Source organism: Pseudomonas sp. JAI120, assembly GCF_014207255.1.
In the GTDB taxonomy this organism is placed as follows: domain Bacteria; phylum Pseudomonadota; class Gammaproteobacteria; order Pseudomonadales; family Pseudomonadaceae; genus Aquipseudomonas.
The window spans coordinates 461,373-518,320 of record NZ_JACHCZ010000004.1 but is presented as its reverse complement, the minus strand read 5'-3'; the positions used below and the strand labels follow the sequence as shown (position 1 = coordinate 518,320).

Genomic DNA, 56,948 nt, shown 5'->3' with positions numbered 1-56,948 from the left:
CCGTTCCTGCAAAGCGACAAGGTTGACCTGATCCTCGCCAACATGACCGTGACGCCCGAGCGCAAGGAGCTGAGCGATGACACCAAGCCTGAGAGCGTGATCGTTGAAGGCGGGAAGTGGCAGGGCTAGTTCTGCGCTGACTGTTATGCCGCTATCGGGAGCAAGCTCCCTCCCACATTTGAATGTATTCACACGTCAACATGTGCGAGAGGACTTGCCCCCGATGAGGCCGATGAACTCACCTCAATACGCCTTCCCCATGCCGATAAGGAACCCTGATCTAAGCTCACAGTCGCATACACACTGGCACATCGCATCGCGCACAAGGAGTCCGCATGGGCGGTCGTATTTCCACCTGTATCGTCGGTTTGGGTTTAGTGGTGTTGCTGAGCGCTTGCGGCCAGGAAAACGCCGAACCCAAGCAGCATTCCCGAGTATTTGTGCAAACCGTGCAACCCGCGGATTTCGCCGCGGCCGTCACACTGACCGGGGATGTGCAGGCGCGCGTGCAGACCGACTTGTCCTTCCGCGTCGGCGGCAAGATCATCCAGCGCATGGTGGATGTGGGTGACCGCGTGACCGCCAGGCAAGTGCTGGCCAAGCTTGATCCCAAGGATTTGCAGACCAACGTCGATTCCGCCCAGGCCCAGGTCGTGGCCGAACAGGCGCGGGTCAAGCAAACCTCCGCCGCGTTTGTGCGCCAGGAAAAACTCCTGCCCAAGGGCTACACCAGCCGCAGCGAATACGATTCCGCCCAGGCCGCGCTGCGCAGCAGCCAAAGTGCCCTGGCCGCCGCGCAGGCGCAGTTGGCCAACGCCCGTGAACAACTCGGCTATACCGCGCTGATTGCGGATGCGCCGGGAGTGATCACTGCGCGCCAGGCCGAAGTCGGTCAGGTGGTACAGGCCACCGTGCCGATTTTCAGCCTGGCCACCGATGGCGAGCGCGATGCGGTGTTCAACGTTTATGAGTCACTGCTGGTTGAGCCGCCGCCCGATGCGCCGATCACCGTCAGCCTGCTGGATAACCCGAGCATCAAGGCCGTGGGTAAAGTGCGTGAAGTCACACCGGCCGTGGCCGCCAATACCGGCACGGTGCAAGTGAAGATCGCCCTGCAATCGTTGCCCGAAGGCATGCGGCTTGGTTCGGTGGTCAGCGCCACCGCCAATGGCCCGGCCAAATCGAGCATCGAGCTGCCCTGGTCGGCGTTGACCAAAGACCTCAGCGAGCCCGCCGTATGGCTGGTGGACGGCGAGGGCAAGGCGCAACTGCACAAGGTCAGTGTGGCGCGTTACCTCACGGGCAAAGTGATTATTGGCGACGGCCTCAAGGGCGGCGAAAAAGTCGTGGTGGCTGGTGGGCAACTACTGCACCCCGGCATGCTGGTCGAGATCGCCCAGCCAGGAGCCCAGCCATGAAGCGCCTGACGGTTGTACTCGCCGCCAGCCTGTTGCTGATGGCCTGCTCCAAGGAAGAACCGGCGCCCGAGCCCGTGCGCCCGGTGCTGTCCATGGAGGTGAAGTCCGAAGACCAGGAGACCCTCGGCCGCTTCGCCGGCACCATCCAGGCGCGCTACGAAAGCAACTTGGGCTTCCGCGTCCCCGGTCGCATCGCCCGGCGTGCCGTGGATGTGGGCGCCGAAGTGGAGAAGGGCGCCGTGCTCGCCGTGCTCGACCCTACCGACCAACAAAACCAGTTGCGCGCCGCCCAAGGCGATTTGGCGCGCGTGCAGGCGCAGTTCATCAATGCCCAGGCCAATGCCCGTCGCCAGCAGGAGCTGTTCAACCGTGGTGTCGGGGCCCAGGCCCAACTGGATGTGGCCCAGACCGACCTGAAAACCACCCAGGCTTCCCTCGACCAGGCCCGGGCTTCGGTCAATCAAGCCAAAGACCAGCTCAACTACGCCGAACTGCGCACCGACCACGCCGGCATCGTCACCGCCTGGAATGCCGAGGCCGGCCAGGTGGTCAGCGCCGGTCAGCAAGTGGTGACCCTGGCGCGCCCGGACATCAAGGAGGCGGTCATCGACCTGCCCGCCGGCCTCGCCGAGCGCCTGCCGCCGGATGGGGTGTTCCTCGTCGCCGGGCAACTCGACCCCAGCGTCAACACCACCGCCACCGTGCGCGAGATCGAACCCCAGGCCCAAAGCGCCACGCGCACCCGTCGCGCGCGCCTGACCCTGGCCGAAACGCCGCCCGCGTTCCGCCTTGGCACGGCGGTCAGCGTGACCTTGAGTTCGGCCATCGCCCCACGCATCGAGTTGCCCCTGAGCGCCTTGCAGGAAGTCGACGGCAAGACCCGCATCTGGTTGCTCGATACCCAAAGCCAGACCGTACAACCGCGCGACATCACGGTGCTTAGCCGTGACGCTGAAAGCGCCTTGCTCAACGGCGGCGTCAAACCCGGCGAACGTATCGTTACTGCCGGCGTGAACAGCCTGAAGCCTGGGCAAAAAGTCAAAATCGACGAGGACAGCCCGCGATGAAAGGCAGCTTCAACTTATCCGAGTGGGCCCTCAAGCATCAGTCCTTCGTCTGGTACCTGATGTTCGTCGCGCTGCTGATGGGCGTGTTCTCCTACATGAACCTGGGCCGCGAGGAAGACCCCTCGTTCACCATCAAGACCATGGTGATCCAGACCCGCTGGCCGGGCGCGACCCAGGAAGAAACCCTCAGGCAGGTCACCGACCGCATCGAGAAAAAGCTCGAGGAACTCGACTCCCTCGACTACGTGAAAAGCTACACGCGACCGGGTGAATCCACGGTGTTCGTGTTCCTCAAGGACACCACCAGCGCCAAGGCGATTCCGGAGATCTGGTACCAGGTCCGCAAGAAGATCGACGACATTCGCGGCACCTTCCCCCAGGGCTTGCAGGGGCCGTCGTTCAACGACGAATTCGGCGATGTGTTCGGCTCGGTGTACGCCTTTACCGGCGACGGCCTGTCGATGCGCCAGTTGCGCGACTACGTGGAGCAGGTGCGTGCCGAGATCCGCTCAGTGCCGGGGCTGGGCAAGGTCGAGATGATCGGCCAGCAGGACGAAGTGATTTACCTGAATTTCTCCACGCGCAAACTGGCGGCCCTGGGCATTGACCAGCGCCAGGTGGTGCAAAGCCTGCAATCGCAGAACGCGGTGACCCCCGCCGGGGTGATCGAGGCCGGGCCGGAGCGCATCTCGGTGCGTACGTCGGGGCAGTTCGCCTCGGAAAAAGACCTGGCCAACGTCAACCTGCGCCTCAATGACCGCTTCTATCGCCTGGCCGATATCGCCGAGATCAGCCGTGGCTATGTTGACCCTGCGCGACCGATGTTCCGCTTCAACGGCAAGCCGGCGATTGGCTTGGCCATCGCCATGCAGAAGGGCGGCAACATCCAGTCGTTCGGCAAGGCACTGCACACGCGCATGGACGAACTGACCGCCGACCTGCCGGTGGGCGTCGGTGTGCATAAGGTCTCCGACCAGGCCGAAGTGGTGGAAGAGGCGGTCGGCGGCTTTACCAGCGCGCTGTTCGAAGCGGTGATCATCGTGCTGGTGGTGAGCTTTATCAGCCTCGGCATGCGCGCCGGGCTGGTGGTGGCGTGCTCGATTCCACTGGTGCTGGCGCTGGTGTTCGTGTTCATGGAATACAGCGGCATCACCATGCAGCGCGTGTCGCTGGGTGCGTTGATCATCGCCCTCGGCCTGTTGGTGGACGACGCAATGATCACCGTGGAGATGATGATCACACGTCTGGAAAAAGGCGAAACCAAGGAGCAGGCGGCCACCTATGCCTACACCTCCACGGCATTCCCGATGCTCACCGGTACCTTGGTGACCGTCGCCGGTTTCGTGCCGATTGGCCTCAACGCCAGTTCGGCGGGGGAGTACACCTTCACCCTGTTCGCGGTGATTGCCGTGGCGATGCTGGTGTCATGGGTGGTGGCGGTGCTGTTTGCGCCGGTGATTGGCGTGCATATCCTCAGTGCCAAGGTGAAACCCCACAGCGCCGAGCCGGGGCGCATCGGCCGCGCGTTCAATGGCGGCATGCTGTGGGCCATGCGCAACCGTTGGTGGGCCATCGGCATCACCGTGGGCCTGTTCGTGGCGTCGGTGTTCTCCATGCAGTTTGTGCAGAACCAGTTCTTCCCGTCGTCGGACCGCCCGGAAATTCTCGTCGACCTCAACCTGCCGCAAAACGCCTCGATCAACGAGACGCGCAAGACGGTCGACCGTCTGGAAGCGATCATCAAGGACGACCCGGACATTGCACGCTGGAGCACCTATATCGGCCAGGGTGCGATCCGTTTCTACCTGCCCCTCGACCAGCAACTGGAAAACCCCTACTACGCGCAGTTGGTGATCGTCAGCAAAGGCCTGGAAGAGCGCGGTGCCTTGATTGCGCGCCTGCAAAAGCGCCTGCGTGACGACTTCGTGGGCATCGGCAGTTTTGTGCAACCGCTGGAAATGGGCCCGCCGGTGGGGCGTCCGATCCAGTATCGCGTGTCCGGTAAAGACACCGACCAGGTGCGCAAGCACGCCATCGAACTGGCGACCCTGCTGGATAAAAACACCCACCTGGGCGAGATCATCTACGACTGGAACGAGCCGGGCAAAGTGCTGCGCATCGACATTGCCCAGGACAAGGCGCGCCAGCTCGGGCTGTCATCCGAAGACGTGGCGCAGTTGATGAACAGCGTGGTCAGTGGTGCGTCGGTAACCCAGGTGCACGACGACATCTACCTGATCAACGTGGTCGGCCGTGCCGAGGACGCCGAGCGCGGTACGCCGGAAACCTTGCAGAACCTGCAGATCGTCACGCCCAACGGCACCTCGATCCCGCTGCTGGCCTTCGCCACCGTGCGCTATGAACTGGAACAGCCGCTGGTGTGGCGTCGCGACCGCAAGCCGACTATCACCATTAAAGCGTCGGTGCGCGATGAGATGCAGCCGACCGACCTGGTCAAGCAGCTCAAGCCGGAGATCGACGCATTCAGCGCCGGCCTGCCGGTGGGTTACAAGGTCGCCACGGGCGGCACCGTGGAAGAAAGCGGCAAGGCTCAGGGCCCGATTGCCAGCGTGGTGCCGCTGATGCTGTTCCTCATGGCGACCTTCCTGATGATCCAACTGCACAGCGTGCAGAAGATGTTCCTGGTGGCCAGTGTCGCGCCGCTGGGGCTGATTGGCGTGGTGCTGGCGTTGATCCCCACAGGGACGCCCATGGGCTTTGTGGCGATCCTCGGTATCCTGGCGTTGATCGGCATCATCATCCGTAACTCGGTGATCCTGGTGACGCAGATCCACGAATATGAAGTGGCCGGCTACACGCCGTGGGACGCGGTGGTGGAAGCCACCGAGCATCGGCGTCGGCCGATCCTGCTCACGGCGGCTGCGGCGAGCCTGGGCATGATCCCGATTGCTCGGGAAGTGTTCTGGGGGCCGATGGCCTACGCGATGATTGGCGGCATCATCATCGCCACCTTGCTGACGCTGTTGTTCCTGCCGGCGCTGTATGTGGCCTGGTACAAGATCCGCGAACCCCAACAGGAAGAACACGGTTAAAAATGTGGGAGGGGGCTTGCTCCCGATGGCGGTGGGTCAGTCAAAGATGCTCCAACTGATCCACTGCTATCGGGGGCAAGCCCCCTCCCACATTTGGAATGCGTTACCTCTAAGGTTTGCGCCAGACACTGGCCAACCAAGGCTGCTGCTCTCGAGGCAATCCCGCCGGCCGGTAGTAATGCTCCAGTTCCACAAACCCGGCGGCGGTGAGCAGTGTCTGCCACGCCTCCAGGTCGTGATAAGCCCCATAGCGCGGCCCATTCCAGCCTTCCTGGTTCTCACCCCGCGGGTTGGAGCTGAACAGCACGCCCCCAGGTTTCAACGCCCCATGCAGTTGTTTGAGCACACGCGGCAGTTCCTGCTTGGGGATATGAAACAGCACCGCATTGGCAAAGATCCCGTCAAAGCGTTCAGCCGGTAAATCCAGTTTGAGGAAGTCCTGCTGCAACACCTCACAGCCGCTGTCTTCGCGCGCCATCTGCGCAAACCGCTCGGAGCCATCCAGGCCGACGGCGATATGCCCCATGCGCGTAAAGGTCTGCAAATCCCGCCCCGGCCCGCAGCCGAAGTCCAGCACGGTAAAGGGGGGTGTGCCCTGGATATGCCGCAGCAGCGCGTCGATATTCTGGCTCACATCGTGATCGCGGGTGCCTTCACGGAAGTCCTCGGCCACCTTGTTGTAGTGGCCGAGGGTGGTGGACGTGATCTGGTCGAGGTCGTCGGGCTTGAGGGGCATGGTGGGCAATACCGGGTGTTGAGATGACCCGACTATACCTTGTGGCGAGCGGGCTTGCCCCGCGTTGGGCTGCGCAGCAGCCCCAGCTTTCAGCGCTTATTCAGCACCCGCGCCAACCGATCGCCACCCAACTGGATCACCGCCACCAGGATCACCAGCAGCACAATCACCGTGAGCATGATCTGCGTATCAAAGCGCTGGTAGCCGTAGCGATAGGCAATGTCGCCCAGGCCGCCCGCACCAATGGCCCCGGCCATGGCCGACGAGTTGATCATGGTCACCAACGTGATGGTGAACCCGCCGACAATCCCTGGCAGCGCTTCGGGCAGCAGTACATGCCAGATGATGTGCCAGCGCCGGCACCCCATGGCCTGGGCGGCTTCAATCAGACCGTGGTCGACCTCGCGCAGACTCACTTCGGCGATCCGCGCGAAGAACGGTGTGGCGGCGATGGTCAGCGGCACAACCGCCGCCCACACGCCGTAGGTGGTGCCGACGATCAGCCGCGTGAAGGGGATCAGCGCCACCATCAGGATCAAAAACGGAATCGAGCGGAACAGATTGACGAACGCCCCCAGCACCCGGTTCAGCGCCGGTGCCTGGTAGATGCCGCCCTTGTCGCTGGTCACCAGAAACACCGCCAGCGGAATCCCCACCAGCAAGGCGATCAACGATGACACGCCGACCATCAACAAGGTGTCGATGGCACCCTGCACCAAACGATCAAACCACATAGCCCAGCACCTCCACCTGTTGTGCCCAGTTCGCGGCGCGGTTGCGCAGTTCTTCGGTGTTATGGGGTGAGCCGTTCACCGCCAGCAGCAGTTGCCCCAAGGCATGCCCCTGGATCCGTTCGACACCGCCCTGCAGCAGACGCACGCGCCCGCCGAGGGCGCTGAACAGTGCGGCCAGGTCGGGTTCATCGCTGGCACTGCCGGTGAACTGCAAGCGCAGCACCGCGGCGGCGTTTGGCGATTCAGGCTGGGTGTGCAAACGGCTTTGCAGTTCTTCCGGCAGCCCATGTTGCAGCGGCGCCAGCAGGGTCTTGCTGACTTCATGTTGCGGGTTGCCGAACACTTGCCACACCGGGCCTTGTTCGACGATGCGCCCGTGTTCGAGCACCACCACGCGGTCGCAGATGTCGCGGATCACCGCCATCTCATGGGTGATCAAGACGATGGTCAGGCCCAGGCGCCGGTTGATCTCGCGCAGCAGGCCGAGGATCGATTGGGTGGTCTCCGGGTCAAGGGCCGAGGTGGCTTCGTCGCACAGCAGGATCTGCGGGTCGTGCACCAGCGAACGGGCAATGCCCACGCGCTGTTTCTGCCCGCCGGACAGCTGCGCCGGGTAGGCCTTGTGCTTGTCCTGCAAGCCGACCAATTCCAGCAGCTCGCGCACTTTTTGCTCACGCTGGGGCTTGGGCACGCCGGCGACTTTCAGCGGCAATTCGACGTTCTGCCACACGGTTTTGGCTGACATCAGGTTGAAGTGCTGGAAGATCATGCCGATACGCCGACGCAGCGCTACCAGGTGGTCTTCGTCGAACTCGCCGATGTCGACCTGATCGATCAACACGCGCCCGCTGCTGGGTTGTTCCAGGCGGTTGATGGTGCGGATCAGCGACGATTTGCCGGCGCCGCTGCGGCCGATAATGCCGAACACTTCACCGCGCTGGATCGCCAGGTCGATGCCTTGCAAGGCATGCACGCCGCCGTCGTAGGTTTTGCCCAGGTTTATAAAACGCACGTGCGCGCGGTTCAGGTCCGGGTGCAGTTCTGTCTGCTCGGCGTCCCTGGGTGGAGAACCCAGGTCGCGTAGTTGAAAGTGGGCGGCGGTCATTTTTTATCGTCCCAACCGACTTGGTACAACTTGCCGAGGGATTTATCCAACGCCGCGCGCACCACTGGCGAGTGCTGGTAGATGTCGACGAACTTGATCACGCGCGGGTCGGTTTTGCTCTTGGGCTGGATCACGAACTGGATCACGTATTCCGGGTGGTCGAGGCCGTCGAACAGCAGCGCCGACTCGGCATCGAAGGTCTTGGACAGGCGGATGTACGCCGGGTAGCCCTGCACCAGGTCGGCATCGTCATAGGCGCGCACCAACTGCACGGCCTCGACTTGCAGGATCTTGATGTTTTTCGGGTTGGTGACGATGTCTTCTTCGGTGGCCTTGTAGCCCACGCCCGGCTTGAGGGTGATCAAGCCGGCCTTGGCCAGCAGTTGCAAGCCGCGACCGCTGTTGATCGGGTCGTTGGCAATCGCCACGCTGGCGCCTTGGGGCAGGTCGTTGATGCTTTTGTATTTCTTCGAGTACAGGCCGACGTTGTTGATGATGCCCGGCGCGTACGGCACCAGGTCAAAACCGGCGGCGGCCTTGGCGTTTTCCAGGAACGGGATGTGCTGGAAGTAGTTCACGTCAATATCGCCGGCGGCCAGGCTGACGTTGGGCGCGATCCAGTCGGTGAACTCCACCAGCTCGACGTTCAGGCCTTGCTTGCCGGCTTCGGCGACTGCGGCTTCCAGGGGAATCGCGAAGGCGGCAGTGGTGCCGATTTTCAACGGGGCATCGGCGGCGAACACCGCCGAGCTGAACAGCCCGAAGGCCAGGGCCAGTGCTTTGACTGGGTTATTGAGGAATGTCTTTTTCATAGTGGGTTTCCAGTCATAAGGTATTAGGACAAACAATGCAGATCCAATGTGGGAGGGGGCTTGCTCCCGATAGCAGTGGTTCAGTTGGCAAATGTGGTGACTGATACACCGCTATCGGGAGCAAGCCCCCTCCCACATTTTTCAATCAGTGGCGGTAGGTCGAGCCGGTGTGTTGTTCAGGTAGGCGAGCACTGGCGTGGAAGACTTTTTCCCGTAGCGTGCCGCTCTCATATTCGGTCTTGTACGACCCCCGCTTCTGCAACTCCGGCACCACCAGGTCGATAAAGTCCACATAGCTTTCCGGCGTGACAATGCGCGTCAGGTTGAAGCCATCCAGCCCGGTTTCGCTGATCCAGGATTCCAGCTCGTCAGCGACCTGTTCGGGCGAGCCGACCAGGGTGATATAGCGTCCGCCGAGGGCGTGCTGCTCGAGCAATTTGCGCCGGGTCCAGTCGTTGTTTTGCAGGTTCTTGGTGGCCGACTGGATCGCGTTGCTCTTCACGTACTGGATCGGTTCGTCGAGTTCGTATTGGGAAAAATCAATCGCGGTGGACGCCGAAAAGTGCGCCACGCCGGCCTCCGCGCTGGCATAGCTCAGGTACTCGGCATGCTTGGCCCAGGCCAGTTCTTCGGTGGCGCCGACGATCACGTTGAGGCCCATGAACACCTTGATGTCTTGCGGGTTGCGTCCGGCCTCGACCGCGCTGGTGCGTACCTTGCCCACCTGCACCTTGGTCGCGGCCTTGTTCTGCCCGCTGATAAACACGCACTCGGCATGGCGCCCGGCAAACAGCAAGCCACGGTCCGAACTGCCGGCCTGGAACAGCACCGGCGTACGCTGCGGCGACGGTTCGCACAGGTGATAACCCTCCACCTGATAGAACTCGCCATGGTGCTCGACCTTGTGCACCTTGCCCGGCTGCGCGTAGACCCGCGCCTGCGGATCGTTGAGCACCGCGTCGTCTTCCCAGCTGCCTTCCCAGAGTTTGTAGAGCACCTCCAGGTATTCATCGGCCTGGTCGTAGCGCCGGTCATGCTCGACCTGTTCGGTGAGGCCCATGGCCTTGGCGGCGCTGTCGAGGTAGCCGGTGACGATGTTCCAGCCCACCCGGCCACGGCTCAGGTGGTCGAGCGTGGACATGCGCCGGGCGAACAGATACGGCGGCTCATAGGTGAGGTTGGCGGTCAGGCCGAAGCCGAGGTTCCTGGTCACGGCGGCCATCGCCGAGACCAGCAGCAGCGGGTCGTTGACCGGCAGTTGGATCGATTCCTTGAGCGGCACATCGATGGATTTCTGGTACACGTCATACACGCCGACGATGTCGGCGATGAACAAACCGTCGAACAGCCCGCGCTCCAGGGTTTGCGCCAGGTCGGTCCAGTACTCGATGCTTTTGTACTGGGTGGACGTGTCCCGTGGATGGGTCCACATGCCGTGGTTGATATGCCCGATGCAGTTCATGTTGAAGGCATTGAGCAGGATCTTTTTCTTTGCCATCAAATGGTCCCCCGCAGTGGCGGGTTTTCAGCGTTGAGGTAGTAATTGCCTACTGCGTGGTACTTCCAGCGCACCGGGTCGTGCAGGGTGTGCACGCGGGCGTTGCGCCAGTGGCGGTCGAGGCCGTGCTCGGCCAGGGTGGCCTGGCTGCCGGCCAGTTCGAACAGGGTGCTGCCGGCGGCCAGGGAAATCTCGGTGCTCAAGGCGCGGACTTCAGCGACGGCGATGGACGCCGCCGCCACGGTGTCGGCATTGCTGTCGGCCTGGGCGCGGTCGAGGTGTTCGCCTGCGCGTTCCAGCAATGCCTCGGCGGCGTGCAGGCGAATGCTCAGGTGGCCGAAGCTCTTCAGGGTCAGCGGGTCTTCGGTGGCTTTGTCGTTGCCGGAATCGATCCACGGGCGGGTCTTGGTGCGCACAAAGTGCAGCGCATCTTCAAAGGCCGCGCGGGCGATGCCGGTGTCGATGGCGGCGTGGAGAATCTGCGCCAGCGGGCCGACGGTGGTCGGGCGCTCAAACGCACTCTGGAACGGGATTACGTCTTGCGCCGCAACCCACACGTTATCGAACACCACCGAGCCGCTGCCGGTGGTGCGCTGGCCAAAGCCGCTCCAGTCGTCGATAACCGTCAGCCCCTCGCTGTCGCGGGGCACGAAGGCCAGTTGCTGGATGCCGTGTTCATCCACCACCGAGGTGGGGATGCGCTGGGCATAGATCGCGCCGGTGGCGTAGAACTTGCGGCCGGTGATGCGGAAGCCGTCGCCGTCGCGGGTGATGGACGTAACACGGTCGTGGGCGGTCTTGGTGCCCAGTTCCGCCAGGGCGTTGCCGAAACGCTGGCCAGCGAGCACTTCGGCATACAGGCGTTGTTGCTGTTCAGGGCTGCCATTCACGCGCAGCACTTCGAGGGCGTAGAAATGGTTTTGCGGAATCTGGCCCAGGGAGGCATCAGCCTGGGCGATGAGGGCAATGACCTTGGCCAGGGTGACGTTGGACACACCGGCACCGCCGTATGCCTTGGGCACGCTGATGCCCCACAGGCCGGAGCGCGAGAACACGTCCAGCTCGGGCAGCGGCAGGCGGCGTTCGCGGTCGCGCTGGGCGCTGTCGCGACGGAAGTCTTCGGCCAGGTCGCTGGCGACAATAAGGGCTTGTTCGTCGCTGGTGATAACCGCGACACGGTGAGAAAGGGTCATGAGTTTCTCCAGAGGTCTGGTCGGTTAAATCCAGGAATGGCGAGCCGGCAACGTGCCGTTCAAGCGATAGGCGCCGACGGCGTGATACTTCCAGCGCACCGGGTCGTGCAGGGTGTGCACCCGGGCGTTGCGCCAGTGACGGTCGAGGTTGAACTCCGCGAGGGTGGCGCGGCTGCCGGCCAGTTCGAAGAGCTTTTCGCTGACCAGCAACGACACTTCAGTGGTGAGCACCTTCGCCTCGGCCACGGCGATTGACGCACGCGCGGCGGACTGTGCGGTGATCGGCTCGGCGCTGACCTGGTCCAGCACTTGCCCGGCCTTGCGCAACAGCGCTTCGGCGGCGTGCAGTTCGATCTTCAGCTTGCCGATATCGGCGATCACGTAGAGGTCATCGCTGGCCCGCTCGACCTTGGCGTCGATCCACGGGCGCGAACGCTCACGCACAAAGGCGATGGTGTCATCCAGCGCGCCACGGGCGATGCCGGCGTCAATGGCGGCCTGGATCAGTTGCGAAACGGCGCCCTGGATAGTCGGGCTTTCGCCGATACGCCAGTTTTCAACGACCAGATCGGCCTCCACTGGCACGCGGTCCAGCAGCACGGTGCCGCTGGCGGTGGTGCGTTGGCCGAAGCCCGACCAGTCATCCACGATGCGCAGCCCTTCGGTGCCACGGCGCACAAACGCCATGACCTGCTTGCCGTCGTCGTTCAGCGCCTTCACCGCCACCCAGTGGGCAAACAGCGCGCCGGTTGAATAGAACTTCTGGCCGCTGATCACGTAGCCGTCGCCTTGGGCAGTGATGCGCGCCTTGAGCTCCAGGGTGTTTTTGGTGCCGCGCTCCGGGCCGCCATTGCCGATGCGCCAGCCGTCGAGGACGCTCTGGAACAGCTGCTCTTTCTGGCGCCCGGTGGCGGCGCCCTGCAACACCTGCAGGATGCCGAAATGGTTCTGCGGGATCTGCCCGAGGGCCGGGTCTGCCGCGCTGATGATCGCGAAGACTTCGGCCAGGGTCACGAATGAGACTTGTGGGCCGCCGTATTCGCGAGGAATGGAAATACTGCCCAGCCCACTGCGGGTGAATTGTTCGATCTGCGCCCACGGCAGCTTACGTTGCTGGTCACGCTGGGCGGCTTGCAGGCGCGCGGCCTGGGCCAGCTCGTGGGCAGCCTTCAGCGCCTCTGCATCGTTGCGCAGCACGGTGGCCGGCAACAGCAGGGGAGCAACGTCCAGATGATTCTGGGGGGGTGTTAGAGCCAAGTTAGACATCAGTGCCGCTCCTTGGCTGCACGTAATGCCCTGGCGTTATGCACCGGGGTAATTCTGACCATACCGACCTCGCATTCAATGAAATGAAAACAGAAAAATCAAAGATGTCCGGTGGTCCGGTGCATATACCCTAAGCGTGTTAAATATTTAAATAAACTAACTTTTGGGAATATGCATAGAAGGTCTGCTACCCAGGTTCGCAGGGTCAGCCAAGGGGGCGCGGTTGATAGATCCGCGCTCTCCCGACCGGCTGGCTCGGCGCGCAGGCGGCAATGCGTAAGGTGCGGGTCGGAGCCCAGCGCGAATTGTTGCCGACACGATCGAGAATGCAGTACGTCACCTCCAGGCGGCTGTCGTCACCTGCCTCGACAATTACCGTCGAAGGCACCCACACCTGCACGACCACCCCGACGCCTTTGGCCTGGATCTTGGGCAGGTCCATGCGTACATCTCCCCAGCGTAGGGTGATGGCATCGCCCGTGGCCATATTCAGGTAAGGCGCGATGGTCAGCGGAATACCACGTCGTACCTGGCGATCGTTGACGCCGTAGCGGCGGATGGTCTCGGGCAGGCCTACAGGGGCAAGGTTCTGGTTTTCGTCGCTGCAAAGCGGGGAGGGCGGGCCTCCCGGACAGTTGGTTTTTACCCGCACGTGGGCCCTGGCCGAGCAGGCGGGTGTGTGGCCGATTTGCATGACCCGGTAGTGAACTTCAGCGGGGCCATCCTGCACAAAACTTTCCGGCACCCGCAGATGGGTTGGCAGGCCGACCTTGCCTGCGGTCACCCGCCGTGAGGCCGCAAAGCAGTTGTTCCAGAACAGCTCGATCAGATCGCCTTCTTCCATGCCGGGGTAGGGCTCGATATCGATCTGCAGGTGTGCGGCCGCCAGGGCGTTGATGCCATTTCGAAGGGCCTGGGGCAGCGTCGGGGCGGTGAGCAGGGGGCGTGTCATAAGTAATCTCCTTGATGCAGCCAGCAGCAACCGTTCCGGGCCCTTGGCGCGGGTGCGCGCTGGGTCCGAAAAGAACGATTCGGTGAATAGCCGGGATAGGATCCAATCCTCTGGACGCTAGATAAGAGGGTTGGCCAAGGAGCGTCAATGGAGGCAAAAGGCTAAACGGCGGGTTGGCGCAGATTCAGAAGGGTCTGACTGGGCGGGGGATTTTAAGGGGGGAGTGGTGGGGAGATTTACTCGGTGGAACGAGGCGTTCCTGTAGGAGCTGGCTTGCCAGCGAAGAACGTCCAGACGACACGGTTAATTCGGCTAAACACGTTATCGTTGACGATTTTCGTTGGTAAGCCAGCACCTGCAGGTGGATCTCAGTGGGCCAGGAATTTGCTCAGGAACTGCCGGGTGCGTTCCTCCTTGGGGTTGGCGAACAACGCCTTGGCTTCGCCTTGCTCCACGATCACACCCTTGTCGAAGAAGATCACCCGGTTGGCGACATCGCGGGCAAAGCTCATTTCGTGGGTGACGATGACCATGGTGCGGTTTTCTTCGGCGAGGCTGCGGATGGTTGCCAGTACTTCGCCGACCAGCTCCGGGTCCAGCGCCGAGGTGGGTTCGTCGAAGAGGATCACCTCCGGCTCCATGGCCAGCGCGCGGGCAATCGCCACGCGCTGTTGCTGGCCGCCGGAAAGACGCCGTGGGTAGGCGTCTTCCTTGCCCGCCAGGCCGACCCTGGCCAGCAACTTGCGCCCCAAGGCGATAGCCTCTTCACGCGGCATCTTCTTGACCACGGTCGGCCCTTCGATGACGTTTTCCAGCGCCGTGCGGTGGGGGAACAGGTTGAAGTTCTGGAACACAAAACCCACGTGCTGGCGCAGGCGCCGTACCAGGCCTTGTTGCTGGTTGAGCGGTTTGCTGCCGTCGATCTGGATGTCGCCCACCTTGATACGGCCGCTGGTGGGCTCTTCGAGGAAATTCAGGCAGCGCAGGAAGGTGGTCTTGCCGGAACCGCTGGGGCCGATGATGGCGACGACTTCGCCTTCCTTGACCTCCAGGTCGATGCCGTTGAGTACCACCTGACCGTTGAATTGCTTGGTCAGTTTTTCAACCACGATCATGCTTCAAGACTCCAGGTCATGCCGGTTGACCCGGTCTTCCAGGCGGTTTTGGAAATGCGCCAGGATGCTTGCCAGTACCCAGTAGATCAGGGCGGCGGACAGATACATGGTGAAAATTTCGAAGGTGCGCGCAGACACCAGTTGAGCCTGGCGGAACAGCTCTGGCACCTGGATGGTGGCGGCCAGCGCGGTGTCCTTGACCAGCGAAATAAAGCTGTTGCCCAAAGGTGGCAGGGCGGTGCGCATCGCCTGCGGCAGGATGGCCCGGCGTAGAGTCTGCGCACGGGTCATGCCGATACTGGCGGCGGCCTCCCACTGGCCACGCTCGATGGAAGCGATGGCGGCCCGCAGGATTTCACAGGCGTAGGCGGCCATGTTCAGCGAAAAGCCGATCATGGCGGCCGGGATCGGATCCAGCTCGATGCCCACTTGCGGCAAGCCGTAGTAGATCAGGAACAGCTGTACCAGCAAGGGCGTGCCGCGAAAGAACGACACGTAGACGCGGGCTGTCCAGCTCAGCAGCTTGAAGCGCGACAGCCGCATCAAGGCCAGGCCGAAGCCCAGCAGCAAGCCGAAAAACATCCCGCCAAGGCTGAGAATCACCGTGTAATACGCGCCCTTGAGCAAAAAGGGCGCGGAGTCCAGCGCGAGTTGGAAACCTGCTTCCATTATTGAGTGACGTCGGCGTTGAAGTACTTCTCGGACAGCTTCTTCAAGGTGCCGTCGGCGCGCAGCTTGTCGAGGGCCTTGTTCACCGCTTCAAGCAGCTCGGGCTCGCCTTTGCGCAGGGCGATACCGGCTTCCTGGCGGGAGAAGGCGTCGCCGGCAGCGGCGGTGTCCGGGGCTTTCTTGGCGTATTCCAGCGCAGCCAGGCGGTCGATCAGGATGGCGTCGATACGGCCGATGCGCAGGTCCTGGAACTTGGTCGGGTCATCGTTATAGGTCTTGATAATGGCTTTGGGTTGGTTGTCCTTGAGCCATTGTTCGTAGTTGGTGCCCAGGCCTACCCCGACTTTCTTGCCGGCCAGGTCGTCGGCGGTCTTGATGGTGTCGACGTTCTTTTTCAGCACCAGCGCCTGAATACCGGACACGGTGTAGGGCGTGGAGAAGTCGTACTTCTTCTTGCGCTCTTCAGAGATGGTGACTTGGTTGACCACCGCGTCCAGGCGCTTGGATTCCAGGGCCGCGAGGATGCCGTCCCATGGTGTGGCCTGGAGCTTGACCTTCACGCCCAGCTCTTTGGCCAGGGCTTCGGACAGCTCGACTTCGAAACCGCTGAGCTTGCCGCTTTCATCGACGAAGCTGAACGGCGGGTAGGTGCCTTCCAGGCCGATTTTGATCTCGCCGGCCTTTTTGATGTTGCCCAGTTGCTCGCCGGCAACCGCCTGGCCCAGCCAACCGGCGCCGAGAGCCAGACCCAAAGTGCCAACCAGCAACGTGCGACGGAATACAGAAATAGTCATGAAGAGCCCCTGTGTTTTTTATGTTGAGCGAAGCAGGTGACGCAGTAGTCGTATCCTGCCTTAAAGCGCGTAGCGCGTCTTCGTCTACGGCGCGATGATAAAGCCGGGGTTTAAGACTTGAAAACAATATAAATCTTAATTGATATTCTATTTTTGAATATGTGTTGAGTCTAATGTGGGAGGGGGCTTGCCCCCGATAGCGGTGTATCAGTAACAGGTGAGCTGGCTGACACTCTGCTATCGGGGGCAAGCCCCTCCCACATTTAGCCCGCGTTTATTCAGTTGAAAACCGAGTCATAGGCAAACAACGCCGGTGCCCCACCGGTATGCAGGAAAATAATCGGGCCATCTTCAAAGCGCTGGCGGCCGATACCGTCGAGCAAGCCGGCCATGGCCTTGCCAGTGTAGACCGGGTCCAGCAGCAGGCCTTCCTGGCTCGCCAATAGCTTGACCGCTGAAAGGGTGCCGGCGTTCGGTTCGCCATAACGGGGGCCGAAATATTCGTCCCACAGGATCACCTTGAACGCCTCGGGGATGTTCACGCCGAGCAACTCGGCCGTGCGTTCGGCCAGGCCCTGTACTTTCGGAAACTGCGCTTCTTCAGTGCGCGATACGGTGATGCCGATCACGGGCAGTTGCGGCAGTACTTCACTCAAGGCCAGGGCCAGGCCGCTGTGGGTACCGGCGCTGCCGGAGGCCAGCACCACGGCGGCGAATTCGATGCCGCTGTCTTCGATCTGCCCGGCCAGCTCCAGCCCGGCGCGCACATAACCGAGGGCGCCGAGGGCATTGGAGCCGCCGATGGGCACAAGGTACGGCTTCTTGCCGTTGCTGCGCAGGCGATCGGCGAGGGCGTTGAGTTGGTCGTCGACGTTGTCGAGGTTTTCCACCAACTCTACCTTGGCGTCGAACAGCTCCAGCAGCAGGCGGTTGCCGTTGCCCAGGTAGTTGGGGTCTTCGGTGTCGGTGGGGTTTTCCAGCAGGGCGACGCAGCCCAGGCCGAGCCTGGCGGCGAGGGCGGCGGTCTGGCGTACGTGGTTGGATTGGATCGCGCCGGCGGTCACCAGGGTATCGGCGCCCTGAGCGATGGCATCGGCCGCCAGGTATTCGAGTTTGCGCAGCTTGTTGCCGCCCATGGCCAGTGGCGTGGTGTCGTCGCGCTTGACGTAGATGTCGCGTCCCAACCAGGTCGACAGCCGTTCGAGTTTTTCCAGGGCGGTGGCACCGCCAAGCAGTTCCAGGCGGTTAAAACGGTCGAGCTGTTGCTTGATCATGGCTACGCACGGTGGCTAAGGGATGGAGGGACTATAGGCAGGCACTTTTCATCGGGCAACCGTCAATCGCTTATGCCCGATGGTTCTTAGCATCACACCATTGGTTCTTAAGGGCGGTCAGGGTGCATACCGTAAAGTGATGGCCATTACGTCAGGAGTGAATACCGTGAGTGAGCGTTCCAGCCATTGGCAATTACAGACCATCGTCAGCCAACTGCGCGACGCCCGTGACCAGTGGCGAACGCGCAATGGCCGTTTGAGCGGCGAGCATGGCGGCCGTGAATTGCCGTCCCGTGAAGCCGTTGCGCAGATTCTCGAAGCCCTGTGTGGTGCGCTGTTTCCGATGCGCCTGGGGCCGGCGGACTTGCGTGAAGAAAGTGAAGATTTCTATGTCGGCCATACCCTAGACGTCGCGCTGAATGCCTTGCTGGCCCAGGCGCGTCTGGAGTTGCGTTATGCCGCGCGCCAGGGCGGCCAGGATGACAGCCAGATCGACGCCCATGCCATCCGGCTGATCCAGGATTTCGCCCTGGCCTTGCCGTCCTTGCGCAGCCTGCTGGACACCGACGTACTCGCTGCCTACCACGGCGACCCGGCCGCACGCAGTGTGGATGAAGTGCTGCTGTGCTACCCGGGGATTCTCGCGGTGATTCACCATCGCCTGGCCCACCACCTGTACCGCGCCGGCTTGCCGCTGCTGGCGCGGATCAGCGCAGAAATCGCCCACTCGGCCACCGGTATCGATATCCACCCCGGCGCGCAGATCGGGCCGAGCTTCTTTATCGACCACGGGACGGGCGTGGTGATCGGCGAAACCGCGATCATCGGCGAGCGGGTGCGCATCTATCAGGCGGTCACGTTGGGGGCCAAGCGCTTCCCGGCGGATGAGGATGGGCAACTGCAGAAGGGCCACGCGCGCCATCCGATTGTCGAGGATGACGTGGTGATCTATGCCGGGGCGACGATTCTCGGGCGCATCACCATCGGCAAGGGGTCGACCATTGGCGGCAATGTATGGCTGACGCGCAGTGTGCCGGCGGGGGCGAATATTACGCAGGCGAATTTGCAGCATGATGATGGGGCGCAGAAGTAGACAACCTGCACCGGTCACCTGTGGGTGGGGGCTTGCTCCCGATGGCGGTGGTTCAGCCAGTGCATCTGTGACTGACAGACCGCTATCGGGAGCAAGCCCCCTCCCACAGTTTGACGGCATTCTACGCGGAGGCCGTATTTCATTCAGCAGTCGCTGAACGATTTCCTTTGCTCACCCGTCATACCACTCAGCCCTGCGATTAGTCCCAAACCGCCTATTTATGTTTAACTTGAACGCTTGTTCAAGTTAAACCCGGTGGTTCGCTGCCCGCTCACAACAGGAGGCTTACCTTTGCTGAGTCCGTTTTATACAGCCACATCCCTCACCCTCGGGGTGCACCTTTCATGAGTGCATCGTCCACCCCATCCAGCGGCCTGGTGCGCATGAACGCGCCGGTTTTCTACTTTGCCGCTACCTTCATTTTGCTGTTCGGCATCACTGTCATCGTCATCCCGCAACAGGCCGGTGCCTGGCTGCTGGCGGCGCAAAACTGGGCGGCCAACACGGTCGGCTGGTACTACATGCTGGCGATGACCCTGTATCTGGTCTTCGTGGTGGTCACCGCGCTATCGGGCTACGGCAAGATAAAACTCGGTGCCGACCACGACGAGCCCGAATTCAGTTACCTGTCCTGGGCCGGCATGCTGTTCGCCGCCGGGATCAGCATCACGCTGTTCTTCTTCTGCGTGTCCGAGCCGCTGACGCACCTGGTGCAACCGCCCCAGGGCGAGGCCATGAATGCCGACGCTGCACGCCAGGCCATGCAGGTGCTGTTCCTGCACTGGGGCCTGCACGGCTGGGGCGTGTTTGCCTTTGTCGGCATGGCGCTGGCGTATTTCGCCTACCGGCATAACCTGCCGCTGGCGTTGCGCTCGGCGCTGTACCCGCTGATCGGCAAGCGCATCAACGGCCCTATCGGCTATGCGGTGGATGGCTTCGGCATCATTGCCACGGTGTTCGGCCTCGGTGCCGACATGGGCTTCGGCGTGCTGCACCTCAATTCCGGCCTCGACTACCTGTTCGGCATTGCCCACACCCAGTGGATCCAGGTCGGCTTGATCACCTTGATGATGGGCGCGGCGATCCTGGTCGCCGTCGCCGGCGTCGACAAGGGCGTGCGGGTGATGTCCGACATCAACATGCTGCTGGCCTGCGCGCTGCTGCTGTTCGTGTTGTTCGCCGGGCCCACCCAGCACTTGCTCAACACCCTGATCCAGAACATCGGTGACTACCTGGGCGCATTGCCGACCAAGAGTTTCGATGTGTACGCCTACGACAAACCGAGCGACTGGCTGGGCGGCTGGACGGTGTTCTACTGGGCCTGGTGGATCGCATGGTCGCCGTTCGTGGGCCTGTTTATCGCACGCATTTCCCGTGGCCGGACCATCCGCGAATTCGTGTTCGGCGTGCTGCTGATCCCGCTGGGCTTCACCCTGGCGTGGATGTCGATTTTCGGCAACAGCGCCATCGACCAGGTGCTCAACCACGGCATGACCGCACTCGGTCAGTCGGCCATCGATGACCCATCGATGAGCCTTTACCTGCTGCTGGAAACCTACCCGTGGAGCAAAACCGTGATCGCGGTCACGGTGTTTATCAGCTTCGTGTTCTTCGTCACGTCGGCCGACTCCGGCACCGTGGTGCTCTCTACCCTGTCGTCCAAGGGCGGCAACGCCGACGAAGACGGACCGAAATGGCTGCGGGTGTTCTGGGGCGCGATGACGGCACTGGTCACCAGTGCGCTGCTGTTTGCCGGCAGCATCGATTCGCTGAAATCGGCGGTGGTGCTGACCTCGCTGCCGTTCTCGCTGATCCTGTTGCTGATGATGTGGGGGCTGCACAAGGCCTTCTACCTCGAGTCGCAAAAGCAGATCGCCCAGTTGCATTCGCTGGCGCCGGTGTCGGGCTCACGCAAAGGCACCGGCGGTTGGCGCCAGCGTTTGAGCCAGGCCGTGCATTTCCCGTCGCGGGATGAGGTGTACCGGTTCCTTGAGACCACGGTGCGTCCGGCGATTGAAGAAGTGACGGCGGTGTTTGTTGAAAAAGGCCTCAACGTCGTCACCCAGCCCGACCCGTCCAACGACAGCGTCAGCCTGGAAATCGGTCACGGCGAAGAGCATCCGTTCGTGTACCAGGTGCAGATGCGCGGCTATTTCACGCCCTCATTTGCACGCGGCGGCATGGGTTCCAAACAGCTCAACAATCGTCGCTACTACCGCGCGGAAGTGCACTTGAGCGAGGGCAGTCAGGACTACGACCTGGTGGGCTACACCAAGGAGCAGATCATCAACGACATCCTCGACCAGTACGAGCGCCACCTGCAGTTCCTGCACTTGGTGCGCTGACGCTCAACTCCCCGAAAAGCCCCGTTCTACGGGGCTTTCTTAAACTTAATTTCATCCGTCAAGGCGCTGTTTTGACGCGTAACTGTCATCTGGTCACTGCGTAATTGTGTGAAGCGTTTGACGCTTTCATTTCAGAACAGTGACGGAGACCGGTACCCATGAAGACGTTTTTGAGCCCTGTGGTGGGAGCCGCCATGGCGAGCTTTATGCTGTCCGCCCATGCGGATTTTATCGATGACAGCCACGCCGACGTGACCCTGCTCAACCGCTATCTCAACCAGCAGGGACGTGACGTGGTCGGCAGCAATGCCAAGGCCCATAGCGTTCGGGATTGGGGCCAGGGTTTCGAGTTCAACTTCAAGTCCGGCTACACCGAGGGGCCGGTGGGCTTCGGTCTGGACCTGCAGGCGTTCTACGGCTTGAAACTGGATTCCGGTGGCGACCTCAACGACAAGGATCACCAGGGCCGCTATCCCGGCAGCATGTTCCCGCTTGATAACGGCAAATCCGCCGACCAGTTCGGCGTGCTCAGCCCGACCTTCAAGATGCGCTTTGCCAAGGATGAGCTGCGCGTCGGCACGCTGTACGGCAACAACCCGGTGCTGGCCAACACCGACGGGCGCCTGTACCAGCAGACCAACACCGGTGTGCAACTGGTGTCCAAGGACCTCAGCGACTTCACCTTCACCGGCGGTGATATTTTCAAGACCAAGATCCGCAACGAAACCGGCGACCAGGGCATGATCACCGCCGGTGGAACCAAAGAAAGTGACCGCTTCCTGTTTGGCGGTGCGGACTACACCGGCATACAGAACACCACTGTCAGCCTGTGGTACTCCAACCTTGAGGATTACTACCAGCAGTTCTTCCTCGGCGCCAAGCGCCATGACGCCTTGTCGGTAGGTGCGATCGATACCGACGTACGCGTGTTCCGCAGCCTGGGTGTGGGCGGCAACGCCGACGGCGACAAGGACTTTGCCGCCGCGGGCCTGTACGGCGACGGCGTAAACAAGGGCCGCATCAACCAGTCCACCGTCAGCCTGCTGGAAAGCTACAGCCTGGATGGCCATACCGTCGGCCTGGGCCTCCAGAAAAACAGCGGCGACAGCGACTTCCCGTACCTGGATTCCGGCCTCAACAGCGGTGACGCTCGACAAGGCCCAGGCTCGGGTGCCGACACCCCGGCACTGACCAACATGCAGCTGAACAAATTCCAGCATGCCGGCGAACGTACCTGGCTGGCGCAGTACAAATATGATTTGGGCAAACTCGGCCTCAACGGCCTGACGTTCTCCGCTGCCTACGCCCACGGCGATGACATCCGCACCGCCCAGGGCACCACCAGCGAATGGGAGCGAAACGTGGCCGTGGCGTATCAAGTGCCCACTGGTACCCTCAAGGGCCTTGGCGTGACCTGGAAAAATGCCCACGCCAGCCCGGACATTACCGGGGCCACCGTGCAGGATGAAAACCGCTTCTATGTCAGCTATGTCGTTCCACTCTGGTAGGAAATTGCTGTAAAACGGAAGGGCAGACTTAAGCGATTCAGCTGGTTAAAAGGCCTTGGAATATCGTTATTCCCAGGCCTTATTTGCCTACGTCCAAGAGAGGATTCGATGACTTACATTGCTGCCGAAAACCGCTATGAATCTATCCCGTATCGCCGCGTAGGCCGCAGTGGATTGGTGCTGCCGGCACTGTCCCTGGGGCTGTGGCACAACTTTGGCGACAGCACCCCGATCGACACCCAGCGCGCCCTGCTGCGTACCGCGTTCGACCTGGGGATCAACCACTTCGACCTGGCCAACAACTACGGCCCACCCTACGGCAGCGCCGAGATCAACTTCGGTCGCCTGCTGCGCGAAGACTTCAAGCACTACCGCGACGAACTGATCATCTCCAGCAAGGCCGGCTGGGACATGTGGCCGGGCCCTTACGGCCAGGGCGGCGGCTCGCGCAAATATGTGCTGGCAAGCCTGGACCAGAGCCTGCAACGCCTGGGCGTCGACTACGTGGATATTTTCTACTCCCACCGTTTTGATGCCGACACGCCCCTGGAAGAAACCGCCAGCGCCCTCGCCACCGCCGTGCAACAAGGCAAGGCGTTGTACATCGGTATCTCGTCTTATTCCGGGGTGAAAACCCGCGAAATCGCCGCGCTGCTCAAAGAGTGGAAAGTGCCGCTGCTGATCCACCAACCGGCCTACAACCTGCTTAACCGCTGGGTAGAAAAAGACCTGCTGGACACCACCGAAGAACTCGGCGCCGGCGTGATTGCCTTCACGCCGCTGGCCCAGGGCTTGCTCACCGACAAGTACCTCAACGGCGTGCCGGCCGACGCACGGGTTAACCGTCCGGGGGGTGGTTCGTTGCAGGCCAAGCACCTGTCGGAAGCCAACATCGCCCACGTACGTGCGCTGAACGAAATCGCCCAGCGCCGTGGTCAGAGCCTGGCGCAATTGGCGCTCGCCTGGACCTTGCGCGACCCACGGGTGACCAGCGCGCTGATCGGCGCCAGCCGGCCGGAGCAGATCATCGAGAACGTCGGCGCGTTGAAGAACTTGAGCTTCAATGCGGAAGAACTGGCGGAGATCGATCGGTTTGCGCAGGAAGGTGGAATCAACTTGTGGGAAAAGCCATCCAGCGCTGAATAACCTGACACCACTGGGTCAATGTGAGAGGGGGCAAGCCCCCTCTCACATTTGATTTGCAGTGTGGTTTAGAACGGCACATCCCCAAGAATTGTCGCCCGATGCATCACGCGCCGTTGCGGCCGGTAGTCATCCACCGCGTAATGTTGGGTCACGCGGTTATCCCAGAAGGCCACGTCGTTCTCCTGCCAGCGCCAGCGGAGGGTGAATTCCGGCCGTGTCGCGTGGGCGAACAGCAGCTTCAGGATCGCTTCGCTCTCCGCTGGCTCCAGCTCATTGATCCTGGTGGTGAACCCATCACTGACAAACAGCGACTTACGCCCGCTGACCGGATGCGTGCGCACTACCGGGTGCGACAGCGGTGGGTTTTTCCTGCGGGTTTCTTCCCAGCGCGCCAGGTCTTCGGCGGTGTTGCCAAAGCGTTCCAGCGGAAAGGATTTGGTGAAGTCGTGGGTAGCCGTCAGCCCATCGAGCAACCGCTTCAACGGCGCGGACAACGCCTCATACGCCGCGATGCCACTGGCCCACAGCGTATCGCCACCAAACGCCGGCAACAGCTTGGCGCTGAGTACCGCGCCGAGGGCCGGGGTGGGCAGGAAGGTCACGTCGGTGTGCCATACGGCGTTGTCGCGTACGTCGGTGACGGCGGTGTCGAGGATCAGCACTTCGGGCTGTTCCGGCACGTTGGGGTAGATCGGGTGGATGTGCAGGTCGCCGAAGTTCGCCGCGAACCGCGCCTGCTGCTGCGGTGTGATCGGCTGGCCACGGAAGAACAGCACCGAGTGGGTGAGTAATGCCTGCTCGATGGCATCGCGGTGTTCGGCGCTCAGCGGCTGGGTGATATCGACGCCACTGATCTGGGCGCCCAGGGCGGTACTCAAGGGGGTAACGGTCAGGCTGCTCATGGGGTTCTCACTCAATGTGCCTGGCCATGCCAAGGCACTAACTTACGCTGCAGGGCGCGCAGGCCCATTTCCATGGCGAAGGCGATCAGGGCGATCACCAGGATCCCCAGCACCACCACATCGGTGACCAGGAACTGCGCCGCCGACTGCACCATGAAACCCAGGCCGCTGGTGGCCGCGATCAGTTCGGCGGCGACCAGGGTCGACCAACCTACACCCAGGCCGATGCGCACACCGGTTAGGATGTCGGGCAGGGCGCTCGGCAGGATCACATGGCGAATCAGTTGGGCACGGGTGGCGCCCAGCGACTGCGCCGCACGCAGCTTGGCCGGGTCGACGGTGCGCACGCCGGTCGCGGTCGCGATGGCGATGGGCGCAAAGATCGCGAGGTAAATCAGCAGCACCTTGGACAGCTCGCCGATACCGCACCAGATCACGATCAATGGCAGATAAGCCAGGGGCGGAATTGGCCGGTAAAACTCGATCAGCGGGTCGAGAATGCCGCGGGCGATGCGGTTGGAACCGATGGCAATCCCCACCGGCACGGCGGTCAGCACCGCGAAGCCCAGGCCCAGGCCGATCCGGCTGAGGCTCGCGCCCAGGTGCTGCCACAAGGTGGAATCCATATAGCCCGCAGTCGCCAGCAGCCAGCCTTTTTGCAGCACGGCGGAGGGCGGTGGCAGGAACAACGGTTCGATCAGGCCCGTGGTGGTGACGGCCCACCAGAGGGCCAGCAAGGTGACCAGGGTCAACAGGCTGATCCAGCGCGTGCTCAGGCTGCGACGGACAGGAATAACCGCGTGGGCCACCGGCTTGGCAGCGGTGGCGGGGAGTTCGTAGCTGCTCATGCGGACACCTGCCGTTGCGAGAACACTTTGCCCAGCACGTGCTCACGGGTTTCGATAAAGCGCGGGTCGGACTTGATCGCCCGCGCCGACTCGCCGGCCGCGTAGCGCTGGCCGAAGTCCAGGTGCAGACGCTCGACGATCTGCCCCGGGTTGGGCGCCAACAGGATCAGGTCGGTGGCGAGGAACACCGCTTCTTCGATGTCATGGGTAATCAGGAACACCGGCTTGGCCGTGCGTCGCCAGACTTGCAGCAACAGTTCCTGCATCTGTTCGCGGGTGAAGGCATCGAGGGCGCCGAAGGGTTCGTCCATCAGCAGCACGCGCGGGTCGGCGGCCAAGGCGCGAGCCAGGCCGACGCGTTGCTTCTGGCCGCCGGAGAGTTGCCAGATGCGGCGATTGTCGAAGCCGGCGAGGTCCACCAGCGCGAGCATTTCCCGGGCACGCACTTCACGCTGCGCCTTGGGCACGCCGGCCAGTTCCAGGCCGAAGCCGACATTGGCCAACACGTCCTGCCAGGGCAGCAGCGCGTCGTCCTGGAACACCACGCCGCGTTCGGCGCTGGGACCTTTGACCGGTACGCCATCGAGGGTGATGCGCCCGGCAGAAGGTTCGACAAAGCCGGCAATCAGGTTCAACAGCGAAGTCTTGCCACTGCCGGACGGGCCGAGGGCTACCAGCAATTGCTGGGGCCCCAGGTCGAGTGAAATGTCGGACAGTACCGGTTCTGTGGCGCCTGGGTACTGTGCGCTGATGCGCTCCAGTTGTAGCAAGGCCATCGCGATGAACTCCTGGATCAGTTGGTGATGAACTTGGCGCTGACGTAAGGGGCGTAGTCCGGCAGCACGGCGTCGACCTTGCCTTGTTCCTTGAGGAACGCAGCGGTATCGGTCACGGCCTTGGTGGTCGGTGCGCCCAGCAGGGTCACCTGGTCAGCGGCCAGCGGGTAGACGTTGCCTTGCAGCAGCAGCGGGATGTCACTGGCTTTGGCGCCGGAGAGCTTCACCAGTTTGTCGACGTTGCCTTTTTCGGCGAGCCAGGCTTGTGGGTCTTTGCGGTACGCGGCGTAGGCATCCAGAGTGACTTTGGCGAAGGCTGTGACGATTTCCGGGTGTTTCTCGGCGAATTCCTTGCGCACGATCCAGGCATCGAAGGTCGGCGCGCCGAACTTGGCCAGCTCGCCGGAGGTGATCAGCACCTTGCCGTTTTCCTTGGCCACGCCCAGTGCTGGGTCCCATACGTAAGTGGCGTCGATGTCACCGCGCTTCCAGGCCGCGATGATCGCCGGCGGGGCGAGGTTGAGGATGGTCACTTTCGACGGGTCAATGTTCCAGTGCTTCAGCGCGGCCAACAGGCTGTAGTGGCCGGTGGAAACGAAGGGCACGGCGACCTTCTTGCCGATCAGGTCCTGAGGGCCGTTGATCCCGGAACCGTTGCGCGCCACCAGGGCTTCGGCACCGCCGATCTGAGTGGCAACCAGGAAGGTTTCCACCGGCACTTTACGGGTGATCGCAGCGGTCAGCGGGCTGGAACCGAGGTAGCCGATCTGCACGTCGCCGGAGGCAATGGCGGCGATGATGTCGGCGCCATTGTCGAATTTGCGCCAGTCGATCTTGGCGTTAGTGGCTTTTTCGTACGCACCGTCGGCCTGGGCAACTTTTGCCGGGTCTACGGTGGTCTGGTAAGCGATGGTCACATCCGCCGCCTGGGCAAACAGGCTGGCACCGGCCAGGGACAACGCGGCCATGAGGCGCAGAGGGTTTAACAGTTTCAAGGGGAAGCTCCTCAATCAGGCGGCCGAGGGTCGGCGTGTGAGGAGACTAAATGATCTAAGAATTCGAAAATAAATAACATTTTCGAATTAGCTTATGGGCGGAAGGTTGAAGCGAATCTTGAGCTTGATTGCGGGCAAATGTGGGAGGGGGCTTGCCCCCGATGGCGGTAGATCAGTCAGTGATGGGTTGACTGACCCAGTGCAATCGGGGGCAAGCCCCCTCCCACAATGGACCGAGTTCGGTCTTAGTTACTGATCGCCAGAATGCTCGCCTGGTACGACCCGACAAACACATCAAAGTCGCCCACTTCGTTCTGCTCCAGCTCCGCCTGCTGTGCCAGCGATGTGCGCGCCAGCTCTTCAAAGCGTGCTTGTTCCTCAGCCGGCAACGGCTCGCGGCGGAAATACTCGGCATGCACCTCGCTCTGGTGCAGGGAGAACTGCGCAAAACTTTCTTTGCGCTCGGCCATCGCCGCCAATACCTGCGCCGAAGGGGTCAGGGACGGGTCCTTGACCTTGGCCAACTGGGCGTCCAGTGCCTGGCTGTGTTCGGTGATGCCGTGGCTTTCATCCAGCAGCGCAGCCAGCGGGGCAATCTTCTCCAGCAGCTCCGTAGCCCATTCCTTCATGTCCACGGCCTGGCCCTTGCGCTGCAATTGCAGGCCCGGGCGCCGGCCTTCCTTGACCACGCTGAGGAAGTTGGACGTGGCGTTGCCGCACTCGTTGTCGGCGAACAGCGGGCTGTCGTTCAGCGCGCAGTACAGCAGGAATGCGTCGAGGAAACGCGACTCTGGCAGGTCGATGCCCATCGGCAGGAACGGGTTGATGTCCAGGCAGCGCACTTCGATGTACTGGATGCCACGGGCCATCAGCGCCTGGATCGGCCGCTCGCCGGTATAGGTCACGCGCTTGGGGCGGATGTTGGAGTAGTACTCGTTTTCGATCTGCAGGATGTTGGTGTTGAGCTGTACCCACTCACCGTCCTTGTGGGTACCGATTTCGACATAGGGCGCGTAGGGCGTTGCCACTGCTTCGCGCAGGCTGTCGGTGTAGCTGGCCAGGTCGTTGTAGCACGGCGTCAGGCCGGCCTGGGCGTTGCTCTGGTAACCCAGGTCGCTCATGCGCAGGCTGGTGGCGTACGGAAGGTACAGGGTGTCGGCGTCGAGTACTTCCAGTTGGTGCGAGCGACCACGCAGGAAACCCGCGTCCAGGGCCGGCGAGGCACCGAACAGGTACATCAGCAGCCAGCTGTAGCGGCGGAAGTTGCGGATCAGCGCGATATAGGCGGTGGACTGATAGTCGCGGTCGGTGCCGACGAAGCCTTCAGTCTCCTTGAGCAGCGGCCACAACGGTTCCGGCAGGGAAAAGTTGTAGTGGATGCCGGCGATGCACTGCATGGTCTTGCCGTAACGCAGGGCCAGGCCCTTGCGGTACACGTACTTGAGCTGTCCGATATTGGAGGTGCCGTAGTAGGCAATCGGAATGTCTTCCTCGGCCGGCAACGGGCACGGCATCGAGGGGCTCCACAGGTACTCACTGCCGAGCTTGGTGTAGGCAAAGCGATGGATCTTGTTCAGGCTGCTCAGGGTATCGGCCGGGTTGGGCAGGGCCGGAGTAATGAACTCCAGCAGCGATTCCGAGTAGTCGGTGGTGATCTGTTCATGGGTCAACGCGGCGCCCAGGGCTTCGGGGTGCGGCGTTTGCGCCAGGCGACCGTCACCGGTGACACGTAGGCATTCACGCTCGATGCCGTGCAAGCACTGTTCTAGCAGGGAGAGGTGTTCGCGCTTGCCGAGCAGGGCCAGGCGGCGGTTGAGAAGTTCGCTCAAGTTGGATTCCTTCACGCGTCAGTCGCCCCAATATGGGGGTGGGCAGGACGGTCTACAAGGGTGAAGTTGAAACTGGCGTGATCGCCTGGTTTTGAGTCGATTTGACCCGCGTTAAAAAAGCCTACTTCACTCCATGAATTGGGCTATAGCGCAGCAAGAAAATTCCGACGCTGTTATCGCAGCGCCGAAATTAACTCAAATCGGGGGCTTGGAGCTATAGGACAGCGAACGTGCCCTGTGCTTTTGCGACAAGTCTTTCGTCCTGATACACATCGGCTTCGACCACCAGCGTGCGCCGACCGGCGTGAATCACGCGGCTGGTGCACAGCACGTCACCGTCTTCCACGGCGCGGATGTAGTTGATCTTGCATTCGATAGTAGCGCTCTGCTGGTCAAACCCATGGGCGCTGGAACAGGCCAGCCCCATGGTGATGTCCACCAGGCTGAATATCGCCCCGCCATGAAGCTTGCCCGCGCGGTTGCGCAGGTGCGGCTCCAGGGTCAGGGCCACTTCGGCAACGCCTTCTTCGAGGCGTTGCAGGCGGCAGCCGATCAGTTCGCTGAACGCGCTCTGGGTCAAGCCGGCGGGTATTTCCATCAGCGTTTCTTCAACTGCTTGGCGTTGGCGAACAGCGAGGCCATGGCGTTGTTGCTTGGCGCTGCGGTAGCGGTTTCCTTGCGCGGTTGACTGTTTTCAGAGCGGTTCTGCGACTGGCGCGGTGCCGAGCCAGGACGTGCACCACGGGCGCCGTCGATTTTTTCGCCTGGGGTGTCGCCCATGCGCATCGATAGGCCAACGCGTTTGCGCGGGATGTCGACTTCCATGACCTTGACCTTGACCACATCACCGGCTTTCACCGCTTCGCGCGGATCTTTGATGAACTTCTCCGAAAGCGCAGAAATGTGCACCAAACCGTCCTGATGCACGCCGATGTCCACAAACGCGCCGAAGTTGGTCACGTTGGTGACCACACCTTCGAGGATCATGCCCAGTTGCAGGTCCTTGAGGTCTTCCACGCCGTCCTGGAACTCGGCGGTCTTGAACTCGGGACGCGGATCGCGGCCAGGTTTTTCCAGCTCTTGCAGGATGTCGGTGATGGTCGGTACGCCGAAGGTTTCGTCAGTGTACTTCTTCGGATCCAGGCGCTTGAGGAACGCGGCGTCGCCGATCAGCGAACGAATGTCGCGACCGGTTTCGGCGGCGATGCGTTGCACCAACGGATAGGCTTCCGGGTGAACGGCTGACGAATCCAGCGGGTTGTCGCCGTTCATCACGCGTAGGAAGCCGGCGGCTTGCTCGAAGGTTTTTTCACCCAGGCGTGCGACTTTTTTCAGCGCGGCACGGGTTTTGAAAGCACCGTTTTCGTCGCGATGAGTGACGATATTCTGCGCCAGGGTGGCATTGAGGCCGGAGATGCGCGCCAGCAACGCCACGGAGGCAGTGTTCACGTCCACGCCCACGGCGTTTACGCAGTCTTCCACCACCGCATCCAGGCCGCGCGCCAGTTTCAGCTGCGACACGTCGTGCTGGTACTGGCCGACGCCAATGGATTTAGGATCGATTTTAACCAGTTCGGCCAGCGGGTCCTGCAGGCGACGGGCAATGGACACCGCGCCACGGATCGACACGTCGAGGTCCGGGAATTCCTTGGACGCCAGTTCCGATGCCGAGTACACCGAAGCACCGGCTTCGGAGACCATCACCTTGGTCATCTTCATGGCTGGGTATTTTTTGATCAGTTCGGCGGCCAACTTGTCGGTTTCACGGCTGGCGGTGCCGTTGCCGATGGCGATCAGGTCCACCGCATGCTTGGCGCACAGGGCGGCCAGGATGGCGAGGGTCTGGTCCCACTTGTTGTGCGGCACGTGTGGGTACACGGTGGCGTGGTCCAGCAGCTTGCCGGTGGCATCCACCACGGCGACCTTGCAGCCGGTGCGCAGGCCGGGGTCGAGGCCCAGGGTGGCGCGCGGGCCGGCCGGGGCGGCCAGAAGCAGGTCGTGCAGGTTGTGGGCAAATACGTTGATCGCTTCGGTTTCGGCGCCGTCGCGCAACTCGCCGAGCAGGTCGGTTTCCAGGTGGGTGTAGAGCTTGACCTTCCAGGTCCAGCGCACGACTTCACCGAGCCACTTGTCCGCAGGACGATTCTGATTCTGGATACCGAATTGTTGCCCGATCATGCCTTCGCACGGGTGCATGGTGCCCGGCAGTTCGTCGCCGACTTTGAGTGCGGAGCTGAGGATGCCTTCGTTGCGACCGCGGAAAATCGCCAGCGCACGGTGGGACGGCATGCTTTTCAGCGGTTCGTCGTGTTCGAAGTAGTCGCGGAACTTGGCGCCTTCTTCCTCTTTGCCGACGATGACGCGGGCGCTGAGGGTGGCTTCCTGTTTCAGATAGTTGCGCAGTTTTTCCAGCAGGTTGGCGTCTTCGGCGAAGCGCTCCATCAGGATGTACTTGGCGCCTTCGAGGGCGGCCTTGACGTCGGCAACGCCTTTTTCAGCGTTGACGAAGCGTGCGGCTTCGGTGTCCGGGGTCAGCGACGGGTCGTTGAACAGGCCGTCGGCCAGTTCGCCCAGGCCGGCTTCCAGGGCGATCTGGCCCTTGGTGCGGCGCTTCTGTTTGTACGGCAGGTAAAGGTCTTCGAGGCGGGTCTTGGTGTCGGCGAGCTTGATGTCGCGTTCCAGCTGCGGGGTCAACTTGCCCTGTTCCTCGATGCTGGCGAGGATGCTGATACGCCGTTCGTCGAGTTCTCGCAGGTAGCGCAGGCGTTCTTCCAGGTGCCGCAGTTGGATGTCGTCGAGGCTGCCGGTCACTTCTTTCCGGTAACGGGCGATGAAGGGCACCGTGGAGCCTTCATCCAGTAGAGCGACGGCCGCTTCGACCTGTTGTGGGCGTACACCGAGCTCTTCGGCGATGCGGCTGTTGATGCTGTCCATAAAACCACCTGAAATTCTGAAAAGCAGCCCGCTGGCCCAAAAAACAAGGCCTTGCGCGGCTGGTTGAGCGGCCCGACTGGCGCCGCTACCTGGGTCAAGAGGCAGCCTATTGACCCTCGAAATCGAAAAAATCACGACAAACGGGTGAAAAAAGCCCGGTATTAAACGGCAACGATCTGACGTTGCCCTGCACGAAGGCGCCGCATTATAACCAGCGTTCTGCCCTTGGGGGGTACTGCGCCAATGGTTGGAAGGGGCGGGTTCGCTGGCAGCAGAGGAAAAATCTGCTAACAATGCACACGGTGCGTATAACGGCAGCTACGCCATAATGCGCGCCGAGATAAGAGGAGCATCCAATGAGCAGCACTGCACAAACTGCTGAAGGCGAAAAAATTCTCATCGTTGATGACGATCCGGGGCTGAGCAGCCTGCTGGAGCGTTTCTTCAACTCCAAGGGCTATCGTGCCCGCGCGGTGCCGAACACCGAGCAGATGGACCGTCTCCTGGGGCGCGAAGTATTCAACCTGGTCGTACTCGACCTGATGCTGCCCGGCGAAGACGGCCTAACCGCCTGCAAGCGCCTGCGCGGCGCGAACAACCAGATTCCAATCATCATGCTTACCGCCAAGGGCGATGAGCTGAGCCGCATCAAGGGCCTCGAGCTGGGCGCTGATGACTACCTGGCCAAGCCCTTCAACCCTGACGAGTTGATGGCGCGGGTCAAAGCCGTGTTGCGTCGTCAGGCACCGCCGGTACCGGGCGCGCCAGGCAGCGAAGACGAAAGCGTTACCTTTGGCGACTACGAACTGTCGCTGGCGACCCGCGAACTCAAGCGTGGCGACGAAGTGCACATGCTCACCACCGGTGAATTCGCCGTGCTCAAGGCCCTGGTGATGAACGCGCGTCAGCCGCTGACCCGCGACAAACTGATGAACCTGGCCCGCGGTCGCGAATGGGACGCCCTGGAGCGCTCCATCGACGTGCAGATTTCCCGTCTGCGCCGGATGATCGAGCCGGACCCGTCGAAGCCTCGGTATATCCAGACGGTATGGGGTGTGGGTTATGTGTTTGTGCCGGATGGCACCGCCACGAAGTGACCGATGATTTGCAGGGCGGGCATCCTGGCGTTTGACTCCATGAGGGTCGACGGGATGCCCGGCGTCTGCAATTCTGCGAGCGCCGCTCGTTCCTGCAAGGTGTCCAGCTGTCTTCTATGAAAACCCCTCTGTGGTTCCCGCAAAGTTTCTTCTCCCGCACCCTTTGGCTGGTGCTGATCGTCGTGCTGTTTTCCAAGGCGTTGACACTGGTTTATCTGCTGATGAACGAAGACGTGCTGGTGGACCGGCAGTACAGCCATGGTGTCGCCCTGACGCTGCGTGGTTACTGGGCTGTAGACCCTGAGAACCGGGAAAAAGTAGCCAAGGCGTCGACGTTGACCCGCGTTGACGGGGCGGGTGTGCCCGAGGGTGAGCAGCATTGGCCCTACAGCGAGATCTACCAACGCCAGATGCAGGCCGAGCTGGGCGAGGACACCGAGGTGCGCTTGCGCATGCATGTTTCACCTGCGCTGTGGGTGAGGGCGCCGAGCCTTGGCGATGCTTGGATCAAGGTTCCGCTGTATCCGCATCCTTTGCGGGGGCAGAAGATCTGGAACGTGTTGGGCTGGTTCCTGGCTATCGGCTTGCTTTCCACCGCGTCCGCGTGGATTTTCGTTCGTCAGCTTAACCAACCGCTTAAACGCCTGGTATTTGCCGCCCGCCAACTGGGCCAGGGGCGCAGCGTGCGCCTGCCGGTCAGCGATACGCCCAGTGAAATGACCGAGGTGTATGGCGCCTTCAACCAGATGGCGGAGGATGTCGAACAGGCCGGGCGCGAACGCGAGCTGATGCTGGCGGGGGTGTCCCATGACTTGCGCACGCCATTGACGCGATTGCGCCTGTCCCTGGAGCTGATGGGCAACCATAGCGACCTCACCGACGACATGGTTCGCGACATCGAAGACATGGACGCGATTCTCGACCAGTTCCTGGCGTTTATCCGCGATGGACGTGACGAGGTGGTGGAGGAAGTCGATCTCACGGACCTGGTGCGTGAGGTTGTCGCGCCCTACAACCAGAATGGCGAGCAAGTGCGCATGCGCCTTGAACCGATCCAGCCGTTTGCGTTGCGTCGGGTGTCGATGAAGCGCCTTCTCAACAATCTGATCGGCAACGCTTTGCACCATGCCGGTTCGGATGTGGAAGTGGCTGCGTATGTGTCCGGCGACAGTGCCGCGCCGTACGTGGTGCTGAGTGTAATGGACCGGGGGGCGGGCATCGATCCGGACGAGCTGGAGGGTATCTTCAACCCCTTCACCCGTGGCGACCGTGCCCGGGGTGGCAAGGGGACCGGTCTGGGGCTGGCGATCGTGCGGCGGATTGCTTCGATGCACGGCGGAAATGTCGAGTTGCGTAACCGCGAAGACGGTGGCCTGGAAGCGCGGGTGCGCTTGCCGCTTGGGCTGATGCTGCCAAGAGATGCGGTATAGAAACAGCTGCAAGTTTCAAGCTTAAAGCCGCAAGAGAAAGGCAGACAGCTTTTGCCCTTTCTTGCAGCTTATAGCTTGAAGCTAACGCCGCGTCTCTAACCCTTGCCTTTGGTCCTGGTCATATTCGGTCCACCATTCTTCTCCAGATGCTGAATGATGATCCCCGCCACATCCTTCCCTGTGGTGGTCTCGATCCCTTCCAGCCCCGGCGACGAGTTGACCTCCATCACCAGCGGGCCGTGATTGGAGCGCAGGATATCCACACCCGCCACGGCCAACCCCATGACCTTGGCCGCTCGCAACGCGGTCATGCGTTCTTCAGGTGTGATCTTGATCAGGCTGGCGCTGCCGCCGCGGTGCAGGTTGGAGCGGAACTCTCCGGGCTTGGCCTGGCGCTTCATGGCTGCGATCACCTTGTCGCCCACCACGAAGCAGCGAATATCCGCACCGCCGGCTTCCTTGATGTACTCCTGGACCATGATGTTCTGCTTGAGGCCCATGAACGCCTCGATCACGGATTCCGCTGCGGTCGCGGTTTCACACAGTACTACACCGATGCCCTGGGTGCCTTCCAGCACCTTGATCACCAGCGGCGCGCCGTTGACCATTTCGATCAGGTCGGGAATGTCGTCGGGGGAGTGTGCAAAGCCAGTGACCGGCAGCCCGATGCCCCGCCGCGAGAGCAGTTGCAACGAGCGTAATTTATCCCGCGAACGTGCAATGGCCACGGATTCATTGAGGGGGAAAACCCCCATCATTTCGAACTGGCGCAACACGGCGCAGCCATAGAACGTCACCGAGGCGCCAATACGCGGGATCACCGCATCAAACCCTTCGAGGGGCTTGCCGCGATAGTGGATCTGCGGCTTGTGGCTGGCAATGTTCATATAGGCACGCAACGTGTCGATCACTACCATTTCATGGCCACGTTCGGTGCCGGCCTCGACCAGGCGGCGGGTGGAATACAGACGCGGGTTTCGCGACAGCACAGCAATCTTCATGCAGCACCTGGGGCAGAAATAGTAGAGACCGGGAACACCGGCTTGTCTTGAACGTACTTGACGCCGGGATTGACCACCAGATGGCCGTCAATCAGCGCCTTGGAACCCAGTAACAGGCGGTAACGCATGGCTTTGCGACAGGCCAGGGTGAACTCCACCCGCCATACCCGATCACCCAGCGCCAGGGTGGTGCTGATCACGTAGCGCACCTGCGCATGGCCATTGGAGCTCTTGATGGTTTTCATGGTCACCAGGGGCGCCTCGCAGCGGCGGTGACGCAGTTGCACAACGCTGCCCAGGTGCGCGGTAAAGCGCACCCATTTCTCACCGTTGCGCTCAAAAGGCTCGATATCGGTGGCATGCAGGCTGGAGGTGCTGGCACCGGTGTCGATCTTGGCGCGCAGGCCCGCCACTCCCAAGTCGGGAAGTGCCACCCACTCACGCAGACCTACAACGGTCAAATGGTCAAATGTCTTCAATTATGGGTAACCGATCAATTCGCCCAGGCTTTCGGTGAAACCTCGGCCAGGGCTTTGAATGCAGGCTTGGCGAACCAGTAGCCTTGCATCAGAAATATTCCACAGTCAGACAGAAAGTCGCGCTCGCCGGCACTTTCGATGCCTTCGGCGATGACAGTAACGTTCAACTGCTCACAGATTGTGACAATTCCCTGGACGATCACCTGACGGACACGATCCTGGTCGACATCGCGGATCAGTGCCATGTCGAGTTTGATCAGGTCAGGTTGGAAATCGGCCAGCAGATTCAGCCCCGAATAGCCCGCGCCGAAGTCGTCGATGGCGGTCTTGAAGCCGAACTCGCGGTATTCACGCAGAATATTCGTCAAATGGCGATAGTTATCTACATGCTCGCTTTCCAGCGTCTCGAAAATCAGTTGGTCCAGCGGAAAATTGTGCGCGCGAGCCGCCTCAAGGGTGCTTCGGATGCACAACTCCGGACGGTACACGGCATTGGGCATGAAGTTGATGGATAGGCGGGTTTGCATCCCCAAGGCTGCAGCACCGGCGATCGCCTGGGTGCGGCAGCGCTGGTCGAAGCGGTAGCGGTTGCTGTTATTGACCTTCTCCAGCACCGATATCGCCCCTTCGCCCTGTGTACCGCGCACCAAGGCTTCGTGGGCATAAATCGAATGGTCCCGAAGGTCTACGATAGGCTGGTAGGCGAAAGCAAAATCGAAACCCAGGGGTTCGCTTTGCTGGCAGCCTGCGCAACGCTGGTCAGGCGAGGTGAGTGAAGTGGGAAAGTCGGTCACGGCGTATCCTCGCGAAAACAGGGTGCTACCTGGCGTATCTTAGGTGAGCCTTGAGGTTTATGCGTCGAAGGGTTTCAACGTTACAGTTGCGACATTTGTCAGAGCGAGGAATTCAAGTGGCTCAAAAGCAGGAAGAGGAAGAAAAGGTCCGTCTGGACAAGTGGCTGTGGGCGGCGCGTTTCTTTAAAACCCGTGCCTTGGCCAAGGCCGCGATTGAGAGTGGCAAAGTGCATCATCGAGGCGAGCGCTGTAAACCGGGCAAAGAGCCACGTGTCGGTGATGAGTTGCAGATTCGGATAGGTTTTGACGAAAAGACTGTCGTGGTGCAGGCACTTTCCATCGTGCGCCGTGGCGCCCCCGAAGCACAGGCGCTGTACACCGAAACCGAAGCGAGCATTGCCAGGCGCGAAAATGCGGCAGCCATGCGCAAGGCGGGCGCCACGGGGATGACCACCGATGGCAAGCCGAGCAAGAAACAGCGCCGCGACCTGTTCAAGTTTCGCGGTAGTGGCAATGATGACTGATTGCGCAGCGGCCCATTCAAGTGTTGGAGGGGGCAAGCCCCCTCCAACATTTGGCCTGCAGCGTTAAGGGGATGTGCGCACGACGCTCAATCCACCGATCACCGGCAGCTTGCCGAGTAGCCCGAAGATCGGCATCGTCACTTGTAACAAAGCGCCCGACACCTTCGCCGCAAACGGCGTGTAATACCCCCAGCCCAACGCCAACAGCGCCAGCAACACACCGCCGATGTAATCGTCCTGCCCCCAATGTGCGCCCGCCACCAGCCGCGGCATCATGAACAACAGCGCCAGGCCCCAGATCACCAGCACCTGGCCGACGCGCTTGGCGAACACGGTCATGAACATTGCCCAGATCAGCAACACCGAGGCGTGATCCCCCGGAAAGCTTTGGCTTGAGCGGTCCTTCAGTTCCCAGGTCCTCTCCAACCCCGGGAAATAGTCACTCATCTGGATAGCCCCGGCGATGACCATCGACGGGCTACTGTGTTGCCAACCCATCTGCGCCGCGAGTTTGGAAAACAGCATGCGGATAAACAGCAGGAGCAACAAAATGCCGACAAAACCTAACAGTGCCTGGCGGACCTGCACGGCCTCGAACACCCAGTCGCCACGAATCAGCAGCATCAGCAGGATCACCCCGACCACTGCATCAAACGGCCGCAAACTGGCCACGGCCCATACGTGCAGCCATGTTGCGTTGCTCGCCAGCGGGTCGTTGAGAAGGTGAAACAGCCACTCGTCGAAAATCACACACAGCATCTGTCCCGTGGGCCACAGCCAAAAACACAGCAGCCCGATAGCGAGTAGATTGCACAGAGCCCATCGCCGGAGGTTCCACTTGGCTTGGAACAAACCCGGATTGTTCATAAACTGTCCCTCTTCGCTCTATATAAGCTCTCTGTTTCCAGGAGAAAGCCGCACCAAGATGGTGCTAAAGCGTTTAATTTTATAAACCTTGTAACCAATTTGTCATCAATTCAGATACCCAGACCTATGACTGATCTACCGGATACCGACTTCACCCAACGCTTCATCTTCGACGAGAGCGACGCCCGCGGCGAAATGGTTTCGTTGGAGCGCAGCTACGCCGAAGTCCTCGCCAAGCACCCCTATCCGGAGCCGGTCGCACAACTGCTCGGTGAGCTGATGGCAGCTGCTGCGTTGCTGGTAGGCACCATGAAGTTCGACGGTTTGCTGATCCTGCAGGCCCGATCCGAAGGGCCGATTCCGCTGTTGATGATCGAGTGCTCAAGCGAGCGCGAAATCCGCGGCCTGGCCCGTTATGAAGACGACCAGATTGCCCCGGACGCCACCCTGGCCGAGCTGATGCCTAACGGCGTCCTGGCGCTGACCGTCGACCCGACCGTAGGCCAGCGTTACCAGGGCATCGTCGACCTCGACGGCAAAACGCTGTCGGAATGCTTCACCAACTATTTCGTGATGTCCCAGCAAGTGGGTACCAAGTTCTGGCTCAACGCCGACGGCAAGCGCGCCCGTGGCATGTTGCTGCAACAACTGCCGGCCGACCGTATCAAGGACGACGAAGATCGCGCTGAAAGCTGGCGGCACTGCATTGCCTTGGCCGATACCCTGAAAGCCGAAGAACTGCTGGGCCTGGACAACGAAACCATCCTGCACCGCCTTTACCACGAAGACCCCGTGCGCCTGTTTGACGCGCAGACTCTGCACTTCCACTGCAGCTGCTCCCGTGAGCGTTCAGGGAACGCCCTGGTCAGCCTGGGCCTGGAAGATGCGCAGAACCTGGTGGTGGAACACGGTGGAAATATCGAGATCGACTGCCAGTTCTGCAACGAGCGCTACCTGTTCGACGCTGCCGATGTAGCGCAATTATTCGCTGGCGCAGGTATCGACACGCCTTCCGACACCCGCCACTAAAACGTTTAAGCACAGGTAAATCACCTGTCAAATGCCGGATTAGAGGCGTTCTGACGGGAGGGCCCTACTCTTTTTGGGCTTTTCTGGCATAATCCGGCCCACTTTTTTCGCGGTAGTAGTGCGCAACTTTCTACTACAAAACGTTTGGAGCACTCGGCCACAGGCCGACGGGGAACCTCATGACGCAAGCCAATAACGCCGTATACACCGATCTGAGTGTTGACGATCTGGTCAAAGAAGCCCTGCAGCGCGGTGAAGGCGTGCTTGCCGATACCGGCGCGCTGGTCGTCGAAACCGGTCACCGTACCGGCCGTTCGCCAGTCGACCGTTTCATCGTTGAAGAGCCTTCCACCCAGGATTCCATCGCCTGGGGCCCGATCAACCGCAAGTTCCCGGCCGACAAGTTCGATGCCCTGTGGGCACGCGTCGAGGCGTTCAATAACGCGCAAGAGCATTTCGTTTCCCACGTTCACGTAGGGGCTTCCGAAGACCACTACCTGGCCGTGAAAATGACCACCCAGACTGCCTGGCAGAACCTGTTCGGTCGTTGCCTGTTCATCAACCCTGCCCAGTACAACCCGGCCGGTCGTGACGAGTGGCAAGTGCTCAACGTAGCCAACTTCGAGTGCGTGCCGGAGCGTGACGGCACCAACTCCGACGGTTGCGTGATCCTCAACTTCGCGCAGAAAAAAGTGCTGATCGCCGGCATGCGCTACGCCGGTGAAATGAAGAAAGCCATGTTCTCGGTGCAGAACTACCTGCTGCCGGCTTCCGACGTACTGCCGATGCACTGCGCCGCCAACATTGGCGAAGCAGGCGACGTGACCCTGTTCTTCGGTCTGTCGGGCACCGGCAAGACCACCCTGTCCGCCGACGAAAGCCGTTACCTGATCGGTGACGACGAACACGGCTGGGGCGAAGGCGTGGTGTTCAACATCGAAGGCGGTTGCTATGCCAAGTGCATCGACCTGTCCGAGAAGAACGAACCGGTTATCTGGAAAGCCATCAAGCACGGCGCCGTGCTGGAAAACGTCGTGATCGACGACGCCAAGCACGCCGACTATGCCGACGTCAGCCTGACCCAGAACAGCCGCGCCGCCTACCCGCTGGAGCACGTTGCCAAGCGTTCCGAGAAGAACCTGGGCGGCGAGCCAAACGCGGTGATCTTCCTGACCTGCGACTTGACCGGCGTACTGCCGCCCGTGTCCATCCTCAGCGAAGAACAAGCGGCCTACCACTTCCTGTCCGGCTACACCGCACTGGTGGGTTCGACCGAAATGGGTTCGGGCAGCGGCATCAAGTCGACCTTCTCCACCTGCTTCGGCGCGCCGTTCTTCCCACGCCCGGCTGGTGAATACGCAGAGCTGCTGATCAAGCGCATCCGCGGCTTCGGTTCCAAGGTCTACCTGGTCAACACCGGCTGGACCGGCGGCGGCTACGGCGTTGGCAAGCGCTTCAACATCCCGACCACTCGCGGCGTGATCGCAGCGATCCAGAGCGGCGCGTTGATCGGTGCTGAAACCGAACACCTCGACACCATCAACCTCGACGTGCCATTGGCCGTACCGGGCGTTGAGACCGGCCTGTTGAACCCACGTAACACCTGGGCTGACAAGGCGGCTTACGATGAAGCGGCGAAGGCGCTGGCTGGCCTGTTCATCGAGAACTTCAAGAAGTTTGAAGTGAGTGATGCGATCAAGGCTGCGGGTCCGAAGTTGTAAGATTCGGTCGCTGTTAAAAAGCCGCCCCTTGTGGGCGGCTTTTTTGTGCGTGAAAGGTTAGTCGACGATATGCAAGAGCACCGCCCCGACCAGCACCAGCACAACTCCCAGCACTTGCACCGCCGACAACCGTTCCTTGAAAAACACAAACCCCAGAATCGCCGCAATCCCCCCTGATAACGTACTGATCACCGTCACCACCGACACCGACCCCGCCATCGCTCCCCACGAAAACGCCGAAAATCCACCCAGGTTCATCAGGCTTGCCCCTGTCAGCGTGGCGCAGTTTTTCAGCGGCGGAATCTTCAGGCCGTCCTTGATCCTCAGCACCATCAACACCAGCACGCACAGCCCTACCAGATAGCCGAGCCAGAGCATGGTGATCGGCCCCAGCGCAGGTAGCGTGTAGCGACCTTGCAGCCAGAAACTGGTGCCGTATAGCAAGGCGGCAAGCATCGCGTAGGCGATCGAGCGGTTTGAGCTGTTGTGTGGGATGCCATTGTCCTTGTGGAGGCTGGAAAGGATCACGCCGATGACGCACAGGGCGATGCAGCCGAGTTGGATCAGGCTCATGTGTTCGCCGCTGGCCCAGGACAGCAGGGTGGTGACGACGCCGTAGGACGTCACCAGTGGCGCCACGATGGCGGCTTTGCCCAGGGCGAAGGCCTTGGACAGGGCAAGGGCGCCGGAGACGGTGAACAGTGCGGCGGCAATGCCCAGCAGCCAGACGCTCAGCGAGGCGTTAAGGGACTTGAACAGCAGGGCCGGGAAGATGGCCAGCAGCAGGGTCATGATCACGAAGCCGAGGGCCTGGCCGAAGTACACCGCGCGCTTGACGCCCACGGCCCGGGCGTTGAGACCCACGAGGAAATCCGTACCACCCCAGAGCAGGGCGGCCAGCAGGCCCATTGTTACGTCCATGTAAGGTCCTTGTTGTTTTGAGCGCGGCTTGCCAGGTTAGCGCAGATCCAATGTGGGAGGGGCTTGCTCGCTATAGCCGGGTGTCAGTCATCGATCGGCTGGCTGATACACCGCTATCGGGAGCAAGCCCCCTCCCACATGGGATCTGCGGTGTGCCTCGGGCCGGTGTTCGCTCAGCTGAGGTTCTCCAGCGTTTGTGTGTCCCAGCTGTGAGTCTTGATGGCCAGGTAGAGCATGCCGATGGTCAGCGGGACCTTGTCGGCATGCCCCTTGGCCCGACGTTTAAGGAACACGTCAAAGACCGGTGGGTTGAAGTAACGATAAGTGTCGTAGTCGCCCAGGTCGAGGGCGAATTCCTGCTCCAGCGCTTCCATCAGTTGCTTGGCTTCACTGCCGTCACAACCCAGGTCGAAATTGAGTGAGGTTTGCAGGCGGATGGTCTTGTGTTTCGGCAGGCCGATTTCTTCGTGCAGCAGTTGCAGGAGTTGCTGCATCACGGGGTCTTCGGGGAAGTTGGGGGCGAGGTTCATGGTGGGGGCACGCAGGAGTGGATGAAGGGGCTGGTTGCGTTGGAAGCGGTATTTGTTTCGAGTGATGAAGAGCGCCAAGCCTATCAAGAATACAAAGACAGGTAGGAGGGGCATTCTGAGGATCACCGCTACATAGGGTAGTAGGAACGTCAAAATAAGGCCTGTTGTAAGAAATGTGACTGCGAAGTGCTTTCTGAGCATTGGGTCTGTGATTTGGTAGTGCAGCACCAAATAGATAATGAGAAAGGAAGCGGATTGAAGGTAAGGGGCCATGTCACTAAGACTCGTCCGGGTAGACATGCATTGAGAGTGTTGACCGCTGAGGCCCTATGCCTCCTCTCACACTGGCATCCAGACCGATGATGATGTCTCCAGCGTGATATCTACGAAGCTTGCCGGAAATCGTATCTCCAACGAAGCCCGCGGTTACGGTTGAAATGGCAATCCCCGGTGCTTTAACCGCTCCGGAGATTATGTGTTTGATGAGCACGTTTTGATCGTTTAACCGATCGGCCTGATTCCGTCTCAAAGGATGGGAAATCGCGACCGCCATTTCGCATGGCAAGTCTCTGGCCAGCATTTTTTCGTACAGCCTACGTATCTGATCGCGCACTTGTCGCGCTGCCGTTTTTGTTTCAAGCAGGCATAGATTGGCCAAAGCATGCCGATTGTCAGGCACAACAGTGAAGCGATTCACTGTGAAGATGACGCCATAGTGGCCGATGTGTTGAGCCCTTTCGATGTTCACAGGTTTCTGCCGAGAAAGTTGAGACCGCGCTATTTTCATTCAGCTACGGGTAACTTCTGTAGAGGGTCAAGCGGGTGTTTGGAGCAGTTTGGGAAGGGGATGTCGCGGTATTTGGAGGTTTCCTACGGCCGTTTCCGGCATTTGTGGCTTGGCAGTGACTTAACAAGCAAAGCTGGTCAATTGTAGGAGCGAACTTGTTCGCGAAAAACTCAAGGACGCCGCGTTTCTTCTGGTTTACCGCGTCGTCGTTGATGATTTTCGCGAGCAAGCTCGCTCCTACAAAGGGTGTTGCTTAGATTTCAGAGCATTCCCACGCAGGGCGTGAGGAATGATCACTGCCCTGCAGGCCTGCTGATACACCGCTCAAAAATCGCCTCCAACCCCCGATAATCACACGCCACCGCGTCAATATTCGCCGGTATCCATGCCGCGTGTTTCACCAGCCACCAGTTCACTGAAAACCCCGCGTTCACGATGATCTGTTCAAACAAAATCCGCTGCGCCCGGCCGTTGCCCTCGCGGAAGGGGTGGATGACGTTGAGGTCGCCATAGGCTTCGGCAATCTTGCTTATCAACTCGGTTTGGCTGGCACCAACAAACCAGTTTGCCTCTTCCATCTGCCGGATAATCTTCGCGGCTTCCGGAGGGATGCGCTCCGGGGTGCAGAACAGGGTGTCGCCTTTCTGGATGTTCACGCTGCGCAACTCACCGGCCCAGTCGTAGATGTCACCGAACAGCGTGCGGTGGATGTGTTGCAGGCGGTCGAGGTCGTAGGGCGGGGGGAAGAGCGGGAGGCTGCCTACGGCGATTTCGGATAATTCCCGCTCGGCCTGGTGCAGGCGGGCTTCGTCGAGCAAATCGAGGCGGTTGCGCAGGACGCTGCTATCGGGATAGCAGTACGGATCCTGGCCCACCCCGTATTTGTCGAGCATCAGCGTGGGGTATTGCGGTACTTGGCAAGCACGGATTCGCGGGTCGGCAGGGGTTTGTCGACGTCGGCCGGCTGGGTGTCGAACCCTTCCAGGCGCAGGCTGGCCAGGTAATTGGAACGGCGGATCTTGTGGTAATGATCCTGTTTTTGCTCAAACGTCAGTTCGCTCATCGCAGCGCACTCCTGGGTAGCAAGGTTTGATTGTAGCGCAATGCTTCAACGGGAAGGCGGGATAAAAACCACGTCACATTCTGTACAAAAAATCCGCCGACACCCGGAATTCAGCGTATGTTTCACCGCAAAATCTTGTAGGGCGATTTCCGCCCGCTACTTAAAGGGAGTTAAGCATGGGTTTGCTTCGTGTTGCTTCGACGGTGTCATTGTGTGCGGTGGCTTTTTCGGTCCAGGCCGGACAGTTGCCGATCGAAGTGCTCAGTGCGGTGGTCAAGGACCAGAAAATCGCCGATGCCGAAGTGCTGCTGCAACGTAACGGCGCACAGAATGTGGTGGGCCGCACCAACGCGCAGGGCCAAGTGACGCTGACCAGTGAGGCCGCCGATGATGCGAGCAACCTGCTGATCATCAAGAAGCCCGGCTACTCCAACCTGGTGGTGAAGTGCCCATGCGCGGGCATGACCTACGCCATCAGCCCGGTGATGGAAAACCTCGATGGCCTGCGTGTGGTGCTGACGTGGGGCAAGACGCCGAGTGACCTCGACTCCCACATGATTTTCCCCGGCAATAACATCTATTTCGAGAACCAGAAGGGGACCGACGCCGAGTTGGATGTGGATGACACCGACAGCTACGGCCCGGAAACCATCACCCTGCAGAAAAAACACTACGGCGAAAGCTACGTCTATGCCGTGCACGACTACAGCAATGGCGGCAACCCAGGCTCGCGCCAGTTGTCTGACAGCGAAGCCAAGGTGTTCGTGTACATGGGTCAATCGCTGGTGCGTACCTACTACGTGCCTAAAAACCGCAGCGGCAACCTGTGGACGGTGTTCCGCATGACCGGCAGCGGCGACTTCCAGGACATCAACACCTTCAGTGGCGTGACAGTGAATGCCGCCAATGTGCTGAACGAAGTCAAGCCGCTGCTGGATGACAGCGTCGCGGTCACCGCAGTCACCGTCAGCTCTTCCATACAAACAGATGCGAAGCGTCTGAACCTGCAGGGTGAAGCGGCCTACCAGGCCGGCAAGCTGGACCAGGCCATCGACCTGTTCCGCCAGGCTATCGAGTTGGACAATGGCTTCGGCAAGGCCTATGGCAACCTCGGCTTGGCTTATCAGAAAGCCGGTAACACTGCCGAGTCGATCTGGGCCAACCGCAAGGCTATCGCCCTTGCCACCGGCGCCAATGCTGCCACCGTGCGTGCAGGTGCCTACTACAACATTGCGCGGATCTACGAAGCGGCGGGGCAGTTCCCGGATGCGTTGCGTCACTACCAGTTGGCCAAGGAGCAGAAGGCCAACCCGGTGTATGACACGGCGATTGAGCGGGTACAGAATCGCTGATTCAGCTGTAGCGCAGTTCTGAAATGTGGGAGGGGGGCAATCCCCCTCCCACATTTGGTTTGTGGTGTTCCTACAGCCACAGTCGAACTTGTCGAATTTGGCCCAAGGCCATTGCTGCACCCTGTGTATCATCCTGTCTCTTTTTTCCATGCGACCTTTCTCGATTCGCTGAGCTCAGTGGGCTACGTTTTTAGGCCACCTTCAGCGGTCAATGGAGTGACAGCTTATGCACGACACCCTCCAACAGGTCTTTGGTTATCCACAGTTTCGTTTGGGCCAGGAAGAAACGGTCAGCGCCGTACTGGCGGGTCGTTCGGCTGCGGCCATTTTTCCTACGGGGTCGGGCAAGTCCCTGTGTTACCAACTGTCGGCGGTGTTGCTGCCGCACCTGACACTGGTGGTGTCGCCGCTGCTGGCGTTGATGCAGGACCAGTTGGGCTTCCTGCAACGCCATGGTATTTCGGCGGGCAGTATCGATTCGGCGCAAAGCCGCGAGGACGCCAATGACGTGATGGCCCGCGCACGTTCCGGCGAGCTGAAAATCCTGATGATCTCGGTGGAGCGCTTGAAGAACGAGCGTTTTCGCCACTTCCTGCAAAGTGTGCAGATCTCGCTGCTGGTGGTGGATGAGGCGCACTGTATTTCCGAGTGGGGCCACAACTTCCGCCCGGATTATTTGAAGCTGCCGGACTACCAGCGCCAGTTCAAGATCCCACAAGCGCTGCTGCTGACGGCGACGGCCACGCCCAAGGTGATTGCCGACATGCAGGCCAAGTTCGCCATTGCGCCCGACGACGTGGTCACCACGGGCTTCTACCGGCCCAACCTCAACCTGTTGGTGGAGCCGGTCGCCGGTGCGGACAAACGTCGTCGCCTGGTGCAGTGGATGAGCGCGCGGGCCAACCAGCCCAGCATCGTCTACGTCACCTTGCAGAAAACCGCCGAGCAGATTGCCGAGCACCTGAACCGCAACGGCATCCAGGCCGAGGCGTATCACGCCGGCTTGCCCCACGACAGGCGTGAGGGCATCCAGCAGCGCTTCATGGGTGGGCGCTCCAATTGCATCGTCGCTACCATCGCGTTTGGCATGGGGATCGACAAGAGCGATATCCGCAATGTCGTGCATTTTGACCTGCCCAAATCCATCGAGAACTACAGCCAGGAAATCGGCCGCGCGGGGCGGGATGGGCAGCCCTCGGACTGCCTGGTGCTGGCCAACCGCGACAGCCTCAATGTGCTGGAAAACTTCGTGTATGGCGATACGCCGGAGCAGGACGGTATTCGGCGGGTGCTGGAAGAGTTGCAGGCAGCGCGCAGTGAAGGGCAATGGGAGTTCCTGCTGAGGTCGCTGTCGGACCACAGCAATATCCGCGAATTGCCGCTGAAGACGTTGCTGGTGCAACTGGAGCTCAAGGGCGTTATCGCGCCGCGCTACGCGTTTTATGCCGAGTACCGCTTCAAGTACCTGGTCGAGCCCGAGGCCCTGCTGGCGCGTTTTTCCGGCGAGCGCCAGCAGTTTGTCGCGGCGATCATCCAGGTGTGCAAACGCGCAAAAACCTGGGCGACCGTGGATTTTGACGCGCTTTACCAGCAACACAATGCCGAGCGCAGCCGGGTGGTGAAGGCCCTGGATTACTTCCAGGAACAAGGCCTGATCGAGTTGGAAAGCAAGCAGATGACCGAAGTCTACAGCCTGCTGGATACCGACTTTGATCCACAGGTGTTGAGCCTCGAGTTATACACAGGCTTCAAGCAGCACGAGGTGACGGAAGTGGCGCGGATTCACGCCATGCTTGATCTGTTCGCCACCGAACATTGCCTGGGGCAGCGGCTGGCGCATTACTTTGGTGATGAAAACGCACCGCTGCGCTGCGGGCACTGCTCCGTATGCTACGGCCACGTCGCGCATCTGCCGGCACCGCCGAGCCTGCCGCCGCTTGTGGATAAAAACTTCATGGGGCTGTGCGGTGATTTTATCCACAGGCATCATGAGCACACCGGCCAACTGCCAGGCGCTGAGCGACTGACACGTTTTCTGGGCGGTATCAGCGTGCCGTTGTTTACCAAGTTGAAGGCGCGCGGCATTCCTGGTTTTGCTGCGCTGGAGGACTATCCCTACGCCGATGTGCGTGAGTGGGCCCAAGTCCATTTGAATGACCTGTAACCCTACTTTCATGAGACGTGCCCATGCCTGACTCAATGCCGCAACGCGCCGATTACCGTCACTTCCAGCCGATCATCACGCGCTGGCACGACAACGATGTGTACGGCCATGTGAACAATGTCACCTATTACAGCTTCTTCGACACGGCGGTGAATACTTACCTGATCGAACAGGGTGGGTTGGATATTCATGACGGTGAGGTGGTGGGGTTTGTGGTGAGTTCGGCGTGCGATTACTTCGCGTCGATTGCCTTTCCCGACCGCCTGGAAATCGGCCTGCGGGTGGGCAAGTTGGGCAACAGCTCAGTGCAGTACGAATTGGCGGTATTCAAGGCAGGCGAAGAGGAGGCCTGTGCGGCGGGGCGCTTTGTGCATGTGTTCGTGGGTCGGGGGACGAACCAGCCGGTGACTATTCCGGAGATGTTGCGCGAGGCGTTGCAGCGGTTGGTGGTCTGACTTCGGCGTTGCAGGCACCACGGAACTCAATGTGGGAGGGGGCTTGCTCCCGATAGCGGTGGGTCAGCCAGTACACGGGTGGCTGACACCCTGCTATCGGGAGCAAGCCCCCTCCCACATTGGTTTTGCGCTGTTTTTTAGCGCTTAGCGGTGACGGTAGTGATGCTTGTTCTTGCGATGCCCGTAGGCATGGCCACGGCCGCGATGGTCATCGCGGTCATAACGGCGGTTATCACGACTACGACGATCATCATCATCGCTCTTGTTGCCCATGTAGTTGCCCAGCGCACCGCCTGCGCCACCGCCGGCCGCTGAACCGATCAGTGCACCGGTGCCGCCGCCGACACTGCGGCCCACCACGTTGCCGCCGGCTGCGCCCAGTGCGCCGCCAATGGCTGCTTCGCCGCGGCTGCGCTTATCGGCGCCGACTGCGCTACCGCCTGCGCCACCCAGGGCCGCGCCGATGGTCGAACCGGTGTTGCCGCCCAACTGCTGGCCGACAACCGAGCCAAGAACCCCGCCCAATGCGCCGCCCACACCGGCTTCGGTGGTGCCACCGGCCATGGCTGCGCCACTGACCAGGCCAAGGGACAACAAGAGAATCGAGGAGAACTTCATAGAGAGACCTCAAGAGGATGACGGCGCGATCCTGAGGCTGTATCGACATGGTTACAATAGAAATCCGACCAGTAACACGAGTTGTACACAATTCTCTAAGTTACTGTTTTAACTCGGGAACTTAAGTGATTTTTGCGAGTCTTTAGCTACTTCGGAACGGCCGCTTTTATGCAAAAGCGGCCTTTTTTGTGCCCGAAATGATCAGTCAGGCCGAACGCGCCATGATCAGCCCATTGTCACTGGCAGCTTCCAAACGTATCGCCACGAACTTCGACGTCGGTGTATGGCTGCCATCCCCAGTGCTTTCCAGTGGCACCAGCGGGTTCACTTCTGGGTAGTAAGCCGCAGCCTGCCCCGCCGGAATATCAAACGCCAACAAGGTGAAGCCCTTCACTCGACGTTCACGACCGTCTTCCCACAACGACACGATGTCGGCTTTCTGCCCCGGCTTGAAGCCCAGGCGGATGATGTCGGCTTCGTTGACGAACAGCACGTCACGCTGGCCTTTGACCCCGCGATAACGGTCGTCCAGGCCATAAATGGTGGTGTTGTACTGATCGTGGGAGCGCATCGACTGCATGATCAGGTCCGGTACGCGGCCCGTGGCGTGGGTACGCTCGTGGATCAGGTCCTTGGGCAGGATGTTCGGGCGGAAGTTGGCACGGCCCGAAGGGGTGTTCCAACGCCGTGCACCGGCGGAGTTGCCCAGGTAGAAACCACCGGGGTGTTTGAGGCGTTCGTTGAAGTCCTTGAAGCCTGGGATGGTATCGGCGATCAGGTCGCGAATGCGGCTGTAATCGGCCACCAACCAGTTCCAGTCCACCGGTGTGCTACCCAAGGTCGCGGCGGCGATGCCGGCGAGGATGGCCGGTTCCGATTTCATCAACTTCGACAGCGGCTGCAGTTGCCCGTTGGAGTCGTGGACCATGCTGAACGAGTCTTCCACCGTCACGGCTTGCGGGCCTTCGGCCTGGATGTCGATGTCGGTGCGGCCCAGGCACGGCAGGATCAGCGCGTCTTTGCCGTGCATCAAGTGGCTGCGGTTGAGCTTGGTGCTGATCTGCACGGTCAGGTCGCAATTGCGCAGCGCTTCGAAGGTGCGCGGGCTGTCCGGCGTGGCTTGGGCGAAGTTGCCGCCCAGGCCGATAAACACCTTGGAGCGGCCTTCGAGCATGGCGTGGATCGCTTCCACCACGTTGTGCCCGTTGGTGCGCGGTACCTGGAACTGGAAGCGCCGCTCCAGAGCGTCGAGGAACGCCACCGGTGGGCGCTCGTTGATACCCATGGTGCGGTCGCCCTGCACGTTACTGTGGCCACGCACCGGGCATAGGCCAGCGCCGGGGCGGCCGATGTTGCCGCGCAGCAGCATCAGGTTGGCGATTTCCTGGATAGTCGGCACCGAGTGGCGGTGCTGGGTGATACCCATCGCCCAGCACATGATCACGTTCTTGCCCTTGGCGTACATGCGCGCCGCTTGCTCGATCTCGACCAGGGGCAGGCCCGACTGCGCGACGATTTCATCCCAGGAGGTATCGTCGATCTGGCCCAGGTAATCGAGCACGTTGGCGGTGTGTTCATTGAGGAAATCGTGGTCGAACACGGCTTCCTTGCCTTCGGCCTGAGCCTGGCGCTCCCACAGTAGCAGGAACTTGGCCATGCCGCGCAGGATCGCCATGTCGCCACCCAGGGCTGGGCGGAAGTACGCGGTGTTGGTCGGCTTGTCGCCGTTGGTGAGCATTTCCAGCGGGTGCTGCGGATGCTGGAAGCGTTCCAGGCCGCGCTCCTTGAGGGGGTTGATGCACACCACCTGGGCGCCACGTTTCACCGCTTCGCGCAGCGGTTCAAGCATACGAGGATGGTTGGTGCCGGGGTTCTGGCCCCAGACGAAAATCGCATCGGCATGTTCGAAGTCATCAAAGGTCACGGTGCCTTTGCCGACGCCCACGCTCTGTGCCAGGGCCACGCCGCTGGCCTCGTGACACATGTTCGAGCAATCCGGGAAGTTGTTGGTGCCGTAGGCGCGCACGAACAACTGGTACAGGTACGCCGCTTCGTTACTGGCACGGCCCGAGGTGTAGAACTCAGCCATGTCCGGGCTGGGCAGGGCGTTGAGGTGTTTGCCGACCAGATCGAAGGCCGCTTCCCAGCTGATGGGGGTATAGCGGTCGGTTTCAGCGTCGTAGCGCATTGGCTCGGTCAGGCGGCCTTGGTACTCAAGCCAATAGTCGCTTTGCTCCAGCAGGGCGGTGACGCTGTGCTTGGCGAAGAATGCCGCATCGACACGGCGCTTGGTGGCTTCCCAGTTGACCGCCTTGGCGCCGTTTTCGCAGAACTTGACCATGCCGCTTTCCGGCGAGTCGCCCCAGGCGCAGCCCGGGCAGTCGAAGCCGCCGTTCTGGTTGGTCTTGAGCATCATGCGCAGGTTTTTCAGCGCGTTGTCGCTGGTCAACCACGCCTGTGCCACGCTGATCAGCGCCCCCCAGCCGCCAGCCGGGCCCTTGTAGGGCTTGTAGCGCGGGGTTGGGGTTTGGTCGGCTTGATGATGATTGCTCACGGCTGTTTCTCCATCGCAGGGCTGTAGACCCGCGGCGCACTTTTCTGCGGCAGGTGGATGAGATTGAGGTTATGCCGGCGGGCCCATTGCAGGGCCAGGCCGGTGGGCGACGACAGGCTGACCAGGGTCTGGATGCCCGCGCGCAGGACTTTCTGGATCAATTCGAGGCTGCAACGGCTGGTGACAATCGCCAGCCCGCCGTCGGTCGGGATCTGTTGGCGGATCAGTGCGCCGATCAACTTGTCGAGAGCGTTGTGCCGGCCGATGTCTTCACGGCCCATGAGCAATTCGCCCTGGTTATTCATGAACACGGCCGCATGCACCGCACCGCTGTACTGGCCCAGGGGCTGGAACGCACTGATGCGCTGGCGCAGGCCGTCGAGCCACTCGGCAGGCGGCAAGGGCGCGCCGGGCAGCACTTGAAGGTCCGGCAGGGCCTGTTCCACTGCTTCCACTCCACACAGGCCGCAGCCGCTGGTGCCTGCCAGCTGGCGGCGCTGCTGCTTGAGGTTCCAGAACGCACGGCTGGAGATCTGCACCTGAGCGTATTGGGTCGAGCCCGAACCGCTGAGTTTCAGATCATAAATATCGCTGACGTCGGCGATAATGCCGCTGCCGATGCTGAACCCGACAATAAAGTCTTCCAGGTCCGTCGGCGTGACCAGCATGACCGCTTGGCTGATGTCGTTATAGGCAATCGCCAACGCCACTTCTTCCGCCAAGGCTGTGCTGGCGACTTCGGTGTGCTCAAGGTTGCAAAACTGGTAGCTCTGGCTGGCGACGGGCGCGGACATTTCCGGAGCAGGCGCCGCGCAGGCTGGGCGCTTGGCGTTCATGGGGCAGTACCACCGGCGGATTGATCAGTGTTTAGACTAGGCGCGACAAAGCGTCGCGTCTAATTGCCAGTACTGATCTACCGATAGATGACGTCGATCAAGACTCTGTTTGCGATTTCTGAAACAGCGCGAAACACGCCTCCGCCAGCGCCGAGCGAGGCGCGCTGCGCCGCATGATCAGGCCCAGGCGCGCCAGGGTGTGGGCGTCTTCGATAGGTTGCAGGCGCAAATGTTCGGTGAGGGCGTCCAGGCCGCCGTCCAGCGGCATGACTGCGCAGCACAGCCCGCCATGCACAGCTTGTAACAACTGATGCACGGCGTCGGTTTGTAACAGCGGCTGCGGGTGCAGGCCCCGGCTGTGGAAGTTGTGGTCGATGGACTGACGGAAGTGCATGCCACTGGTGAGCATGCCCAGGGGCAATTCGATCAATGCCTCCCAGCTCAGCGGCTTGTCGCCAAAACTGAAATAGCGCTGGTCGTAAAGCAGGCCCATGCGGGTTTCGCCGAGGGCCAGGGAGTCGAAGCGCTCGTTGTCCAGGCGGTCGAGGTAGGACACGCCCAGGTCCAGGCGATTGCTCGCCAACTGTTCGAGGATCTGCTCGGAACTGAGGGCCGAGAGCTCAAAGCGCAGGCTCGGATGCTCCTTGTGCAGTTGTTGCATCAACGCCAGTGGATCAAAGCTCGACAACGGCACCACCCCCAGGCGCAACGTACCCACCAGGTTGCCACGACAGGCGGCTGCTTCGGCCTGCAAACCGTCATAGGCCGCCAGCACCGTGCGTGCCCAGGCCAGTACCCGTTCGCCAGGGGCGGTAAAACCTTCGAAACGCTGGCCGCGATTGACCAGCGGCAAGTCCAGCTCTTCTTCAAGGCTGCGCAGACGCATCGACAGGGTGGGCTGGGTGATGTGGCAACGCGCCGCGGCCTGGCCGAAGTGACGGGTCTCGTCGAGGGCGATGAGGAATTTCAGCTGCTTGATGTCCATCTTCGCTCCAGGGCTTATTCCAATGGCGGGGGGATTCTAGCGCGTTTGGGTCTTTGGTCGGGCTGGAACCCAAGCGTTTAGGGTTGGTCTAGTCTTTGGCATCTGGAAATCAAACATCAAGGAGAGCACACCATGAGTCTTTTGAGCTTTGTAAAGGAAGCCGGCGAGAAGTTGATCGATCTGTTGACGCCGGGTAATGCAAACGCCAGTGAGCAGTTGAAGGAACACGTGGCGAAGGTGGGTCTGGGTAATCCGAATGTGCAGACCACGGTGGATGGCGACAAAGTGACCGTAACCGGCGAAGTCGCGACCCAGGAAGAGAAAGAGAAGATTCTGCTGGCGCTGGGCAATATTGCCGGTGTGGCCAGTGTGGATGACCAGATCACCGTATCCGGCCCGGCGGTTGCCGCCGCCCGCTTCGTCGTGGTGAAAAAGGGCGACACCCTCAGCGCAATTTCCCTGACGGTGTATGGCAACGCCAACCTGTACAACAAGATCTTCGAGGCCAACAAGCCGCTGTTGTCCCATCCAGACAAGATTTACCCAGGGCAGACGTTGCGTATTCCTGAGTAATACACAAAGTAAAAATGTGGGAGGGGGCTTGCTCCCGATGGCGGAGTGTCAGTCGACATCAAGGTGACTGATGCACCGCTATCGGGAGCAAGCCCCCTCCCACATTTGCTCAGAGCCCGACAATGAGATCGCGGTAGTCACCAACTGCTGCAAACTCGCCCGTGTCCTTCGGCCCTTTTTTGCTGTCCGGCTCTTTCACCGCCAACAAGTGCCCCACACCAAACGCCTGGGCACTGCGCAGGATCGGCAAGGTATCGTCGATAAACAGGCTGCGCGCCGGGTCGAACTGGATGTCGGCTTGCAAGGCATCCCAGAACTGTGGGTTTTCCTTGGCGAAACCATAGTCGTGGGAGCTGATCAATCGCTCGAAATACGGCGCCAGTTCAATGCGTTCCAACTTCAACGACAGCGAATCACGATGGGCGTTGGTGATCAGGATCACGCGCTTGCCGGCCTGTTTGATCGCCGTCAGGAAGGTGTCGGCATCCGGGCGCAGGGCGATCAGGTGGGCGGTTTCCAGCTTGAGTTCGCGTACCGGGATGTTCAGTTCCGCACTCCAGAAGTCCAGGCAATACCATTGCAACTGTCCGGCGTTACGCTCGAACAGAGGCTGCAACTCCATCTCGGCCATGGCCCGGCTCACCCCGTGCAACTCGGCGTAACGCTGGGGCAGGTGCTCCATCCAGAAGTGGTTGTCGTAATGCAGGTCGAGCAGGGTGCCGTCCATGTCTAGCAGGACAGTGTCGATGGCGTGCCAGGGCAAAGAGGGCATGGTGCGGTCTCATGTAAGTAAAGATATCCGACACAGACAATCGGAAAAGCCACGGTATAGTAACCCGATCACGCCAAGGAGCCGCTTATGCGCCAGAAACCCACCGTCCTCGCCCGCGAAATAGTCGCCAGTAGCCGTTTGTTTCGCGTGGAGGAAGTGCAATTGCGCTTTTCCAATGGCGTTGAACGGACCTACGAGCGCCTGGTAGGCCGCGGTGCCGGTTACGGCGCGGTGATGATTGTGGCGATGATCGACGAGGATCATGCGTTGCTGGTTGAGGAGTACTGCGGCGGCACTGATGAATATGAGCTGTCCTTGCCCAAGGGCCTGATCGAGCCGGGTGAAGACGTGCTGGCGGCGGCTGACCGTGAGCTCAAGGAAGAAGCCGGCTACGGCGCACGGCAGCTGGAGCACATTACCGAACTGTCGTTGTCCCCTGGCTACATGAGCCAGAAAATCCAGGTGGTGCTCGCCACCGAACTCTATGAAGAACGCCTGGAAGGCGATGAGCCCGAGCCGATGCGCGTGGAGCGGGTCAACCTGCGCGAGCTGTCGCAGCTTGCGCAAAACGAGCAATTCAGCGAAGGCCGCGCCCTGGCCGCGCTGTACCTGGTACGAGATTTGTTGATTCAGCGTGGAGCGTTTACCCCATGAGCGAACTGTTTTTAGGCCACCCGTATATCGCCCCTGTGATCGAGCTGGCTCGCCAGGCGGGTGAAGTGATCCTGCCGTATTGGCGCGCCGATGTGGCGGTGACCTCCAAGGCCGATGATTCGCCGGTCACGGCGGCCGACCTGGCCGCCCACCATCTGATTCTCGCAGGCCTTACCGCACTGGACCCGAGTATCCCGGTGCTGTCTGAAGAAGACGCCGACATCGACCAGAGCGTACGTGCCGGCTGGCAGCGTTGGTGGCTGGTGGACCCGCTGGATGGCACCAAGGAATTTATCGCCGGCAGCGAAGAGTTCACCGTCAATATTGCCCTGGTCGAACAGGGCCGCGTGGTGTTCGGTGTGGTATCCATGCCCACCAGTGGCCGTTGCTACTTCGGGGGTGCCGGCCTGGGGGCGTGGCGCTCCGATGTGAACGAAGCGCCCAGGCAGATCCAGGTGCGCGAGGCGCCGGCAATGGGTGAGGCGTTTACCGTGGTTGCCAGCCGCCGGCATACCAGCCCCGAGCAAGAGCGTTTGCTGGACGGGTTGAGCGAAGGATTGGGTAAGTTGAAGCTGGCGAATATCGGCAGTTCGTTGAAGTTCTGCCTGTTGGCTGAGGGCAGTGCCGATTGCTACCCGCGCCTGGCGCCGACTTCGCAGTGGGATACGGCGGCGGCGCAGGGCGTATTGGAAGGGGCGGGCGGCGAGGTGCTGGAGTTGAGTGGCGAGCCGTTCAGCTATCCGGCGCGGGCATCGTTGTTGAATCCGTTTTTCCTGGCGTTGCCGGCGAAGGCGGCGTGGCGTGAGCGCTTGCTGACCCTGGCCCGCTCTTAATATCTCAGCCGATCAAAATGTGGGAGCGGGCTTGCCCCCTCCCAAATTTTTTTGTGTATTGGCTTCTAGCGGTGCAGGACGTATTGGCCGGTGAACGTAACGGCCCGCTCTTCACTGCCCTCATTCACGATCCACGTGTCCAACGTCAGCCGCGCCCGGCCATAGCGCTTGTAGGTCGCTAAAAAGCGCTTCCACACCTTCTCCTCCGGCGCCGCGCAAAGGGCGGTCGCATCTTGCGTCACCGGCAGTGGATAGCTGATCTGCCCTTCCTGAATCACGATATGCCCGTCTTCAATCCCTTCCTCGCGCAGTTGCAGGTGCATCCAGCCCCAACCCGCCAGCACCGCACCGCAATAGAGGCTGCCGCCGAACATGGTGCTCTTGTGGTTGATATTGGCTTGCAGGGGCAGGTGCAGCCGCAGTTGCCCGTCTTGCCAGTCGAGCACCTTGAGGCCCATTTCGCGGGTCAGGGGGATGTCGTGGTGGAGGATGGATTCCAGGTAACGGCTGTCGCGGCTCATGGGGGCCTCTTGATGGGTGGGCAGGGTCATTCGTCGTCAGCGCTTTGGTTGGCGAAGTTCAGGCCGTGTTTGCGCAGTTTGTCGTGCAGGGTCTTGCGCGGTACGCCGAGTGCTTCGGCGAGGCTGCGCATGGAGCTGTGGGGGCGGGTCAGTTCGGCGGCGATCAGGCTTTTTTCGAACTGCTCGACCTGCTCGCTCAAGCCGCCCGGCGTGGAAGTCAGCACGCTGCTGGCGGGACTGTCCGGCGTGTTGTCCAGCGCCAACTCCAGGCCCAAGGCAAAGCGCTCGGCGGCGTTCTGCAATTCGCGCACATTGCCCGGCCAATT

The 56,948-nt window shown here is 61.0% G+C and carries 53 protein-coding genes and 1 pseudogene (2 of these 54 cut by a window edge); 19 read left to right on the top strand and 35 right to left on the bottom strand.

Features of this window, described 5'->3' with window-relative positions; all coding sequences use genetic code 11:
* The 4 genes and pseudogenes from HDC32_RS32250 to HDC32_RS23285 form a co-directional block, all read left to right on the top strand.
* Positions 1-90: pseudogene (locus tag HDC32_RS32250) on the top strand (transporter substrate-binding domain-containing protein) (its annotated part extends 162 nt beyond the left edge of the window); the annotation flags it as partial.
* Between the two features lie 245 nt (positions 91-335).
* Positions 336-1,418 (top strand): efflux RND transporter periplasmic adaptor subunit, encoded by a 1,083-nt coding sequence (locus tag HDC32_RS23295; protein WP_184745621.1) that lies wholly within the window; start codon positions 336-338, stop codon positions 1,416-1,418.
* Positions 1,415-2,485 (top strand): efflux RND transporter periplasmic adaptor subunit, encoded by a 1,071-nt coding sequence (locus HDC32_RS23290; protein ID WP_184745619.1) that lies wholly within the window; start codon positions 1,415-1,417, stop codon positions 2,483-2,485. The genes HDC32_RS23295 and HDC32_RS23290 overlap by 4 nt, the downstream gene beginning before the upstream one ends.
* Positions 2,482-5,538, top strand: a complete 3,057-nt coding sequence (locus HDC32_RS23285; protein ID WP_184745617.1) for an efflux RND transporter permease subunit — start codon at positions 2,482-2,484, stop codon at positions 5,536-5,538. Before HDC32_RS23290 ends, HDC32_RS23285 begins: the two co-directional genes overlap by 4 nt.
* 109 nt (positions 5,539-5,647) lie before the next feature.
* Here HDC32_RS23285 and HDC32_RS23280 read toward each other — a convergent pair whose 3' ends face one another.
* The 12 genes from HDC32_RS23280 to HDC32_RS23225 form a co-directional block, all read right to left on the bottom strand.
* Positions 5,648-6,274, bottom strand: coding sequence for a bifunctional 2-polyprenyl-6-hydroxyphenol methylase/3-demethylubiquinol 3-O-methyltransferase UbiG (locus HDC32_RS23280; protein ID WP_184745615.1), 627 nt, complete (start codon positions 6,272-6,274; stop codon positions 5,648-5,650).
* Positions 6,275-6,363: 89 nt separating this feature from the next.
* Entirely contained in the window at positions 6,364-7,008 is a 645-nt protein-coding gene (locus HDC32_RS23275) for a methionine ABC transporter permease (protein WP_016974994.1), read from the bottom strand.
* Complete coding sequence (locus HDC32_RS23270; protein ID WP_184745613.1) at positions 6,998-8,113, bottom strand: methionine ABC transporter ATP-binding protein; 1,116 nt, start codon at positions 8,111-8,113, stop codon at positions 6,998-7,000. Before HDC32_RS23270 ends, HDC32_RS23275 begins: the two co-directional genes overlap by 11 nt.
* Positions 8,110-8,925, bottom strand: coding sequence for a MetQ/NlpA family ABC transporter substrate-binding protein (locus HDC32_RS23265; protein WP_145335776.1), 816 nt, complete (start codon positions 8,923-8,925; stop codon positions 8,110-8,112). Before HDC32_RS23265 ends, HDC32_RS23270 begins: the two co-directional genes overlap by 4 nt.
* 145 nt (positions 8,926-9,070) lie before the next feature.
* Positions 9,071-10,423 carry an LLM class flavin-dependent oxidoreductase gene (locus tag HDC32_RS23260; protein WP_184745611.1) on the bottom strand — a complete coding sequence of 451 codons (1,353 nt, stop codon included), beginning with the start codon at positions 10,421-10,423 and terminating at the stop codon, positions 9,071-9,073.
* Positions 10,423-11,616: an SfnB family sulfur acquisition oxidoreductase gene (locus HDC32_RS23255; RefSeq protein ID WP_184745609.1), complete on the bottom strand. Its 1,194-nt coding sequence runs from the start codon at positions 11,614-11,616 to the stop codon at positions 10,423-10,425. The genes HDC32_RS23260 and HDC32_RS23255 overlap by 1 nt, the downstream gene beginning before the upstream one ends.
* A 24-nt stretch (positions 11,617-11,640) precedes the next feature.
* Positions 11,641-12,882: an SfnB family sulfur acquisition oxidoreductase gene (locus HDC32_RS23250; RefSeq protein WP_145335782.1), complete on the bottom strand. Its 1,242-nt coding sequence runs from the start codon at positions 12,880-12,882 to the stop codon at positions 11,641-11,643.
* Between the two features lie 205 nt (positions 12,883-13,087).
* Entirely contained in the window at positions 13,088-13,834 is a 747-nt protein-coding gene (locus HDC32_RS23245; RefSeq protein WP_184745607.1) for a hypothetical protein, read from the bottom strand.
* Between the two features lie 368 nt (positions 13,835-14,202).
* A complete protein-coding gene (tcyN, locus tag HDC32_RS23240) occupies positions 14,203-14,949 on the bottom strand; it encodes an L-cystine ABC transporter ATP-binding protein TcyN (RefSeq protein ID WP_053140245.1) in 747 nt (248 codons plus the stop codon).
* Between the two features lie 3 nt (positions 14,950-14,952).
* Positions 14,953-15,618, bottom strand: a complete 666-nt coding sequence (gene tcyL, locus HDC32_RS23235) for a cystine ABC transporter permease (RefSeq protein WP_032884921.1) — start codon at positions 15,616-15,618, stop codon at positions 14,953-14,955.
* A complete protein-coding gene (tcyJ, locus tag HDC32_RS23230) occupies positions 15,618-16,412 on the bottom strand; it encodes a cystine ABC transporter substrate-binding protein (protein ID WP_108573701.1) in 795 nt (264 codons plus the stop codon). Before tcyJ ends, tcyL begins: the two co-directional genes overlap by 1 nt.
* A gap of 278 nt (positions 16,413-16,690) precedes the next feature.
* A complete protein-coding gene (locus HDC32_RS23225; RefSeq protein ID WP_184745605.1) occupies positions 16,691-17,686 on the bottom strand; it encodes a D-cysteine desulfhydrase in 996 nt (331 codons plus the stop codon).
* A gap of 166 nt (positions 17,687-17,852) precedes the next feature.
* Here HDC32_RS23225 and epsC point away from each other — a divergent pair, with 166 nt between their 5' ends.
* The 4 genes from epsC to mgrA all read left to right on the top strand — a co-directional run bounded on the left by epsC (position 17,853) and on the right by mgrA (position 23,778).
* Positions 17,853-18,779 (top strand): serine O-acetyltransferase EpsC, encoded by a 927-nt coding sequence (epsC, locus tag HDC32_RS23220; RefSeq protein WP_145335788.1) that lies wholly within the window; start codon positions 17,853-17,855, stop codon positions 18,777-18,779.
* A gap of 383 nt (positions 18,780-19,162) precedes the next feature.
* On the top strand, positions 19,163-21,124 hold the full coding sequence (gene betT, locus HDC32_RS23215) for a choline transporter BetT (protein ID WP_184745726.1): 1,962 nt from the start codon (positions 19,163-19,165) through the stop codon (positions 21,122-21,124).
* A 158-nt stretch (positions 21,125-21,282) separates the two neighbouring features.
* A complete protein-coding gene (locus tag HDC32_RS23210; RefSeq protein ID WP_167655981.1) occupies positions 21,283-22,632 on the top strand; it encodes an OprD family outer membrane porin in 1,350 nt (449 codons plus the stop codon).
* A gap of 108 nt (positions 22,633-22,740) precedes the next feature.
* Positions 22,741-23,778, top strand: a complete 1,038-nt coding sequence (mgrA, locus tag HDC32_RS23205; RefSeq protein WP_184745603.1) for an L-glyceraldehyde 3-phosphate reductase — start codon at positions 22,741-22,743, stop codon at positions 23,776-23,778.
* Positions 23,779-23,843: 65 nt separating this feature from the next.
* Here the strand turns inward: mgrA and tauD are convergent, their stop codons facing one another.
* The 7 genes from tauD to HDC32_RS23170 all read right to left on the bottom strand — a co-directional run bounded on the left by tauD (position 23,844) and on the right by HDC32_RS23170 (position 32,062).
* On the bottom strand, positions 23,844-24,680 hold the full coding sequence (tauD, locus tag HDC32_RS23200; protein WP_145335792.1) for a taurine dioxygenase: 837 nt from the start codon (positions 24,678-24,680) through the stop codon (positions 23,844-23,846).
* An 11-nt stretch (positions 24,681-24,691) separates the two neighbouring features.
* Positions 24,692-25,528 carry a taurine ABC transporter permease TauC gene (gene tauC, locus HDC32_RS23195; RefSeq protein WP_184745601.1) on the bottom strand — a complete coding sequence of 279 codons (837 nt, stop codon included), beginning with the start codon at positions 25,526-25,528 and terminating at the stop codon, positions 24,692-24,694.
* Positions 25,525-26,304 carry a taurine ABC transporter ATP-binding subunit gene (gene tauB, locus HDC32_RS23190; protein ID WP_065948520.1) on the bottom strand — a complete coding sequence of 260 codons (780 nt, stop codon included), beginning with the start codon at positions 26,302-26,304 and terminating at the stop codon, positions 25,525-25,527. Before tauB ends, tauC begins: the two co-directional genes overlap by 4 nt.
* 17 nt (positions 26,305-26,321) lie before the next feature.
* Complete coding sequence (gene tauA, locus HDC32_RS23185) at positions 26,322-27,299, bottom strand: taurine ABC transporter substrate-binding protein (RefSeq protein WP_184745599.1); 978 nt, start codon at positions 27,297-27,299, stop codon at positions 26,322-26,324.
* A gap of 245 nt (positions 27,300-27,544) precedes the next feature.
* Positions 27,545-29,128 (bottom strand): glutamate--cysteine ligase, encoded by a 1,584-nt coding sequence (gshA, locus tag HDC32_RS23180; RefSeq protein ID WP_184745597.1) that lies wholly within the window; start codon positions 29,126-29,128, stop codon positions 27,545-27,547.
* Positions 29,129-29,342: 214 nt separating this feature from the next.
* Positions 29,343-29,726 (bottom strand): PaaI family thioesterase, encoded by a 384-nt coding sequence (locus HDC32_RS23175; RefSeq protein ID WP_065925818.1) that lies wholly within the window; start codon positions 29,724-29,726, stop codon positions 29,343-29,345.
* Positions 29,726-32,062, bottom strand: a complete 2,337-nt coding sequence (locus tag HDC32_RS23170; protein WP_145335804.1) for a Tex family protein — start codon at positions 32,060-32,062, stop codon at positions 29,726-29,728. Before HDC32_RS23170 ends, HDC32_RS23175 begins: the two co-directional genes overlap by 1 nt.
* Before the next feature lie 356 nt (positions 32,063-32,418).
* On the opposite strand from HDC32_RS23170, the gene ompR reads away from it, so the two are divergent.
* Both ompR and HDC32_RS23160 read left to right on the top strand, forming a co-directional pair.
* On the top strand, positions 32,419-33,159 hold the full coding sequence (gene ompR, locus HDC32_RS23165) for a two-component system response regulator OmpR (protein ID WP_015373500.1): 741 nt from the start codon (positions 32,419-32,421) through the stop codon (positions 33,157-33,159).
* A gap of 116 nt (positions 33,160-33,275) precedes the next feature.
* Entirely contained in the window at positions 33,276-34,589 is a 1,314-nt protein-coding gene (locus HDC32_RS23160; RefSeq protein ID WP_115487864.1) for an ATP-binding protein, read from the top strand.
* Positions 34,590-34,684: 95 nt separating this feature from the next.
* On the opposite strand, the gene rimK is transcribed toward HDC32_RS23160, so the two are convergent.
* From rimK to HDC32_RS23145, 3 genes are read right to left on the bottom strand one after another with little or no spacing between them, the layout of a single operon-like run.
* Entirely contained in the window at positions 34,685-35,590 is a 906-nt protein-coding gene (rimK, locus tag HDC32_RS23155; protein WP_003171022.1) for a 30S ribosomal protein S6--L-glutamate ligase, read from the bottom strand.
* A complete protein-coding gene (locus HDC32_RS23150) occupies positions 35,587-36,051 on the bottom strand; it encodes an ATP-dependent zinc protease (RefSeq protein WP_409438491.1) in 465 nt (154 codons plus the stop codon). The genes rimK and HDC32_RS23150 overlap by 4 nt, the downstream gene beginning before the upstream one ends.
* A gap of 32 nt (positions 36,052-36,083) precedes the next feature.
* Positions 36,084-36,863: an EAL domain-containing protein gene (locus HDC32_RS23145; RefSeq protein WP_145335807.1), complete on the bottom strand. Its 780-nt coding sequence runs from the start codon at positions 36,861-36,863 to the stop codon at positions 36,084-36,086.
* Between the two features lie 116 nt (positions 36,864-36,979).
* On the opposite strand from HDC32_RS23145, the gene HDC32_RS23140 reads away from it, so the two are divergent.
* A complete protein-coding gene (locus HDC32_RS23140; RefSeq protein WP_131696975.1) occupies positions 36,980-37,387 on the top strand; it encodes an RNA-binding S4 domain-containing protein in 408 nt (135 codons plus the stop codon).
* A gap of 63 nt (positions 37,388-37,450) precedes the next feature.
* On the opposite strand, the gene HDC32_RS23135 is transcribed toward HDC32_RS23140, so the two are convergent.
* Entirely contained in the window at positions 37,451-38,254 is an 804-nt protein-coding gene (locus HDC32_RS23135) for a phosphatase PAP2 family protein (RefSeq protein ID WP_145335809.1), read from the bottom strand.
* Between the two features lie 126 nt (positions 38,255-38,380).
* Between HDC32_RS23135 and hslO the strand changes: the two genes are divergently transcribed.
* Positions 38,381-39,283, top strand: a complete 903-nt coding sequence (gene hslO / locus HDC32_RS23130; protein WP_145335811.1) for an Hsp33 family molecular chaperone HslO — start codon at positions 38,381-38,383, stop codon at positions 39,281-39,283.
* A 179-nt stretch (positions 39,284-39,462) separates the two neighbouring features.
* Positions 39,463-41,004 (top strand): phosphoenolpyruvate carboxykinase, encoded by a 1,542-nt coding sequence (locus tag HDC32_RS23125; protein ID WP_131696972.1) that lies wholly within the window; start codon positions 39,463-39,465, stop codon positions 41,002-41,004.
* Positions 41,005-41,061: 57 nt separating this feature from the next.
* Here the strand turns inward: HDC32_RS23125 and HDC32_RS23120 are convergent, their stop codons facing one another.
* From HDC32_RS23120 to HDC32_RS23100, 5 genes are all read right to left on the bottom strand, one after another.
* The gene (locus tag HDC32_RS23120; RefSeq protein WP_184745724.1) at positions 41,062-41,913 is read right to left on the bottom strand and encodes a DMT family transporter; all 852 of its coding nucleotides are present in this window, start codon (positions 41,911-41,913) and stop codon (positions 41,062-41,064) included.
* A gap of 185 nt (positions 41,914-42,098) precedes the next feature.
* Entirely contained in the window at positions 42,099-42,455 is a 357-nt protein-coding gene (locus HDC32_RS23115; protein ID WP_131696971.1) for a DUF1493 family protein, read from the bottom strand.
* 277 nt (positions 42,456-42,732) lie between these two features.
* Positions 42,733-43,203 carry a hypothetical protein gene (locus HDC32_RS23110; protein WP_167655976.1) on the bottom strand — a complete coding sequence of 157 codons (471 nt, stop codon included), beginning with the start codon at positions 43,201-43,203 and terminating at the stop codon, positions 42,733-42,735.
* A 332-nt stretch (positions 43,204-43,535) separates the two neighbouring features.
* Entirely contained in the window at positions 43,536-44,135 is a 600-nt protein-coding gene (locus HDC32_RS23105) for a putative adenosine monophosphate-protein transferase Fic (RefSeq protein ID WP_131696968.1), read from the bottom strand.
* Positions 44,135-44,305, bottom strand: coding sequence for a YhfG family protein (locus HDC32_RS23100; protein WP_131696967.1), 171 nt, complete (start codon positions 44,303-44,305; stop codon positions 44,135-44,137). The genes HDC32_RS23105 and HDC32_RS23100 overlap by 1 nt, the downstream gene beginning before the upstream one ends.
* Positions 44,306-44,481: 176 nt before the next feature.
* On the opposite strand from HDC32_RS23100, the gene HDC32_RS23095 reads away from it, so the two are divergent.
* From HDC32_RS23095 to HDC32_RS23085, 3 genes are all read left to right on the top strand, one after another.
* The gene (locus HDC32_RS23095) at positions 44,482-45,657 is read left to right on the top strand and encodes a tetratricopeptide repeat protein (protein ID WP_184745593.1); all 1,176 of its coding nucleotides are present in this window, start codon (positions 44,482-44,484) and stop codon (positions 45,655-45,657) included.
* Positions 45,658-45,883: 226 nt separating this feature from the next.
* Positions 45,884-47,821 carry an ATP-dependent DNA helicase RecQ gene (locus tag HDC32_RS23090; protein WP_184745591.1) on the top strand — a complete coding sequence of 646 codons (1,938 nt, stop codon included), beginning with the start codon at positions 45,884-45,886 and terminating at the stop codon, positions 47,819-47,821.
* A 23-nt stretch (positions 47,822-47,844) separates the two neighbouring features.
* The gene (locus HDC32_RS23085; RefSeq protein ID WP_184745589.1) at positions 47,845-48,276 is read left to right on the top strand and encodes a thioesterase family protein; all 432 of its coding nucleotides are present in this window, start codon (positions 47,845-47,847) and stop codon (positions 48,274-48,276) included.
* 144 nt (positions 48,277-48,420) lie between these two features.
* Here the strand turns inward: HDC32_RS23085 and HDC32_RS23080 are convergent, their stop codons facing one another.
* The 4 genes from HDC32_RS23080 to HDC32_RS23065 all read right to left on the bottom strand — a co-directional run bounded on the left by HDC32_RS23080 (position 48,421) and on the right by HDC32_RS23065 (position 53,269).
* Complete coding sequence (locus tag HDC32_RS23080; RefSeq protein WP_167655972.1) at positions 48,421-48,894, bottom strand: glycine zipper domain-containing protein; 474 nt, start codon at positions 48,892-48,894, stop codon at positions 48,421-48,423.
* 205 nt (positions 48,895-49,099) lie between these two features.
* Positions 49,100-51,448, bottom strand: coding sequence for an FdhF/YdeP family oxidoreductase (locus HDC32_RS23075; protein WP_131696963.1), 2,349 nt, complete (start codon positions 51,446-51,448; stop codon positions 49,100-49,102).
* Positions 51,445-52,284, bottom strand: a complete 840-nt coding sequence (fdhD, locus tag HDC32_RS23070; RefSeq protein ID WP_131696962.1) for a formate dehydrogenase accessory sulfurtransferase FdhD — start codon at positions 52,282-52,284, stop codon at positions 51,445-51,447. Before fdhD ends, HDC32_RS23075 begins: the two co-directional genes overlap by 4 nt.
* Positions 52,285-52,381: 97 nt before the next feature.
* Positions 52,382-53,269, bottom strand: a complete 888-nt coding sequence (locus tag HDC32_RS23065) for a LysR family transcriptional regulator (RefSeq protein WP_048725293.1) — start codon at positions 53,267-53,269, stop codon at positions 52,382-52,384.
* A gap of 132 nt (positions 53,270-53,401) precedes the next feature.
* Between HDC32_RS23065 and lysM the strand changes: the two genes are divergently transcribed.
* Positions 53,402-53,842 carry a peptidoglycan-binding protein LysM gene (lysM, locus tag HDC32_RS23060; RefSeq protein WP_053140321.1) on the top strand — a complete coding sequence of 147 codons (441 nt, stop codon included), beginning with the start codon at positions 53,402-53,404 and terminating at the stop codon, positions 53,840-53,842.
* Between the two features lie 109 nt (positions 53,843-53,951).
* Here lysM and yrfG read toward each other — a convergent pair whose 3' ends face one another.
* Positions 53,952-54,614, bottom strand: coding sequence for a GMP/IMP nucleotidase (gene yrfG / locus HDC32_RS23055; RefSeq protein ID WP_184745588.1), 663 nt, complete (start codon positions 54,612-54,614; stop codon positions 53,952-53,954).
* Positions 54,615-54,701: 87 nt separating this feature from the next.
* Between yrfG and nudE the strand changes: the two genes are divergently transcribed.
* Together nudE and cysQ are read left to right on the top strand one after the other, a co-directional pair.
* A complete protein-coding gene (nudE, locus tag HDC32_RS23050; protein WP_131696960.1) occupies positions 54,702-55,268 on the top strand; it encodes an ADP compounds hydrolase NudE in 567 nt (188 codons plus the stop codon).
* Complete coding sequence (gene cysQ / locus HDC32_RS23045) at positions 55,265-56,101, top strand: 3'(2'),5'-bisphosphate nucleotidase CysQ (protein WP_167655969.1); 837 nt, start codon at positions 55,265-55,267, stop codon at positions 56,099-56,101. Before nudE ends, cysQ begins: the two co-directional genes overlap by 4 nt.
* Positions 56,102-56,166: 65 nt before the next feature.
* Here cysQ and HDC32_RS23040 read toward each other — a convergent pair whose 3' ends face one another.
* Together HDC32_RS23040 and HDC32_RS23035 are read right to left on the bottom strand one after the other, a co-directional pair.
* Positions 56,167-56,622 (bottom strand): YiiD C-terminal domain-containing protein, encoded by a 456-nt coding sequence (locus HDC32_RS23040; protein ID WP_184745586.1) that lies wholly within the window; start codon positions 56,620-56,622, stop codon positions 56,167-56,169.
* 26 nt (positions 56,623-56,648) lie between these two features.
* Positions 56,649-56,948, bottom strand: partial view of a sigma-54 dependent transcriptional regulator gene (locus tag HDC32_RS23035; RefSeq protein ID WP_184745584.1) — the 3' portion only. Its footprint extends 1,077 nt past the window's final position; 300 of the gene's 1,377 nt are visible here — the last part of the coding sequence; its start codon lies beyond the right edge, outside the window; the stop codon is at positions 56,649-56,651.

Coding starts and splice junctions, on each gene's coding strand:
- tcyJ (WP_108573701.1), bottom strand. CDS start 16,412: ATGACTATTTCTGTATTCCGTCGCACGTTGCTGGTTGGCACTTTGGGT.
- yrfG (WP_184745588.1), bottom strand. CDS start 54,614: ATGCCCTCTTTGCCCTGGCACGCCATCGACACTGTCCTGCTAGACATG.
- HDC32_RS23100 (WP_131696967.1), bottom strand. CDS start 44,305: ATGAGCGAACTGACGTTTGAGCAAAAACAGGATCATTACCACAAGATC.
- HDC32_RS23295 (WP_184745621.1), top strand. CDS start 336: ATGGGCGGTCGTATTTCCACCTGTATCGTCGGTTTGGGTTTAGTGGTG.
- HDC32_RS23175 (WP_065925818.1), bottom strand. CDS start 29,726: ATGGAAATACCCGCCGGCTTGACCCAGAGCGCGTTCAGCGAACTGATC.
- HDC32_RS23255 (WP_184745609.1), bottom strand. CDS start 11,616: ATGACCCTTTCTCACCGTGTCGCGGTTATCACCAGCGACGAACAAGCC.
- lysM (WP_053140321.1), top strand. CDS start 53,402: ATGAGTCTTTTGAGCTTTGTAAAGGAAGCCGGCGAGAAGTTGATCGAT.
- HDC32_RS23115 (WP_131696971.1), bottom strand. CDS start 42,455: ATGAACCTCGCCCCCAACTTCCCCGAAGACCCCGTGATGCAGCAACTC.
- HDC32_RS23210 (WP_167655981.1), top strand. CDS start 21,283: ATGAAGACGTTTTTGAGCCCTGTGGTGGGAGCCGCCATGGCGAGCTTT.
- tcyN (WP_053140245.1), bottom strand. CDS start 14,949: ATGATCGTGGTTGAAAAACTGACCAAGCAATTCAACGGTCAGGTGGTA.
- HDC32_RS23290 (WP_184745619.1), top strand. CDS start 1,415: ATGAAGCGCCTGACGGTTGTACTCGCCGCCAGCCTGTTGCTGATGGCC.
- HDC32_RS23120 (WP_184745724.1), bottom strand. CDS start 41,913: ATGGGCCTGCTGGCCGCCCTGCTCTGGGGTGGTACGGATTTCCTCGTG.
- HDC32_RS23245 (WP_184745607.1), bottom strand. CDS start 13,834: ATGACACGCCCCCTGCTCACCGCCCCGACGCTGCCCCAGGCCCTTCGA.
- fdhD (WP_131696962.1), bottom strand. CDS start 52,284: ATGAACGCCAAGCGCCCAGCCTGCGCGGCGCCTGCTCCGGAAATGTCC.
- HDC32_RS23265 (WP_145335776.1), bottom strand. CDS start 8,925: ATGAAAAAGACATTCCTCAATAACCCAGTCAAAGCACTGGCCCTGGCC.
- mgrA (WP_184745603.1), top strand. CDS start 22,741: ATGACTTACATTGCTGCCGAAAACCGCTATGAATCTATCCCGTATCGC.
- HDC32_RS23125 (WP_131696972.1), top strand. CDS start 39,463: ATGACGCAAGCCAATAACGCCGTATACACCGATCTGAGTGTTGACGAT.
- HDC32_RS23160 (WP_115487864.1), top strand. CDS start 33,276: ATGAAAACCCCTCTGTGGTTCCCGCAAAGTTTCTTCTCCCGCACCCTT.
- tauC (WP_184745601.1), bottom strand. CDS start 25,528: ATGAGCAGCTACGAACTCCCCGCCACCGCTGCCAAGCCGGTGGCCCAC.
- cysQ (WP_167655969.1), top strand. CDS start 55,265: ATGAGCGAACTGTTTTTAGGCCACCCGTATATCGCCCCTGTGATCGAG.
- HDC32_RS23090 (WP_184745591.1), top strand. CDS start 45,884: ATGCACGACACCCTCCAACAGGTCTTTGGTTATCCACAGTTTCGTTTG.
- hslO (WP_145335811.1), top strand. CDS start 38,381: ATGACTGATCTACCGGATACCGACTTCACCCAACGCTTCATCTTCGAC.
- tauD (WP_145335792.1), bottom strand. CDS start 24,680: ATGAGCAGCCTGACCGTTACCCCCTTGAGTACCGCCCTGGGCGCCCAG.
- HDC32_RS23105 (WP_131696968.1), bottom strand. CDS start 44,135: ATGCTCGACAAATACGGGGTGGGCCAGGATCCGTACTGCTATCCCGAT.
- HDC32_RS23040 (WP_184745586.1), bottom strand. CDS start 56,622: ATGAGCCGCGACAGCCGTTACCTGGAATCCATCCTCCACCACGACATC.
- HDC32_RS23225 (WP_184745605.1), bottom strand. CDS start 17,686: ATGATCAAGCAACAGCTCGACCGTTTTAACCGCCTGGAACTGCTTGGC.
- HDC32_RS23250 (WP_145335782.1), bottom strand. CDS start 12,882: ATGTCTAACTTGGCTCTAACACCCCCCCAGAATCATCTGGACGTTGCT.
- HDC32_RS23135 (WP_145335809.1), bottom strand. CDS start 38,254: ATGAACAATCCGGGTTTGTTCCAAGCCAAGTGGAACCTCCGGCGATGG.
- ompR (WP_015373500.1), top strand. CDS start 32,419: ATGAGCAGCACTGCACAAACTGCTGAAGGCGAAAAAATTCTCATCGTT.
- HDC32_RS23270 (WP_184745613.1), bottom strand. CDS start 8,113: ATGACCGCCGCCCACTTTCAACTACGCGACCTGGGTTCTCCACCCAGG.
- HDC32_RS23260 (WP_184745611.1), bottom strand. CDS start 10,423: ATGGCAAAGAAAAAGATCCTGCTCAATGCCTTCAACATGAACTGCATC.
- HDC32_RS23085 (WP_184745589.1), top strand. CDS start 47,845: ATGCCTGACTCAATGCCGCAACGCGCCGATTACCGTCACTTCCAGCCG.
- HDC32_RS23080 (WP_167655972.1), bottom strand. CDS start 48,894: ATGAAGTTCTCCTCGATTCTCTTGTTGTCCCTTGGCCTGGTCAGTGGC.
- HDC32_RS23170 (WP_145335804.1), bottom strand. CDS start 32,062: ATGGACAGCATCAACAGCCGCATCGCCGAAGAGCTCGGTGTACGCCCA.
- HDC32_RS23275 (WP_016974994.1), bottom strand. CDS start 7,008: ATGTGGTTTGATCGTTTGGTGCAGGGTGCCATCGACACCTTGTTGATG.
- tcyL (WP_032884921.1), bottom strand. CDS start 15,618: ATGGAAGCAGGTTTCCAACTCGCGCTGGACTCCGCGCCCTTTTTGCTC.
- HDC32_RS23285 (WP_184745617.1), top strand. CDS start 2,482: ATGAAAGGCAGCTTCAACTTATCCGAGTGGGCCCTCAAGCATCAGTCC.
- rimK (WP_003171022.1), bottom strand. CDS start 35,590: ATGAAGATTGCTGTGCTGTCGCGAAACCCGCGTCTGTATTCCACCCGC.
- HDC32_RS23280 (WP_184745615.1), bottom strand. CDS start 6,274: ATGCCCCTCAAGCCCGACGACCTCGACCAGATCACGTCCACCACCCTC.
- tauB (WP_065948520.1), bottom strand. CDS start 26,304: ATGGCCTTGCTACAACTGGAGCGCATCAGCGCACAGTACCCAGGCGCC.
- HDC32_RS23065 (WP_048725293.1), bottom strand. CDS start 53,269: ATGGACATCAAGCAGCTGAAATTCCTCATCGCCCTCGACGAGACCCGT.
- betT (WP_184745726.1), top strand. CDS start 19,163: ATGAACGCGCCGGTTTTCTACTTTGCCGCTACCTTCATTTTGCTGTTC.
- nudE (WP_131696960.1), top strand. CDS start 54,702: ATGCGCCAGAAACCCACCGTCCTCGCCCGCGAAATAGTCGCCAGTAGC.
- HDC32_RS23095 (WP_184745593.1), top strand. CDS start 44,482: ATGGGTTTGCTTCGTGTTGCTTCGACGGTGTCATTGTGTGCGGTGGCT.